The organism is Phycisphaeraceae bacterium (genome assembly GCA_019636555.1).
Classification (GTDB): Bacteria; Planctomycetota; Phycisphaerae; order Phycisphaerales; family UBA1924; genus JAFEBO01.
In genome coordinates this window covers 1-57671 of sequence record JAHBXH010000001.1, presented here as the reverse complement: position 1 = coordinate 57671, position 57671 = coordinate 1, and the positions used below count along the sequence as shown (strand labels likewise).

The 57671-nt window shown below is 62.4% G+C and carries 41 protein-coding genes (1 of these 41 running past the window's edge); 22 read left to right on the top strand and 19 right to left on the bottom strand.

Annotated elements, in window-relative coordinates:
• From KF691_00205 to dnaA, 7 genes are all read right to left on the bottom strand, one after another.
• Nucleotides 1–182, bottom strand: partial view of a hypothetical protein gene (locus KF691_00205; GenBank protein ID MBX3387852.1) — the beginning only. Its footprint begins 355 nt before the window's first position; 182 of the gene's 537 nt are visible here — the first part of the coding sequence; the start codon lies at nucleotides 180–182; its stop codon lies beyond the left edge, outside the window.
• Between the two features lie 33 nt (nucleotides 183–215).
• Entirely contained in the window at nucleotides 216–1394 is a 1179-nt protein-coding gene (locus KF691_00200) for an ABC transporter permease (protein MBX3387851.1), read from the bottom strand.
• 3 nt (nucleotides 1395–1397) lie between these two features.
• Nucleotides 1398–2549, bottom strand: a complete 1152-nt coding sequence (locus KF691_00195) for an ABC transporter permease (protein ID MBX3387850.1) — start codon at nucleotides 2547–2549, stop codon at nucleotides 1398–1400.
• A 21-nt stretch (nucleotides 2550–2570) separates the two neighbouring features.
• Nucleotides 2571–3269 carry an ABC transporter ATP-binding protein gene (locus tag KF691_00190; GenBank protein MBX3387849.1) on the bottom strand — a complete coding sequence of 233 codons (699 nt, stop codon included), beginning with the start codon at nucleotides 3267–3269 and terminating at the stop codon, nucleotides 2571–2573.
• Nucleotides 3266–4594, bottom strand: coding sequence for an efflux RND transporter periplasmic adaptor subunit (locus KF691_00185; protein MBX3387848.1), 1329 nt, complete (start codon nucleotides 4592–4594; stop codon nucleotides 3266–3268). The genes KF691_00190 and KF691_00185 overlap by 4 nt, the downstream gene beginning before the upstream one ends.
• 110 nt (nucleotides 4595–4704) lie before the next feature.
• A complete protein-coding gene (locus tag KF691_00180) occupies nucleotides 4705–5091 on the bottom strand; it encodes a hypothetical protein (GenBank protein MBX3387847.1) in 387 nt (128 codons plus the stop codon).
• 288 nt (nucleotides 5092–5379) lie between these two features.
• Nucleotides 5380–6942: a chromosomal replication initiator protein DnaA gene (gene dnaA, locus KF691_00175; protein ID MBX3387846.1), complete on the bottom strand. Its 1563-nt coding sequence runs from the start codon at nucleotides 6940–6942 to the stop codon at nucleotides 5380–5382.
• Between the two features lie 277 nt (nucleotides 6943–7219).
• Between dnaA and KF691_00170 the strand changes: the two genes are divergently transcribed.
• Nucleotides 7220–7936: a hypothetical protein gene (locus KF691_00170; protein MBX3387845.1), complete on the top strand. Its 717-nt coding sequence runs from the start codon at nucleotides 7220–7222 to the stop codon at nucleotides 7934–7936.
• Here KF691_00170 and KF691_00165 read toward each other — a convergent pair.
• Entirely contained in the window at nucleotides 7933–9057 is a 1125-nt protein-coding gene (locus KF691_00165; GenBank protein ID MBX3387844.1) for a TVP38/TMEM64 family protein, read from the bottom strand. The two genes, KF691_00170 and KF691_00165, sit on opposite strands and share 4 nt — an antisense overlap.
• 30 nt (nucleotides 9058–9087) lie before the next feature.
• On the opposite strand from KF691_00165, the gene lysS reads away from it, so the two are divergent.
• The 7 genes from lysS to dxr all read left to right on the top strand — a co-directional run bounded on the left by lysS (nucleotide 9088) and on the right by dxr (nucleotide 20312).
• On the top strand, nucleotides 9088–10695 hold the full coding sequence (lysS, locus tag KF691_00160) for a lysine--tRNA ligase (GenBank protein MBX3387843.1): 1608 nt from the start codon (nucleotides 9088–9090) through the stop codon (nucleotides 10693–10695).
• A 283-nt stretch (nucleotides 10696–10978) separates the two neighbouring features.
• Entirely contained in the window at nucleotides 10979–12127 is a 1149-nt protein-coding gene (locus KF691_00155) for a hypothetical protein (GenBank protein MBX3387842.1), read from the top strand.
• Entirely contained in the window at nucleotides 12120–12635 is a 516-nt protein-coding gene (locus tag KF691_00150; GenBank protein MBX3387841.1) for a hypothetical protein, read from the top strand. Before KF691_00155 ends, KF691_00150 begins: the two co-directional genes overlap by 8 nt.
• Before the next feature lie 232 nt (nucleotides 12636–12867).
• A complete protein-coding gene (locus KF691_00145; GenBank protein ID MBX3387840.1) occupies nucleotides 12868–14091 on the top strand; it encodes a glycosyltransferase in 1224 nt (407 codons plus the stop codon).
• Nucleotides 14092–14139: 48 nt separating this feature from the next.
• Complete coding sequence (gene ptsP, locus KF691_00140) at nucleotides 14140–15975, top strand: phosphoenolpyruvate--protein phosphotransferase (protein ID MBX3387839.1); 1836 nt, start codon at nucleotides 14140–14142, stop codon at nucleotides 15973–15975.
• A gap of 398 nt (nucleotides 15976–16373) precedes the next feature.
• Nucleotides 16374–19049 carry an Rne/Rng family ribonuclease gene (locus KF691_00135; GenBank protein MBX3387838.1) on the top strand — a complete coding sequence of 892 codons (2676 nt, stop codon included), beginning with the start codon at nucleotides 16374–16376 and terminating at the stop codon, nucleotides 19047–19049.
• A 24-nt stretch (nucleotides 19050–19073) separates the two neighbouring features.
• Entirely contained in the window at nucleotides 19074–20312 is a 1239-nt protein-coding gene (gene dxr, locus KF691_00130) for a 1-deoxy-D-xylulose-5-phosphate reductoisomerase (GenBank protein ID MBX3387837.1), read from the top strand.
• A 9-nt stretch (nucleotides 20313–20321) separates the two neighbouring features.
• Here dxr and KF691_00125 read toward each other — a convergent pair whose 3' ends face one another.
• Nucleotides 20322–21344 carry a DUF1579 family protein gene (locus KF691_00125; protein ID MBX3387836.1) on the bottom strand — a complete coding sequence of 341 codons (1023 nt, stop codon included), beginning with the start codon at nucleotides 21342–21344 and terminating at the stop codon, nucleotides 20322–20324.
• A gap of 82 nt (nucleotides 21345–21426) precedes the next feature.
• Here KF691_00125 and KF691_00120 point away from each other — a divergent pair, with 82 nt between their 5' ends.
• The gene (locus KF691_00120; GenBank protein MBX3387835.1) at nucleotides 21427–22362 is read left to right on the top strand and encodes a helix-turn-helix domain-containing protein; all 936 of its coding nucleotides are present in this window, start codon (nucleotides 21427–21429) and stop codon (nucleotides 22360–22362) included.
• A gap of 79 nt (nucleotides 22363–22441) precedes the next feature.
• Nucleotides 22442–24220, top strand: a complete 1779-nt coding sequence (locus tag KF691_00115; protein ID MBX3387834.1) for a tetratricopeptide repeat protein — start codon at nucleotides 22442–22444, stop codon at nucleotides 24218–24220.
• 146 nt (nucleotides 24221–24366) lie between these two features.
• On the opposite strand, the gene KF691_00110 is transcribed toward KF691_00115, so the two are convergent.
• Both KF691_00110 and KF691_00105 read right to left on the bottom strand, forming a co-directional pair.
• The gene (locus KF691_00110) at nucleotides 24367–27468 is read right to left on the bottom strand and encodes a zinc-dependent metalloprotease (protein MBX3387833.1); all 3102 of its coding nucleotides are present in this window, start codon (nucleotides 27466–27468) and stop codon (nucleotides 24367–24369) included.
• Between the two features lie 104 nt (nucleotides 27469–27572).
• Entirely contained in the window at nucleotides 27573–28568 is a 996-nt protein-coding gene (locus KF691_00105; GenBank protein ID MBX3387832.1) for a UbiA prenyltransferase family protein, read from the bottom strand.
• A gap of 206 nt (nucleotides 28569–28774) precedes the next feature.
• Between KF691_00105 and KF691_00100 the strand changes: the two genes are divergently transcribed.
• Nucleotides 28775–30232: a hypothetical protein gene (locus KF691_00100; GenBank protein MBX3387831.1), complete on the top strand. Its 1458-nt coding sequence runs from the start codon at nucleotides 28775–28777 to the stop codon at nucleotides 30230–30232.
• A 262-nt stretch (nucleotides 30233–30494) separates the two neighbouring features.
• Nucleotides 30495–31223, top strand: coding sequence for a DUF1559 domain-containing protein (locus KF691_00095; GenBank protein MBX3387830.1), 729 nt, complete (start codon nucleotides 30495–30497; stop codon nucleotides 31221–31223).
• 52 nt (nucleotides 31224–31275) lie between these two features.
• Here the strand turns inward: KF691_00095 and KF691_00090 are convergent, their stop codons facing one another.
• The 3 genes from KF691_00090 to KF691_00080 form a co-directional block, all read right to left on the bottom strand.
• Nucleotides 31276–32478, bottom strand: a complete 1203-nt coding sequence (locus KF691_00090; protein MBX3387829.1) for a glycosyltransferase — start codon at nucleotides 32476–32478, stop codon at nucleotides 31276–31278.
• 77 nt (nucleotides 32479–32555) lie between these two features.
• Entirely contained in the window at nucleotides 32556–34310 is a 1755-nt protein-coding gene (locus tag KF691_00085) for a hypothetical protein (protein ID MBX3387828.1), read from the bottom strand.
• Nucleotides 34311–34578: 268 nt separating this feature from the next.
• The gene (locus tag KF691_00080; GenBank protein MBX3387827.1) at nucleotides 34579–35706 is read right to left on the bottom strand and encodes a hypothetical protein; all 1128 of its coding nucleotides are present in this window, start codon (nucleotides 35704–35706) and stop codon (nucleotides 34579–34581) included.
• Between the two features lie 391 nt (nucleotides 35707–36097).
• On the opposite strand from KF691_00080, the gene KF691_00075 reads away from it, so the two are divergent.
• A complete protein-coding gene (locus KF691_00075) occupies nucleotides 36098–37315 on the top strand; it encodes a glycosyltransferase (protein ID MBX3387826.1) in 1218 nt (405 codons plus the stop codon).
• On the opposite strand, the gene KF691_00070 is transcribed toward KF691_00075, so the two are convergent.
• The gene (locus KF691_00070; GenBank protein MBX3387825.1) at nucleotides 37239–38171 is read right to left on the bottom strand and encodes an NAD(P)/FAD-dependent oxidoreductase; all 933 of its coding nucleotides are present in this window, start codon (nucleotides 38169–38171) and stop codon (nucleotides 37239–37241) included. The genes KF691_00075 and KF691_00070 overlap by 77 nt on opposite strands.
• Before the next feature lie 369 nt (nucleotides 38172–38540).
• On the opposite strand from KF691_00070, the gene KF691_00065 reads away from it, so the two are divergent.
• From KF691_00065 to KF691_00045, 5 genes are all read left to right on the top strand, one after another.
• Nucleotides 38541–39593: a BON domain-containing protein gene (locus KF691_00065; GenBank protein ID MBX3387824.1), complete on the top strand. Its 1053-nt coding sequence runs from the start codon at nucleotides 38541–38543 to the stop codon at nucleotides 39591–39593.
• A 236-nt stretch (nucleotides 39594–39829) separates the two neighbouring features.
• Nucleotides 39830–40690, top strand: coding sequence for a Ku protein (locus KF691_00060; GenBank protein MBX3387823.1), 861 nt, complete (start codon nucleotides 39830–39832; stop codon nucleotides 40688–40690).
• Between the two features lie 18 nt (nucleotides 40691–40708).
• The gene (gene ligD, locus KF691_00055) at nucleotides 40709–43249 is read left to right on the top strand and encodes a DNA ligase D (protein ID MBX3387822.1); all 2541 of its coding nucleotides are present in this window, start codon (nucleotides 40709–40711) and stop codon (nucleotides 43247–43249) included.
• Between the two features lie 129 nt (nucleotides 43250–43378).
• Nucleotides 43379–44725: a DUF4142 domain-containing protein gene (locus KF691_00050; GenBank protein ID MBX3387821.1), complete on the top strand. Its 1347-nt coding sequence runs from the start codon at nucleotides 43379–43381 to the stop codon at nucleotides 44723–44725.
• A gap of 300 nt (nucleotides 44726–45025) precedes the next feature.
• The gene (locus KF691_00045) at nucleotides 45026–46144 is read left to right on the top strand and encodes a Gfo/Idh/MocA family oxidoreductase (GenBank protein MBX3387820.1); all 1119 of its coding nucleotides are present in this window, start codon (nucleotides 45026–45028) and stop codon (nucleotides 46142–46144) included.
• A 107-nt stretch (nucleotides 46145–46251) separates the two neighbouring features.
• On the opposite strand, the gene KF691_00040 is transcribed toward KF691_00045, so the two are convergent.
• Complete coding sequence (locus tag KF691_00040) at nucleotides 46252–50421, bottom strand: hypothetical protein (GenBank protein ID MBX3387819.1); 4170 nt, start codon at nucleotides 50419–50421, stop codon at nucleotides 46252–46254.
• Nucleotides 50422–50888: 467 nt separating this feature from the next.
• Between KF691_00040 and KF691_00035 the strand changes: the two genes are divergently transcribed.
• The 3 genes from KF691_00035 to KF691_00025 all read left to right on the top strand — a co-directional run bounded on the left by KF691_00035 (nucleotide 50889) and on the right by KF691_00025 (nucleotide 52481).
• Complete coding sequence (locus KF691_00035) at nucleotides 50889–51077, top strand: hypothetical protein (protein ID MBX3387818.1); 189 nt, start codon at nucleotides 50889–50891, stop codon at nucleotides 51075–51077.
• Nucleotides 51078–51090: 13 nt separating this feature from the next.
• Entirely contained in the window at nucleotides 51091–51393 is a 303-nt protein-coding gene (locus KF691_00030; protein MBX3387817.1) for a hypothetical protein, read from the top strand.
• A gap of 176 nt (nucleotides 51394–51569) precedes the next feature.
• Nucleotides 51570–52481, top strand: a complete 912-nt coding sequence (locus KF691_00025; protein ID MBX3387816.1) for an Abi family protein — start codon at nucleotides 51570–51572, stop codon at nucleotides 52479–52481.
• A 36-nt stretch (nucleotides 52482–52517) separates the two neighbouring features.
• On the opposite strand, the gene KF691_00020 is transcribed toward KF691_00025, so the two are convergent.
• Nucleotides 52518–52970, bottom strand: coding sequence for a carbohydrate porin (locus KF691_00020; GenBank protein ID MBX3387815.1), 453 nt, complete (start codon nucleotides 52968–52970; stop codon nucleotides 52518–52520).
• A 141-nt stretch (nucleotides 52971–53111) separates the two neighbouring features.
• Entirely contained in the window at nucleotides 53112–55670 is a 2559-nt protein-coding gene (locus KF691_00015) for a hypothetical protein (protein ID MBX3387814.1), read from the bottom strand.
• A 329-nt stretch (nucleotides 55671–55999) separates the two neighbouring features.
• On the opposite strand from KF691_00015, the gene KF691_00010 reads away from it, so the two are divergent.
• A complete protein-coding gene (locus tag KF691_00010) occupies nucleotides 56000–56362 on the top strand; it encodes an HNH endonuclease (GenBank protein MBX3387813.1) in 363 nt (120 codons plus the stop codon).
• A 703-nt stretch (nucleotides 56363–57065) separates the two neighbouring features.
• Here the strand turns inward: KF691_00010 and KF691_00005 are convergent.
• Nucleotides 57066–57671, bottom strand: a 606-nt coding sequence (locus KF691_00005) for a hypothetical protein (protein MBX3387812.1), incomplete at its 5' end; no start/stop codon positions are given.

Sequence of the window (57671 nt, the reverse complement as noted above, 5' to 3'; positions counted from 1 at the left end):
ACAGCCTTCACGTCTTTGACGGGCTTTGCGTCGGCGGGGGCAACGGCAAGGAATGCTTCGGATGGAATTGCCGCGGGCGAAGTGGCGGTGGGCGCTTTGCTTGGAGCGGATGCTTGTTTCTGATCGCAGGCGACGAGGACGAGGGCGATCGCGGCAAGATTCAGTGTGAGCAGTTGAGGCATGGCAATTCTCCGACAGAGGGTCAGTTGAGTGGGCTACACCGCTTTGAGGGACTCGGGAATGGGGAGCTTGAGACATCGGTACGCCGGCGGAAGTGCGCCGAGCAATCCCAGGCAGAGGCCGATTGAGAGCGCAAAGAGCAGTGCGGGCGCATCGATCCGCAGGCCGAACGCGCCCATGGAGAACTGCACTGCGAGCCCGTCGAGGAAGAAGACACCGATCGCGCAGGCGATGAGCGCGCCTGTCGCGCAGGCGAGGCATGATTCCTGAACGAGGCTCACGATGACGGCGCTGCGCCTGAAGCCCAGGCAACGCAGCATCCCGATCTCGCGGACGCGCGAGGCGAACGCGGCGTACATGGTGTTCAGCCCGCCCAGCACGCCCCCGGCGGCGATCAGGACCGCAGTCACCCAGACGACGATTCGGATCGGCGCGAAGAACGCGGCGAGGCGGCTGTAGTAGGCCGATTCGCTCATGGCGGTGATCTCAAGATCGAGCCGGCGCCGGCAGAAGGTCTGAACGTCGGCGAGTTCGGCGCCGTCGGGCCCATCGGCGAGCGTGGCGACCACGCACGAATCGGTCACGCGCTTTGTGGTCTCTTTCAAATCGTTGAGCGGCATCCAGATTTCGGCGTCGATCAGCGATTGCGGCGCGGCAAGGTGACCGGAGATGTGCCGATCGCGTCCGTCGATCCGAAGAGTTTGCCCGACGGCGAGCGAATCTGGCGGCACGCCAAGCTTTGTGTGCGCGAGGCGGCCGACCAGAACCTCGTCGTGTCCGGACCGCGGCCACTCGCCTTCGGCGATCTGGACCTGGCCGTGCACGAGCAGCGCGGCGGGGGTCACGCCTCGCACCAGAATGAGCCGGCCTTCGGGTGTGTCGCGAGCGACGGACACTGGCAGTTGCACGTGCACCTCGGGCGAAACGAACGCGGCGCCGCCTTCGGAGCGCAGGCCGGGCACAGACGCCTGCAGGAGCGCCGCGGTCGACGCGGGGATTTCGCTGCGTTCGATGCTTTCCTCGCTGCCGATGCCCATGATGAGCACGTTGCCGCTATCTCCCGCGCGGCGCAGGCTTTCGGTCATGCCGCGCACGAAGCCGCCGGCGCCGAGAACGAGCAACACGACGAGGCCGCTCCCCAGAACGCTGAGCGCGAGGCGCGGGGTCGAGCGCCCGAGGTTCCGAACGGCGTAGGAAGTGGGGAGGAATCGCATGGTTTAGACGGCCCGGAAACTCTCAGAAATCTGCCGGCGCGACGCATTGAGTGCGGGCAGGAGCGCCGCGAGAATGCCCGCAACGGCGGTGATGGCAAGTCCAACAGCGAGGAGCGAAGGCTCGGCGCTGATGTTCATGCTCGTTCCTTCGATCGACAGGCTGAAGTTGCCGAAGCGCAGTACTGCGAGCGCCGCGATGCTGCCGATCGCACCTCCGAGCAGGCAAAGCGTTGCGCTTTCGGCGATGATGAGCCGCGCGATCAAGCCGCCCCGGAAGCCGAGGGTGCGAAGAACGGCGTGCTCTTTGATGCGGTCGCGAACGGAGAGCGCGATGGCATTGCCGGCGAGGGCGAGCACACCGGCGAGTGCACCCCAGCCGATGTACTTGGAGAAACCGACCAACTGCACCAGATCGTGGGCCGCGCGGGCGACGAACGCCGACTCGGGGCGCGTGTCCGTGGGTTCTGAATCGGATCGAAACTCTTCGTCGATCGCCTTTGCGATTTCGGGAAGCCGTGCCGGATCGCTGACCCGCACGTTGAACTGCGTGACGATGCCGTCGCCGCCGCGCTTGACCGTTCCCTGCAAAAAGGCGAGATCGACATACGCCACATTCTGATCCTGGGCGTGCTCGGAGCGCACGATCCCCGCGACATACACATCCACGCCGGCCGCCGAAAGCACGTCGCCGACCTTCACGCCTCTGCGCGCCGCGAGCGTCTCGCCCACCAGTGCCGCGTCCCCGCGTCGCTTCCATTCTTCGATCGAACCCGAAATGATGGTCGCGCTCTTGGTGATCGAGCCGATGTCCTCCCTCGGCACACCGCGGAACGTGACGGTGTCGAGGCTGGCGCCACAGTTGTTCACGACGATCTTCATGGGAATCACGGATTCGACGCCGGGAATCGCCATGATGCGACGCGCGTAGGAGTCCGGCATCCGGCTGGTCGCGGGGCAGAACCTGTTCTCCCGGTAGACCACGAGCGTGACCTCTTTGCCGGTTGCCTGCGTCGCTTCGGCGACGCCGCGCTGCAGCGCCTGCACCGAAACGAACAGGAACATCGCAACGGCGACGCCGAGCGTCGTGAGAATCGATCGCGCGGGGTGCCGCGATACCTGCTTGAGGACATAGGGGATGAATCGGGGAGTGAGCATTGATGGGAACTCCGATTGAACTCAGTGTGCCGCGGCAAGTCCGCTCTCGACCAGCCGTCCTTTCTCGAGATGAAGCGTGCGATTCGCGTGGGCTGCGCAGCCGGGGTCGTGCGTGACCATCAGGATGGTCTTGGACAATTCGCGATTCAGGCGCACGAGTAATTCCATGACCGCTGCCGCGGCGGACTTATCCAGATCGCCCGTGGGCTCGTCGGCCACGATGATGGAAGGGTCGGCGACGATCGCGCGTGCGATCGCGACGCGCTGCTCCTGCCCGCCCGAGAGTTGCCTTGGATAATGACTGGCGCGGTCCGCGATGCCCACGAGCGAGAGCGCGGTCGCGACACGTTCGTGCCTCCCTCTGCGAGAGAGTTTGTGGAGCAGCAAGGGCAACTCCACGTTCTCGTACGCCGTGAGCACGGGAACGAGGTTGTACAACTGGAAGATGTAGCCGATCTGGCCGCTCCGCCAGTCGGCGAGCGCGCCGGTTGAAAGGCTTCCGATCTCGACGCCCCCGATGGTCAGTGTGCCGCCGGTCGGTCGGTCGATTCCTGCGATCAGATTGAGGAGCGTCGTCTTGCCGCTGCCCGATGGGCCCATGAGTGCGAGAAAGTCACCTTGTTCGACATCAAGGTCGAGTTGATCGAGGGGAGTGATCAGTTCCGGTCCGCGCCGGTACGTTCGCGTCAGGCTGCGGCACTCGATGAGGGGCTGTGTCATTTGCCCTCCTGTTCGCCCACCGCGACTACTCGCACGCCTTCGTGCAGATCCGATGCGGGGTTGAGAATGACACGATCACCGGGGCGGATCCCCTCCAGCACACGAACACGATCTCCTTGGGTTGATCCCAGTGTGATGCGACGCTTGACCGCTGTCGATGTCGTGCGGTCGAGCACCCACGCGGCCCCTTCGGAGCCGCGGACATCTGTGATGCCAGTCCGTGGAATCTCGAGCTCTTCTCCGGAGGCGGCCGCCCCCGTCGCTTGAGCACCCAAATGCGTGCGGATCCGCGCTTTGGCGAGCATTTCCGGCTTCAACTCAGGGGCCGGGTCCGCAATCGCCACTTTGATTTGAACCGTGTTCTTTTGGATGTCTGCTTCGTGCACAAATCGAGTAACCGTGCCCGCGAAGGTGCGCCCCGGCAGCGTTTCGGTCGTGATCTCGGCCTCGTCGCCCACTCGCACCTTTGCCGCGTCGGCGAGCGGCACATCAACACGGACCTGCAGGTGCGCCGGATCGTAGAGCCGCACGACGACTCCGGCCATCGGATCGTCGGCGCTCAGCATCACGCGCTGACCCGGAATAACGCGGCGGAGCAGCACGACGCCCGAGACCGGCGCGACAACCCGCATCCGGTCGAGGGCCAGTTGCGTACGGGCGAGGGCAACTTTGGCGAGCGCGACTTCCGACTCGGCGCGCGTGAGCTGGGCCTTGGCGGAGTTGATGGCGGCCGCTTGAGTCTGTGCCTTGAGCCTCTGTTGCGCGAGATCGCCCTCCGCGATCGCGCCCTTGATCGAAACGGTCTCGCGTCGCTCGACCGCGTCGCGGATCTCTTCGCCCCGGGCGACCTCCATATTCAGATTCGCACGAGCGGTTTCGAGCGCCGCCTCTGCGTTCCCGAGCGCCGCCGCGGCGAGCCGCTTGGCGAGCACGGCATCGTCGTCGATCAAGCTGGCGACGACATCGCCGGCCTCTACGCGTTCGCCCTCGAGCACATGGAGCTCACGGATCACGCCGTTCTCGAGCGCCGGGACGGCGACGTCGTAGGGATCGGCCTCGATCCACCCGGGCGCCTGCACGATCTCGCCGGCCGGACTGCTCGGTCGGTTCGCTTCCGAAGCCGCGAGCAGCACGGCCGGAGCGACGGTCACGCGAAGCGCGGGACGCAGGGACTCGCGGGCCGAGTACAGAAGCAAAGCCGCGGCAGCCAAGATCACAGCGCCTGGTATGACTATTCGCGTTATCGCACGCGAAGGCGGACGAGGCACGCGCACCGCGGCGCTCGCGCCGCCGGCGGCAAGCTTTGAGAGATCATTCTGGAGCATCGAGCCATCCTCGCGTTCTCGCACGCGATGCGGAGCCGTTGAAACGCGCACAAAGACACACACTCCGGCGCGTGTAGCACCGGAGCAACGTTCGGCGGGTCAACGATTTGCTAGATGGCGAGTCGGATGGTCTTGAGCGCGCCCAGGTGAGGCGGCGATTCCGTGGCTCGAGGAGTGAAGTGGAATCCCGGATACGGGGCTTCGACGGGGGTCGGAACCGCCCCGACACACAGAATCGCCGGCACGAAAAGATCCGTTTCGCGATCGGCACGCGGGAAGACCGACGGAGGTTCGGTCTTCGCTTTGCACAGGCAACCCGAGCAGTGCAGATCGCACGAATTGTTCGCGCAGCACGACATCGATTCGCCGGAGACGATTTCGCAGCACGCTTCGACCGGATCAACGGTCGTGCACGAGGCGCACGCCAGCACACCGTTCAGCGCGAACGGCGAGAACAAGCCGACCAGGGCGAGGATGAACGCAAACACTCGGTGCACGTGCCTCTATTTTACGCGATCTCCTTCGGCCCGGTTCGCGGCGTGGTTCGGGAGATTGTCGGCAGGCGGACCGAGACAGATCGACCCGATCATAAGCCGGCGCCACAAGCCTTGTCCGGCTCGGTTTATCGGTCCGTTTCTGCCATTCGATTCACTAGCAGGCTGTTGAAATTCTGATTGTGCCTACTGCGCCGACGCATTGCAGACAACTTTCTGGCCCTCAGACCCGGGTCGCGAGGGTAGATGGCGGTTCGAAATTGCGACTGGTTGGAGTTTTTCAACAGCCTGCTAGGCGCTCGTGCGAATCTTGTCCTCGATCGCCTTCAACTGACCGGCGAACTCGTTGTCGGTGTCGCGCCGGTTTTCAACCGCGCGGACGGCGTGCATCACGGTCGTGTGATCGCGCCCGCCGAAATAGCCGCCGATTTCTTCGAGTGAAAGTCGGGTCAGTCTTCGCGCGAAGAACATACAGACCTGGCGGGGCACGGTCACGCTTCGCGGACGTTTCTTGCTCTGCAGGTCCGCGAGACGCGTGCGGAAGAAATCGGTGACGGCCGTGATGATCTGCTGGATGCTCGGCTCGGGAAGAACTTCGGGCTCGCGATCATTCATCGCCAGCTTCACGAGACTCAGGTCGAGCGCGCGCTGGTGCACCGAAATGTACATCTGCAGATTGGTGATCGCGCCCTCGAGCTCGCGGATATTGGTATCGATTCGCGCCGCGATGAAGCAGGCGCAGTCGTCGGGCAGGGCCATGCCTCGGTCGCGGGCCTTGGTCTTGAGGATGGCGACGCGCGTCTCATAGCAGGGCGGATCGATTTTCGCGACCAGCCCCCACTTGAACCGGCTCACGAGCCGCTCTTCGAGCGAAGGGATCTCCTCCGGCGCCGCGTCGGACGAAAGCAGGATCTGCTTGCCTTCGTGATAGAGCGTGTTGAACGTGTGGAAGAACTCTTCCTGTGTGCGGTCGCGCTTCGCGAGGAAATGGATGTCGTCCACCACCAGCACGTCCACATCCCGAAATCGGTGGCGAAACTGGGCCATCTTGCCCGACTGCACCGACTCCATGAACTGCGTCATGAAGCCCTCGCACGAAACGTAGTAGACGCGTGCCTGAGGTTTCTGTTGAAGGATGCGCAAGCACGCGGCCTGAAGCAGGTGCGTCTTTCCAAGGCCCACGCCGCCGTGGATGAACAGAGGGTTGTATTGGCGCCCCTGGCTCTCGCCGACCGCGACCGCCGCGGCGTGCGCGAGCCGGTTGCCCGGGCCGACCACGAAATTCTCGAATGAATAGTCCGGGTCGATCACCAGCGAATCTTCCCGGCGCTCGCCCGTTTCGATCACGACGCGGCTGGGTTCCGGTCGTGGAGGAATTGCTTTGACTTCGACAACCGGCGGCTCGGGCCGGGTGATTCCATCGGGCTCAGCGGGAGTCGGAGGCAAATCGGCGGGCGCGTACGGATCCGGCAGCGGCGTTCCCGATTCAAACGCAGCGCCCGTCGCGTTCCCCGTATCGCTCCCCGAGGAGCCGGCGGACTGGGTGGCGTCCTCGCCTGCGGCACTCTTTGATTCGACAAAGTCTTCTTCCGGCCCGAGGAAGCGGATCGAGATGAGCCGCCCCGAAACGGTGCGGACGGCGTCGTTAAACGCCTGTGCGCAGGTGCGCTGCAGGTAGTTGCGGTGAATTTCCGACTGCGCCCGGAGGTGGAGAGTCCCGGTCGCCAGACCGGCGACATCGAGTTGCTCGAACCACTGGCGGCAGATCGTCGGGTGCGCCTTGCGCAGGTGCTCCAGCATGTCGTGCCAGAGTTGGCGGTCGGGGCTGATGCTGGAGTTGGATCGGCGTGACATCGACGTACTGCTGATGCGCCGAAGAGGCGCTGGTTCCGATCGCCGGGAAGGTTCCGAGGCGCGCTGCGCAGGATACGGGGCACCCGGGTGCCCGCTGTCTGCATGCGACGACATGCCGGACCCGATCGGCGTGTTCACGGATTGGCCTCGCGCGCGTAAGAAGTGAGTGGATCAACCCCGCCCGACAGAACGCCCCATCGGGAGCCGGCAACGAACCGGGGCGAAACGTACCGCCGGGCAGTCGAACTGTCAACCGAAGATGCGATTACAGTTGCTCGTGACTCGCGTCCGCACATTTCTGACGCGCCCGTCCGTTTCGTGCGTTCTGCTCGCGATCATCCTCTATTCATTGTGGCGAGTACCCAGCGCGGACACAAGCACCTGTTCGGTTCGCGGATGGACCCTGCCCGGAATTCTGGTCGCGAAGGCCGAACCCTTTTCGCCGGTTTCCGTTTTTCTTGTCCGAGACGGCGCCTCATTCCGGGTCGAAGACCTTGAAAAGAGCAGCACGCAAGGGCTGATCGACGCGATGAACAAGAACCCGGACGACATTATCCGGGCGTCTCTTCAGTATGAACGCCACGCCAACGGCTTGTATGACGTCACTTCGTTCCGGGATGAGTACACCGTCACGCTCCGCCCCTTCCGCAGCACGCCTCTTTCATCCGACGAATCCGCCCGAGCCCGCGCCGCTTTTGTAGGTTGGCTGGCATCCAAGAACGGCGGCAACATGCCGGGAGTCGCAGAGGCTCTTTCGCCGGTTACGCCGCCGCGGCTCATTTTGAATTGGTCGGGGATCGCGAATTCAGCGCTCGCGCTGATCGGTTGGGCGCTGTTCGCTCTTTCGCTTGGCTGGGTGTCGCCCGCGGTGCGGAGTTGGCGGAGGCGACGACACGATCTCGCGCTCCGGAACGGACGTTGCCCGCGCTGTGGCTACTCGATCTACGGCATCAGCACGGGAATCTGCCCCGAGTGCGGCAAACTCCTTACCTAGGAGGAGTGAGGCGTTTGCGCTGGCGATTTCGGTCCGGTGACGGCTTCGATCGCTCGTTCGGCGATCATGTAGAGCACATAAAAAACCGCCACGAGCATCGCGGCGCCGCCCGCGGTGATCCACCAGGGGGTGTTTCTGATCAGGCTCACGATGCTCGGTTCGCCCCGCGCCGCTCCGAGCGCGGCAAACAAAACCGCGATTCCGGTTCGTGGCGCCATACCGAGCGCGGTGCCCAAGAGATAGGGCAGAAACTTCACTCCCGAAGACGCGAGCACGAGGTTCGTAATGGCAAACGGCGAATTCGGCGGCACACGAATGAGGGTCACGATGCCCAGCGTGCGCCAGAAACCATGCCCGACGAGCGCTTCACTCGCGGCACGGGCCTTGGGGTTCGAGCGCAGGATCTCTTCGACCTTGTGCTTGCTCACGCTCTTCGCGATGAAATACCCGATGACCGAGCCGCCGACAAAGCCGAGCATCGCACCGGGGAAGCCCCACAGAAACCCAAAGACCCAGCCGCCGAGCATCGACTGGCCGTAGGTTGGCAAGAAACCGACGCCGGCGGAAACGGTGAAGAGCGCGACGTAGACAAGCCAGCCGATTGCGCCGAGGTCGCGCAGCCAGATCGAAATCGGCCCGAGCTGGATCAGCAGAAGGATGCCGAGAACACCGGGGCTGATCGTCCAGAGCGCGCCGAGAATGGCGGTCGGACCCATCTGGCGGAGCACATCCCAGACTTTGTGGATTCGCTCCCGGCCGATCTCGTTGACGATCCCGACCGAGGCCAGGCTCGCCCCGACGAGCACGATCACAAAGAAAAAGAGGATCTCATCGGGCTGCAGAATCTTGTCGACGAACGCGTCCTGGAATTCCGCCGTGCCGCGCTTCCAAAGAAAGAGCACCAGGGCGAGAGGCAGGTAGATGGCGAGCCCGATGCGGCCGACCCACCTCAGAATTGGGTGTGGGCGAGAATTCCATGCTTCGAGCGCCGTTTCCGGATGATTGGGCTCGCCCATCCCCGGTTCGTTGGCGGGGGCCGACAAGGGGTTCGGGTTGGTTGGCGGCGCTTCGATCAAGTCTGAGGGTAGTTCTTCGGAACGGCGCTGGCAGGTTTCCGTCATGGGTCGTTCTAGAGTTGCAAACAACAGAACATGAACACGCAACCTTCCTCGACACCTTCGCCCACGCCTTCTCCCAACCCGTTCCCCGATCCGGTACAGGCTCCGCCTCACGTGCTGGAACAGCAGCGTCGGACGAACCGGGACGAAGTACGAAATCTCGGACTGAATCCGTACGGGACCCGAGTCGATGGGTTGCAGACTCTCGCCGCGGCTCGGGAGAAGTACGACGACGCGGCAAACACCGAATTCAACGCGAAAGGCAAAGAACCGGGCTATCAGGACCGACGCCCGCGCGTCACGATCTCGGGGCGCATCATGCTGCTGCGCGATAACGGCAAGTTGCTCTGGCTCAACTTGCGTGATGCGACCGGAGACTTGCAGGTCGCGATCAGCCAGAAAGATTGCTCCGAAATGGGGTTCAAACTCGCGAAGCTGACGGATCTTTCGGACATCATCATCGTCAGCGGCAAGGTGATGAAGACCAAGACCGGTGAGGTGACGGTCTGGGCGGACGATGTGAAGCCGGGAACCAAGAGCCTGGTTCAGCCTCCGGAAAAGCACGCGGGATTGAGCGATGTCGAGATCCGTTATCGCCAGCGCTACACCGACCTGTGGGCGAACCCGGAGACGATGAAGGTGTTCGAGATGCGTTCGAAGATCGTCGGGCAGATCCGGCGCTTTCTCGAATCGCGCGGCTATCTCGAAGTCGAGACGCCGATGCTCCAGTCGCTCGCGGGCGGCGCCGCGGCGCGTCCGTTCGTGACGAAGATGAACGCGCTCGATATCAACCTGTTCATGCGGATCGCGCCCGAGTTGTATCTGAAGCGGTTGCTGGTGGGGGGCATGCCCAAGGTCTTCGAGATCAACCGCAATTTCCGCAACGAGGGATTGGACAAGCAGCACAACCCCGAGTTCACGATGCTCGAGGCCTATCACGCGTTCGGCGATGTCGAGACCGTGATGGAACTCACCGAGAGCGCGATCCGCGACGCGGCGCGGATGGTGTTTGAAGGGGCGGAGGGCGCCGAAACAGTTCTGCCGTTCGGCGATCTTCAGATCAACTACTCCAAGCCCTTCGAGCGAATCGCCTACGGCGAACTCTTCCAGCGGGCGTGGGGCTTCGACATGCTCGATCACACCAAAGCGCGCCAGGAACTCGCGAACCGCAATCCGCAGAAGGCAAAGGAAATCGCCGCCGCGGACCCGTGGTTTGTCGTCAATGAACTCTTCGAGCTCAAGGGTGAGCATCTTCTCGACCCGGCGCGCCCGACATTCATCACCGATTACCCGAGCGCGATCTCGCCACTGACGAGGCCGAAGCCCTCGAACCCGGCGCTCGCCGACCGCGCCGATCTCTTCATCGCCGGGATGGAGATCGCCCCGCACTACACCGAGCTCAACGATCCGGACGTGCAGGAGGCGAAGTTCCGCGAGCAGCTCCAGGGCATCGACGCCGACAAGAGCGCCGAGGAGAACACCTTCCGCACGATGGATCATGATTTCCTGCGCGCGCTTAAGGTGGGAATGCCGCCCGCCGGCGGCATGGGATTAGGTGTTGATCGCCTCGTGATGATCCTGACGAATCAGCGGACAATCCGCGATGTGATGCTGTTCCCGCTGATGCGGCCGGAGGCGTGATCGAGCTTTGTACCTTTCAGTAGCGGGTCTCGATTCAAATAAAGAACCAGCGCGTGGAAATGACGGTCTTCGGGTGTCTCGCCGGAGCAGCCGCGAGTGTTATCAAAGATGCACGGACCCGCACAACAGCGGAGAGCTCGTTTCCCACGCTGAAGAAGCATCAATCTGATCAAATTGCGATATTCCTGATTATTTTTGTCACGCAGCTTATCGCCGACCGTCTTTTCTTCGGCACGCCTCGCGGTAGGCGTCTTTAGCAATTCATGAAAAGGGGTGATTTCGCATGCGTATCAATTCAAAGCCACGTATCGCCTTGAGTGGGCAAGGACCGACCGAAAAGACCTACTCGAAGGGAACCGTTGTGTGGCGAAGTGCGAGGCGGGGCGCGGCAATCCGCAAGCTCGCGGGCGCGATGGCGCTCGTCTCCGTCCTGACGGCGAGCGGCTGTTCGAACGCCGATCGCATTCAAGAAATCTACAACCAAGACGAACAGAGTCTTATCGACTCCCGCGATGAAATGTTTCGCGCTGCCAATCAAACGCCAAATCCGGCCCAGAGCAAGCAACAGGCTTGGGACCTGTATCTGACCCTCTTGGCTGAGCTTCGGAGGGCTCGAGACAAGGCGCTTGCCGGAGACATCGAGGGCGCCCAACGGGATCGTGAAAAGACCTTCGAAAAACTTCGCGGTCTCATTCCGGGTCTCGACGATCTGAAGGAATTCTACAAGCCCAAGATTCCGAACAACATTCCCCAGTCGTCACTCGCATTAGACGTAGGTGGCTACGGAACTTCCGTTCCAGAAGCGACCACTTCTCGCGGTGTTCCGACTCTCGATCAGAACGGCAACGGCGTTTACATCCCGGCGCCGTCGGAGATGATGGACTATTCGCTCTACGGGACAGCAGTGCTCGCCGACGCCCAAGGCTCATTCACGGTGTCAGTTTCCGGAAACTTCAATTTTACCATTGTGCCCAACGATGAAGGTTTCTCCGGAAGGTTAAATGAAGGTGAGATGTACTTCTACACCGGCAACGGATGGATCACGCTCACGCCCGTCAACACTGATTTCAATTTCATCAATATGGGCGGCGAGGGTCAAGGCGCAATTGAGACGTCGCTCAAGGTCACCGCCTCGGACTCCGACGCTGCGATTTGCCTCCCGGTCTACGTCCGTCTCCGAATCCCGATCGCGCAGACCGCGTACGGATGGCGCGCCAATTTCCCCGCCACACCGCTCTCGATCCTGGCCCCCAAGCCTCCCAACCCCATCCGAGACTACAACAATGACGGCGTGCTGAATTTTGCGTCTGACTATGCTGCGTTTATGGCCGACTTCAACGCACACGCGTACATCACCGATCGCAACGGCGATGGCGAATGGAGCCAGGCCGATGTCGATCGCTGGATCCAGGAGTTCAACAGCAATGACTAAGTACCAACTCGCAATTCTGCGATTCACCATGTCATTGATTCTGTGCGGCGCGGTGGTGGGAGTGGCCTGTGCGTCAGCTATCGCTCCAAAAGAGCCGCGCAGCAACCCGCCGGTCGCGCCGCCCCAACTCAGTGAAGACCCAAACGAGTTGCTTTGGCACTGCCGAGAAGAACGGCGCTGGGGGATCGTGCTGGACAGCCTTTTTTGGTCCAACTACAAAACCTTCAAGGATCGCTGGACGAAAGAGCTACAAGATGAACTGCTCTGGATCAAGACTCGCCCGGAATACGTCGAGATTTTCTATTTGGAGAATATCAAACAGTCCAGAGCCGACGGGAGCCTTGGCCAAAAGCTAGTGCAAGCCCGCGACGAGCTTGCTCAAATCCGGGAACGCCGGATCAAGCTCACGCAGAAGGTGTTGCGGGACGTTTTCGAAACAAAGCCCGGGGTTGGCATTCTCGAACTTTTTGACCTCCCGCCCCAAGACGCCCAACCAGCCTCCAAATAGCGATCATCCAATCCGCATCGCTTTGCAAGCGCGTCGTGCGAAGTGCACGACGCTTTCTTTTTGCTGCGGCGCTTGCAATCTGATGGTGCGAGTCTCGCAGCTGCAAACGTAGGGAGAGTGAAAGGGCCGCTTGGATCCGGCGCGAAGGAGGCAACCATGCATTGGGGGAGTAGCCGTTACAATTTACGCTTCCGATTCGTGTTTGTCCTCGCACTCACGCACAATGCGCACCATGTCAAACGAGGCTTCGAGTATCTTCAAAGAAGGTCGTCCCTCTCGCAAACTCAACATCCTCATCCTCGCCGGGTTCGTCCGCAGCCTCGACTGGTCCGAAACACTCTGGGCCCCGGATCTCGCGCACGCGCTCGCGGCCCGGGGTCACAGGGTTGAGGTCGCGCTCGACGGCTGCGACGACCCTGCGCTCTTTGACGGATTGCCCCTGCTGGTTCACCGCCCCAATCGGCGCCACTTCGGCGCGGAACCATTTCTCTTCCGCTACTGGGCGCGAAGCCTGCTGAAGGCCCGCCCCGACAGGGTCTGCCTCAGCCTCACACCGCTCATTTGCGGAGATGTCTGGCTCCCGATCGGAACCCGTGCGAACGAGGTTGTTTCGCGCATACTCGCCGAGAGCAGTCCGGTCGCCGTGGCGATGGAACTCGTGCATCACCCGTGGCTGCTTCACGAGTTGCTCGCCGAGCGCCGCGCCGCAAAGGACACGCCCCGCCGGCGCGTCCAGCCGCTGACGATCGGTCCGCACGCGGAGAAGTCGAGCCTTCGCTCGCTCGGGTATGCCGCCCGAAGCAATCCGATTATCGGCGCGGAGCGCGACGCGGTTCGGTGCGAAGTACGTGAGCGGCTTTCGCTTCAGGACTCCGACAGGGTTTTTCTTCTCAGCGGAACGCACGCCGACGAACACACTTCGGCGAATCTGCTCGAGGCGCTCGCGCTCCTCGAACGCGTCGCGACGCCGAGCCGCATGATGGCGAACGGGGACCAGCCGCAGAGCGCTCCGCGTCTACGCCTGATTGTCACCGGTCGCTTCCCCCACATGCTGCACACGCTGGCGCGTCGCGCGGGGTGTGCTCACTCCGTGGTGTTTGCCGGGACGCGGGTGAACATGGCGCGTCTACTCGCGGCATCGGACATCGCGATCGCGGCATTTGGTACGCAGGGATTAGGTACCGGACGCTTCGCGTGCGAGGCGATCCGCGCCGGGGTGCCGCTGCTCGCCGGGCTTCACGCGCCCGGGAGCGATCTTGTGGATACCGGCCTGCACAAACCGGGCGAGATCGTTCGGGAAGACACGCGCGAAGGCTGGCTCGGGGCGCTCGGAAAGATTCTCGACGATCGATGGATGGCAGAGGCCCGAGCCGCCGCGGCGAGTGTCGGGGCCGATCTGACAGTTTCCCGGCTGATCGCGCGGCTGGAAAGCTATCTGCTGGGAGCGCTCCGCTGAAATCGCCGTTTTTCTTCCGCGGCTTTTCCTCGATAAACTCGCCCTCCCGTGACAGGCCATAGCAGCGACAAACCCGCTCCTTCGTCCGCGACCGACGCGAGCGCCGAGAGTGCGCCGGGCCCGAAAATGCAGATCATCAAGGGGATCGCGGTCTCGCCGGGGATCGCGATCGGCCACGTCGCGCTGCTGGGAGATGACCACCGGCGCATGCCGCGTCGGCTCATTGCGCCTGCCGCGGTCGAGCGCGAGCAGAAAAAGCTCGACGACGCGATCCATGCTTCGATCGAAGAGCTGACGGCGGTGCACGCGCGGGCCAAGGGCGAAATGGGCGATGAGGCGGCAAAGATCTTTCTCTTTCACGCCGGGATGCTGAAAGACAAGTCGCTCATCGGCCCGATGCGGAAGATGGTCGAGACCGAACGTGTCGGCGCGGAATACGCGGTCTGTCAGGTGCTCGGCCAACTGGCGGACAAGTTTCGTGCCGCGCCCGATTCGGTCTTCACGACGAAAGTCAATGACATCGATGATCTTGTCACGCGCCTGCTCAACCAATTGCTCGGTCGCGCGGAGAGCCGCCTCGCCAAACTGCCGCACAATTCGATCCTGCTCGCGCGCGATCTCACGCCTTCGCAGGCAGCGAGCTTCGATCGCAAGCGCGTGATCGGGTTCGCGACCGACCTGGGCGGGCGCACCGGTCACACGGCGATTGTTGCGCGGGCGCTCGGCATTCCCGCGGTGGTCGGCTGCCGCCAGATCACCGCCGCCGCAACCGACGGCGCGAGCATCATTCTCGATGGCGATCGCGGCATCATCATCCTGAATCCCGATGCCGAGCGGCTCGAGGAATATCACGGCCTCATCAAGCAGCGCGAAACTTTCCAGCTCTCGCTGGGCGAACTCCGCGATCTGCCGTCCGTAACAACGGATGGCCAGCGCATCGAACTCGTCGGAAACATCGAGTTCGCGGACGAGGCCGAGCATGTGCTCGAATTGGGCGGCGAGGGCGTGGGGCTCTACCGCACCGAGTTTCTCTACCTCACAAGCAAGCACGAGCCATCGGAAGAGGATCACTACAAGAGCTACGTCCGGTGCGTCGAACTGATGAAAGGAAAGCCGCTCACCATCCGCACGATGGACCTGGGCGCCGACAAGTACACGCAGGAACGTGCGGAACTCCCGGAGCGCAACCCGTTTCTCGGTTGCCGCTCGATCCGCTATTGCCTGAAGAACCAGCCGATGTTCAAGCGTCAGCTCCGGGCTCTGCTCCGGGCGAGCGCCAAGGGCCCGATCAAGATCATGTTCCCGCTCATCACGAGCACCGGCGAATTCCGCCAGTCGAAGTACATCGTGAACGACGTCATGGAGGATTTGGACGAAGAAGGGATCAAATTCGACCGAAATATGAAGGTCGGGATGATGGTCGAGGTCCCCTCGGCGGCACTGCTCGCCGAGACATTCGCCCGGGAAGTGGATTTTTTCTCGATCGGGACCAACGACCTGACGCAGTACACGCTCGCCGTGGATCGCACCAACGAAACGATCGCGGGCATGTACAACCCGGCTCATCCGGCGGTGATCCGGCTTATCCGAGACGTCGTCCGGGCCGCCCGGCGGCACGACACCCCGGTTTCCTGCTGCGGCGAATCGGCGGGCGACCCCGAATACGCTCTTCTGCTTGTGGGGATGGGCCTGCGTACCCTTAGCGTCTCCGCCGGGTCGATCCCGCAGCTCAAGCGGCTGATCCGTTCGGTGAGTTTGAAACAGTGCGAGCAGATCGCCCGACAGGCGCTCTCGTTCGATTCAGAGACCCAGATTTCCTCGTACCTGAGGGACCGGGCTCGCAAGATCGTGCCTGATTTGTTCGACGGGCGTACCGGCGAATAGGTCAGGCAAAAGACAATCGAGGGCTTGTCGGCGTCCAGCCGGGCAAGTCCGAACGACTCTGCATCGCTTCCCCCTCGGACTCTGCCGCTCACGCGGCGCAGCGGGGCGCGTGGAGCACAAGTCCGGATCGTCCGCCAGTGCGGCGGCATCCGGCGGATCGAAAGGGCGCGAGATGCGTCCGGGCCGGACCAGATTCCGGCTTCGGTCCAAACGGCCGGATGCCGGGCGCGATGCGTCCGTCGCCGTCCGTGCGAGGTGCGACGGGCGTGGCCCGTCGCCGGTGCGGTCTTCGGGCTTTCTCTGAAGCAATCACGACGCGCGAGCGCTCTATTGCCCGCGGCGATATCGCCGCGCACGGCGCTCCGGGTTCCTTGCCCGTCGCCAGTTCGGAGTTCGGAATGGTTCGTGAAAGCAAAGCCAAGTCAAAGACCCAGATGCTGATCAACTACGTGCCCGGCGAGGAATGCCGGATCGCGATCGTGGAAGACGGCAGACTCGAAGAGTTCACAAGCGAAAAGTTTGCGGCGCAGAGCCGCGTGGGCAACATCTACGTCGGCAAAGTCATCAATGTCGAGCCGGCAATCCAGGCGGCGTTCGTTGATTTCGGCGTGGGCGACAACGGGTTCTTGCACGTCAGCGATCTGCACCCGCGCTATTTCCCCGGCGAGAGCGACGACGCGACAGAGCAGGTCGGGCACAAGACGCCGCGCCGCGAGCGCCCGCCGATCCAGGCGGCGCTTCGCCGGGGCGACGAAGTCTTCGTGCAGGTCCTCAAAGAAGGCGTGGGCACCAAAGGCCCGACGCTCACGAGCTATCTGTCGATTCCCGGCCGCTTCCTCGTGATGATGCCGCAGATGGACAAGGTGGGGGTGTCGCGCAAGGTCGAGGACGAGGAGCAGCGCCGCAAGATGCGAGAGATCCTCGACCAACTCGATCTGCCCGAGGGATTCGGTTTCATCCTGCGCACCGCGGGCCTCGAGCGCACGAAGATGGAACTCAAGCGCGACCTCGCGTATCTCGTGCGCCTCTACAAGGACATGGAACGCCGGCGCGCCCAGGGCGATAAGCCGCGGCTTCTGTACGCCGAGAGCGATTTGCTCGTCCGTGCGCTCCGCGATCAGCTCACCACCGATATTGACGAGATCGTGATCGATAACGAGCAGGCGCTCCAGCGCGCCAGCCGCTTCCTCAAGATTGTCGCGCCTCGCACGAGCACGAAGTTGCTCCACTATCCCGGGCGCACGCCGATCTATCACGCTTTCGCGGTTGAAGAGCAGATCGCGCATATCCACGCGCGCGAGGTTCCGCTTCCTTCGGGCGGGCGGCTCGTCATCGACCAGACCGAAGCTTTGGTCGCGATCGACGTCAACAGCGGCAAGTCCCGCGAATCGCGCGATGCCGAGGAAAACGCCTACCAGACCAATCTTGAAGCGGTCGACGAGATCTGTCGCCAGTTGCGACTGCGCGATCAGGGCGGCATCGTCGTCAACGATCTGATCGACATGCGCTCGCTCTCGCACCGCAAGGAAATCGAGAGCCGTTTCCGCGAACGCCTCAAACGCGACCGCGCCCGCACCACGATTTCCACGATCTCGCAATTCGGCATTCTCGAAATGACCCGACAGCGCATGCGGGCCAGCTCCGAGAGCCTTCACTTCGCCGATTGCCCGACCTGCCGCGGACGCGGGCTTGTGCAAAAGCCGGAGAGCGTCGCGGGCGATGCGCTCCGCGAACTCGCGGCACTGCTCGACGTGGACAAAGTCGGGCGCGTCGAACTCGTGGTCAGCCCGCGCGTCGCGGGCGAGTTGCTCAGCGCCAAGCGCCACCTGCTCAGCCGCATCGAGCGCTCCAGCGGCAAGCGGGTCGATGTCCGCGTCAGCGAGGCCGTGCCCGTCGATCGTGTCACGTTCTACGCGTACGACACGCTCGGCGCCGACATCGATCTCACGCAGCCGCTTCCCCGCAAGCGCCCCGCGGAACTCATCGTCATCGAGGAACCGTCGATCGGAACCGACGACGGCGGATTCTCCTCCGATTCCGCGACCGAGCGCGACGAAACCCATGAGGCCGATGTCGCCGCCGGCGGGCCGACCGAAGAAGTCGTCGAACTCGGTGACGAACCGGTCCATCTTACCGATGAAGAGCTGGATCAACAGATCCGCTCCGACGCGCAGGAGGCCGCGGCGGCGACCGCCGAAGCCGAGTCGCAAGGTGGCGGGCGGCGTCGACGAGGAGGCAGGGGCCGTCGAGGTGGACGCGGACGCGACGACCGCGAGCAGAATCGCGGGAATCAGCGCGGCGGGCAAGGGCGCGACAAGAGCCGGCGAGATCATTCTTCCGGGCCGCAGCGCCAGCAGCCGCAAGCTGCGCACACCGAAAATGTGCGCGTACAGGATGTCCGGCGCATCGAGACCGAGCGCGGCGTGATCATCATGGGTGATCATGGTGACGAAGACGGTGTGACGCCGCCGAAGCAGGATCTCGGCGGGTCGCAAGAGGACCTGGTCGTCCAGATCGTCGAAGAGGACGTCGAGCAGCAACTGTCGAACACCGGCGATGAGCAGTTGCAGCCAGACGGGCAGCCCGGCGAGGGTCACGGCGGCCGCCGCCGTCGCCGTCGGCGTGGTCGCCGGGGCGGTCGCGGTCGCGATCAGCAAAGGCAGGACGGCCAACCCGCGAATCAGCCGAGCGACGAGCGAAACGTCGAGGCTGTGCAATCGGGCGATCGGCCGCGCGATGGAAACGCCGAACCCGCAGCAGCGGATGGAGCTGCGCAAGCAGGAAACGAAGGCGAGCAGCGCGGGGGGCGACGGCGCCGTCGAGGGCGCCGCGGACGCGGCCGAGGGGGACAGGGCGGAGGCCAGTCGCAACACGGCGGGCAAGCTCAGAATGCGGGCGACGGAGGCGGAAACTCGGGCGGCCGCGGCACGCGCGACTACTCGGGCTACAACGCCAACCAAAGCGGCCAGCCGGCCCAGGCTCCGACTCCCGCCGGGCCGAAGCCTCGGCTGCTCTACGGATCGCGCCGCAAGCTGACGCCCGCGGAACTGAACAAACGGCCCAAGCCGGAGTAATGCGGTAGAGTGCGAGGGTGAAGGGTGGCGGCGGGCCGTGATTCTGGCGTGAAGACTCGCATCCTCATCCTCGGCTCCACCGGCTCGATCGGGACGCAAACCCTCGAGGTCGTCGCGCACCTCAACGCGCTCCACGACAAGGGGCTGTTTCCCAAACATTTCGAGGTTGTGGGGCTTGCCGCGGGAAAAGGCGCAGCTCTGATCGCCGATCAGGCGGCGCGCTTCGGCGTGAAGCATCTCGCGCTCTCTGAGGGTAACGGCGATGCGCCGAACGGTGGATTCACAGGGCAGGATGCCGCGGAACGGCTCGTGCGTGAAATCGAGTGCGATGTTGTACTCGCGGCGATTGTCGGCAGCGCGGGCTTGCCGGCGACACTCGTCGCGGTCGAACTCGGGCGCGATGTTGCGCTCGCAAACAAAGAAACGCTTGTTGCCGCGGGCTCGCTCGTTGTTCCCGCGGCACACAAATCCGGCGCGAAACTGCTGCCCGTCGACAGTGAACACGCGGCGGTCTGGCAGTGCTTGCAATGCGGGCCGGATTGTGCGCGCGGTCCGATTTATCCGGCCCTCGCCCAGCCGCCCGCCTGCGTGAAGAAGGTCACTCTGACCGCGAGCGGCGGACCCTTTCGCACCTGGGAAAAGTCGCGCGTGCAGCGAGCGACCAAGGTCGAAGCGCTCAAGCACCCGACGTGGACGATGGGCGAGAAGGTGACGGTGGATAGCGCGAGCCTGATGAACAAGGCGCTCGAGATTATCGAGGCGCACTGGTTGTTCGCGCTGCCCGCCGAGAAAATCGACGCCGTCGTGCATCCGCAATCGATTGCGCATGCTCTCGTCGAATTCGATGATTCAAGCGTGATCACGCAGCTCGCCCACCCCGACATGCGCGGACCGATCCAGCAGGCGCTGGCATTCCCCGTGAGGGCACCTTCGCTCGTCAAGCCGCTCGACCTTGGCGAGTTGTCGACAGCGCTCCAGTTCGAGCCGCCGGACCGTGAAAAGTTTCCGCTCCTCGAGCTCGCGTACACCGTCATCCGCGCCGAGGGCACATCGGGAGCGATCTTCAATGCCGCCAACGAAGAAGCGGTGCTCGCGTTTCTCCGGGGCGAAATCCTCTTTGGCCGCATCGGGGAACTTGTGATCGAGGCGATGGAGTCGATCGCTCCATCGCCGATGCGGTCGCTCGGAGATGCGATCGAGTCCGACCGCAGCGCCCGCGACCGAGTGCTCGAATCTCTCCGGCGTGCGGTCGTTCGGGCCTGAACGAGCGGCTCACTTCTCCGGCCTTGGGACATGCTGATCGACGAGAATGGGATTCCCGTCGGGATCCATCAGCATCAGGCTCGCGGGGCCGGCGGTTGTTTCGTCGGCGGCAAGGGTGAGTTCCAATCCCTTCACCTTGAGCGACTTCTGGATCTCTCGAACATCATCGAATGCGGGCAGCGTCGCGCAGCTGCGGTCCCAGCCCGGATTGAACGTCAGCGTGTTCTTCGGAAGCATGCCCTGAAAGAGCCCGATCGTGCTCGTCGCATTCTGCATGATGAGCCAGTTCTGCGACTGATTTCCCCCGACTTTGCTGAAGCCGAGCTTTTCGTAGAACGCGCGCGATGCGCCGATGTCCTTGACCGCGAGGCTCACCGAAAAATTGCCCAAATCCATGCCAGCATCTCCTTCTTTGTTCTGCGACTTCCCGCTCATCCGCGTCAAGACCATCTCCGCGCCCTTGAATTCCGGTGAACCATCGAACGACATCCACGTTTCGATGATGCACTTGTCCGGTCCTTCGTGCCGGATGATGTCGCGCTCGGTCCCTTTGGCTCCCATCATCTCGTACGTGCCCGAGAGTTCGATCGTGCCGTCCGGTTTGGCCTTGCCGCGAACGTTGATCATCGTCGCGCTCGACGTTGCCATTCTCACCGCTTCATATTCGCCGGTGGACGCGTTGAAGCCCGTGTACGAAAGACTCGTCCACGGCTTGTTCCCCATCTCCGGGCCGAACGTGCCCTCGAATCGCTGCGAAAGAAAATGTCCACCGAGGTCCATCGAAGCATGAACAGTCGCCTTGCTCTTGATCGGGTCGGCGCCGGGCCGGAGCCAGAACGAGACTTCGGCGCTCCAGATCCCTTCGTCGGCCTTCAGCGTTTCGAGCGCTTTCGCAAGCGGCGAGGCGGGGGTAGCGGAGGTTGAGGGAGTCGTAACCGGCTTGGCCTCCGGTTCGGTCCGCGCAGACACGAGTCCCGCATTGAGCAGAATCGCAAGAGTTGCCGCTATTCCCGCACCGAATCGCGCCTTCATGGTTCCTCCAGCCTCGCTTTCTTCGCACACCCCACCGGTTGTTCATATCGTACAGGTCGCCTGCCGGAGGTCTTGACAGATCTTGCGAATCTCGAGCAAACGATCGCCCTCCACCCCCGCGGCATACCTCGAACGCGTGAATCTCGCGATCGATCACATCGTTTCGCATCTCGATCAGCCCGTTCGACTCAATCGGCTCGCGAAGATCGCGATGCTCTCGCCTTTTCACTTTCACCGAGTCTTCCAAGCCGTAATCGGCGAGACTCCTGCCGATTTCGCCAAGCGCCTGCGTCTCGAAAAGGCGCTCGGCCTCATGGCGCGATCCCACAAGGATTCGCTGACTTCGATCGCCTTCGCCTGCGGCTTCGCTTCATCTTCCGATTTCTCCCGCTCGTTCAAGCAGCGCTACGGCGTGCCCCCTCGAGCCTTCGATATTGATACCTGGCGCACCGCACACTCGAAGAAGCTGCACGAGAATGAAATGAGCGCCGGGCGGCTCATCGAGCGGCTTCCCTCGCGCGCAAATCCGGACGAATTCAAAGTACGCATCCGTGATCTGCCCGCCCGTACCGTCGCGTATATCCGAGTGGACAAGCCGTATCAGGGAGAGGGCGTTGTCCGTGCGATGAACGGGCTTATGGCTTGGGCCGAACGAAATCGACTCGCCGATAGCCAATGGCTCGGCTATCAGTGGGACAACCCCGAAGTCACCGCGCTCGAGAATTGCCGCTATCACGTCGCGGTGGAGATTCCGCCATCGCGTCTACGGGAACTCGCTCATCCGCGCGGCGAAATCGGCCGCTTCCGCTTTCCCGCGATGACTGTCGCGGAGATCGAGATCAAGGGCGATATCGCGCTCGAACTCCGCGCGCTGCACTGGCTGTACGGCTCATGGCTTCCCCGAAGCGGTTATGTGCCCGATGATCACCCGGGATTTGAGTCCTGGATCGGCAGGCCGTTCGTTCACGGCGCGACGTACTTCGAGATTCATATCCAGTTGCCGATCCGGCGATCCTGACTTGCCGACTCCGGGAATCACGGAGATCGCTTCGAACGACATAGCAAGGCACACAAAGTGCGCCGTACTCTCCGGCTGAATGTCGGCGCACGACCAAATCCGGCAGCACCTGTACCGAGGAGAATTTGCCGCGGCACGCCCGCTCCTCGAACGCGCCGCTCGCGCATCCAACGATCCCCAGTTGCTCATCACGCTCGCGAACGTGCTCCGAGCGCTCGGCGAAAAGGAGCCCGCGGCATATCAGGCCTCCCGAGCCCTTGCATCGGCGCTCCACACCCCAAGCGAGCCCCAGGTCCGCATCGTCGCCGCCGAACTCATACAGGAATGCGGCAAGCCGGACGAAGCGGCGCGGCATTTCCGCGACGGAATCGCTCGCTTCCCGCAGGCGCCCAATTTCCGCTCGGGCTTGATCAACGCGCTCCGCGCCGCCGGGAAATCGGGTGAGGCGGGAGACGAAGCGGTCTCGGCGCTCATGCTCTTTCCGAATGACTTGCTCTTGCTTCTTGTGGGGGCCGGCGCTCTCGGCGAGAGTTTGCGCCAAAGCGCGGCACGCGACGCACTGCTTCGGGCGATTCAACTCGCGCCCTTCGATCACCGCGTGCTCATCCCCGCCGCGACCATGCTGCATTATTGCGACGGCGTCGAGCCCAACGCATTGACCGATATCCACCGGCGCGCCGGAATAGCGCTCGTGCAGTCGGTGGGCGCATCCGATTGGAAGCCGCCAAGCCGCGATCCCGGCGCGGCACTCAGAATCGCCCTGGTTTCCAGCGATTTCCGCGATCACGCTGTGGCGCGCTTTCTCGAGCCGTGGCTGGTGAATCGCGAGCGCTCCGGTTCCGTACTGATCGGCGTCAGTTTGCTCGGCCCCCCGGACTCGACAACGGCGAGGCTCAAGAGCCTTTGCGACGAGTGGGTCGACGCCGCGGGAAAGCCGGATGAAGAAATCACCCGCCTCATTCGCACAGCACGCGCCGACATCGCGATCGACCTGTCGGGCCTGCACGTCACAGGGCGCCCGAGTGTCTTCGCGCGCCGGGTCGCTCCGATTCAGATGACATACCTCGGTTATGCCGGCACAACCGGAATTCCTTCGATGGACTGCCGAATCGTCGATGGCATCACCGATCCCCCCGGCGCGGAATCGCTCTCAACAGAGAAACTGATCCGTCTCGATGGCTGCTTTCTCTGCTTCTCGCCCGACGCGCGCACTCCCGAGATTCGCAGCACGGCCAAGCCCGGCGAAGTTGTCTTCTGCTCGTTCAACGCGCAGCAGAAGATCACGGATACAACGCTCGATCTCTGGTCGGGTGTGCTCCGCGCCGTGCCGCACGCCCGGCTTCTCCTCAAATCGCGCACGCTCGCCGACAAACGCACCCGCGAGATCCTGAACGCGGCCTTTGCTTCCCGGGGTATCGATCCGGGCCGCATCGAAGTCGCGCCCCATTCGCCCGACTACCGCGCTCATCTTGAAACGTACAACCGCGCCGACATCGCGCTCGACACATTCCCCTACAACGGCACGACCACGACCTGCGAAGCGCTCTCGATGGGCCTGCCCGTCGTCACACTCGCAGGCCACTCCCACGCCTCGCGCGTCGGGTCGAGCCTGCTGAATGCCGCCGGGCTTCGTGCGAATATCGCTGCGATGCCCGCCGAGTTCGTGCAGTTCGCGGCCGATCTCGCCTCTGGATGCGCCCAACTCGACTCCGCCGCACGCACGCGTGTCAAACAAACTCAGCGGCGTTCCTTCATTTCGTCCGCGCTCTGCGGCGCCCCCGCATTCGCCCATCGGATCAGCGGAGCAATCGCGGTGCGTGCCAGGCACCGCATTGATGCCCCGCGCGCCGCCATGTGACTCTCTTGCACTGGATTCGATTCGCCCAAAGCTCTGTGCTCTTTGTGTCCTCGGTGTTCTTTGTGGTGAATTCACCCATGCCACGAGCGCAAAAAAGAGCCCACGAACTGTTGTCCGTGGGCACAGAACTACTATCAAGATATTCTCTACCGGTTGTAGATATACGTCGAGTTCAGCACGCCCTTGATCCGCTCGCTCGCCTCGGTCAGATGCGAGAGCGTGTACGGATCAAGCCGTCCGCTCGCGCCCTTGCTCTCGAGGATGTTCTTGATCTTGTCCTGGATCGTGCGCAACTGATACAGCGCAAGGTTGCTGATCGGCTTGCTCGCCTCCCCGAAGAACGCGTTCGGCTCGCTCAGAAAGATCAGGAACTCGAGGTGCTGCCTTTGCAGATTCCGCCGCAGGCTCGACGCCATCGGCAGCCGCGCCGTGTACTGCTGCCCCGGCGCCTTGTCGATCTCGGTCCACACGCTCTTGCTCACTGTGTCCATCAGCTCCGGCAGCGTGAGCACATCCTGCGTTCCCGGCGAGCGCATCTCGCTGTCGAAGACCCGCCTGAGCGTCGTCGGGTTCATGACCAGCACGAGCGCGGTCGTCTGGATCCCGGCGATGCGGTCGTGGATCGGGTACGCCGGATCCTCGATCGCTTCGCTGAATCCGCCCTGATCGAACCAGCGCGCGTTGGTCATTTTCGCGAGCAGTTCGGGCGAGAGGTCCCACGCCGCGTCGTTGAATGTGTTGTCGATCACCCACTTGAGCGCCGCGCGCTGCCGGTCGGTCGGGAACGGTGTGATCGGATCTCTGGCGTCCGGGTCGCCCTTCTTGCTGTATGAAACACTCGAGCCGCCAACTTGCCTCGCCATCATCGCGACCGCCCGAGTCTGGAACGCGAGCGTGAGGTTGTAACCCCTTCTCGCTTTCGCCCAGCTATCTCCCTCTTTCACGAAGTGGTCGAGCAGGCGTGAGCGGTGGTACCGCGCAAGGTCCATCAGGTTGTTGGCGTAGTCGATCGGATTCGCCGTGAAGTCGTACTGACGAACCAGCGGATCCGGTCCTTGCAGGTCCCAGTCGGTCCCGTACGCGAGTTCCGGCTCGTTGCAGCGCGCCAGCACTTTCTTGGGGTCATCAAATCCGTATCCGTATTCGATCGCCCAATAGTCGTACGGCCCGTTGTCCACCTGCGCGTAATCGCCCAGTTCCTGCGGCTTTTCCGGTCCGCCCAGCGGGCTCGCGTTCCCCCCCGCCCCGCCGGCGCTTCCGGCGGCGGCAATATCCCCCTTCTTTCCGTCAGGCTTGCCTTCCGAATCGTTCTCCGGCTTGCCATCACCATCCTTCTTCCCTTCCGCCGCCTTTTTCGCCTGCGCTTCCTTCCTGAGGTATTCCTCCAGTCGCTTGGCATCGGGAACGTTCATGTTGATCGGCACATAGTCCATCACCGATCCGCTGAAGCTCTTCTTGCCCTTCACGTCCGCGCTGTTCACCTGCGCCAGCGTGTAGATGCTCGAGCCCTTGAAATTGTGCCGCAATCCCAGCGTGTGTCCGCACTCGTGCGAGACGAGATCCACCAGCAGCGGACCGATGAACCATTCCGGCACGCCGTCCAGCATGTTCACGCTCGCGCCGCCCGCATCGGCAACTCCCGTCACGCCGTTGTTGCTCGCGCTCAGACCGACGATGTCGAGATGCATCCGCATCATCGCCATGTCGAATCCCTTGCCCATCGCCGCCGAGCAGAGCGCGCTCGACAGGTTCAGCTGCTGCTGAAGCATCTCCGGATTCGCCGCGAGCTCGGCCGTCGTCGGCACGGGCATCCCGCCGAAACCGAGCACGCCCCGGCGCGCCGCCGCTTGCGGATCGGCACGTTCCATCTTCAGCCGCTCGATGACCGCCTCGCGCTGCCCCGGATCGGCCATCCGAACCCGCGGATCAATCTGCGGGTGCTCATCGAGCCAGTCGATCGTCTCCTGCGTCATCCCCTGCATCGCGATCTCCGGCAGAATCTCGCTGTAGTTCTGCGCGAAATACCGGATCCACCCGTCGGTCAGGATGATGTCCGCATCCAGGATCTGCCCCGTCAGCGGGTGCACGCGGCTCGGACCGATCGCCGTCCCGATGTCGTTGCTCACCCAGCGCACGAAGTTGTATCGCACATCCTCCGGGTCCTTGTCCATGTGCGCGCCGCTCGCGGCATCCTGCTGATACACCTGGATCGCGTCCGCGATCCCGATCTTCTCAAACGCCTTGTTCCAGCGCAGCACACCCTCGCGCACATACCGGCGATAGCGCACCGGCGTCGTGTGCTCGATGTAGAAAACGATCGGCTCCTTCGGCGGACTGATCTTCAGACGCGGATCGGCCTTCTCGAGATTCCACCGGTTGATGTAACGAACCCACTTGTCCTGCTCGGTGAACTTGCCAAGGTCGCGATACACCGTCGTGAAATATCCGATGCGCTCGTCCGCAATCCGCGGCGTATAGCCCGTGCTGTCCGGAATGCGGCTGATCGAATAGTGGAATTCCTGCATTCTGCCGCCCGCCGTCGGCATCTCGTAGCTGATCTCGATGTTTTCCGGGAAAGCCTTCGCGCTCTTCAGTCCTGCCAGCCGCGCGTTCGCGCCCGAAAGGCCGGAGCCGAGGAACCCGCCCACGCCGCCTCCCGCGGCAAACATTTCTTTGACCTTTCCTGCGAGCATGTCTTTCAGATCAATCACCGGCTGACCGCCCGGCCCCATCGCGACGATCGGCACATCGATCAGCACGCGATCGGTGAACACCTGCTTCACGCCCGCCTTGCTCTCGGCGTCGCCGGTCGAGCGGTTGCCCGTCTCGGGTGCAACCAGCATCATCCGATTATCGAGCCGCTTCCAATACACATAGAGCTGCCCCGACTGCAACCCCGCGAACGTCTCACCGGTCGCGATCGTCATCGCGATGAAGTGCTTCTGACCCGCCCAGCCCGGGGGCAATTCCGCCAGCAGCCCGCCGTCCTTTTCTTTCATCCACAGCGTGTACAGACTCGCCTTGCCGTCCGCCGTGCTGATGACTTTCTCGTAGCCCTTCGAAACTTCCTCGAAAGGCTTCAGGCCCGAATCGTCCTTGGGCTTGGCCGGAGCCTCCGCGCCCTGGGCTCCCGGCGCATTCGCCGGCGGGCCCGCCTGAGCAAGAGCTCTCGAATCAACTGCCAGAATCGAACCCGCCGCAAGACAAAGCGCCAGCGCAAACAACCGTGATGTATCAGAACGAAGCATCGATGGCTCCTGTGAAGAGATCGGGAAAAGGAATGAGACGCCCCGCCCGGGGTCTCCATTCTTGCAGGTCTTTCTTGTATGGTCCGCCGCTGCCGAGAGTTGCGTTAACCCGCCGGATTCGGCGGCGGCATCCCTACCCAATGCCAATGGCGAGCCAGCATCAGTCCCAGCGTCATCAGCCCAAACACCGCCGCCCCGAGCTGAAACGGCCGGTCCTTTGAAGCCAGCAGCGTCGGGTCGTCGTACGTCCCCCGCTCGAGCAGCACGATCGCCCGCAGCATCGCATACGTCGCGGGCAGCACCGTCAACCACAGCAAATTGAACCCCAGCATGTACTTCACATCCTGGCTCTGCACGTATATCGCATACGTCATCAGCGTCACGACCGCAGTAACGACCACCGCCTGCCGCAGCAGATCATCCGTGTATCCGGCCTGCACGCCCCTGGCCGCCGCGGCACCTTCACTCCCCAAACTCCGCCTTTCTCCAAGTCGCTTCCCAAACGCCAGAAACATCGCGAGAAAAAACGTGGTATTCAAGAGCCAGGTGGTGGGGGTCACAGACACCGCGGCACATCCCGCGAGCACCCGCAGCACAAACCCGAGCGAGAGGCTGATCACGTCCGCGATGACGATGTGCTTCAGGATCGCCGAATACGCCGTCACATTGAGCACATACACGCCGATGATCGCCGTTGTCCAGATTGCCGCCGTGCCGCCCATCAGAAGAATCGCGAGCGCGGTTGCGACGACCAATCCGAGCGCAATCCCGATCGCGGCGCCCACGCTCACCCGGCCCGACGCGATCGGCCGATTTCGCTTTCTCGGATGGTTTCGGTCCGCCGGCGCATCGAGGATGTCGTTGACGATGTAGCAGGCGCTGCTCGCCAGCGAAAACGCGATGACCGCGAGGACCAGCGCCGCCCAACCGGCCCGTGAACTCGAAGGGTCCCAATCGTGGTTCGCGTATCCGTACGCCGGGCCGATCAACAGGAACACGCTCTTGGCCCATTGGACCGGCCGAAGCAGGCGCACGTAATCCGCCGCGCCGCCCGCACGCGATTGAGACTCCTCGTCCAATCTGATCTCGCTCACATTCATGCAAGCCCTAATGCCAGAATCTCAATTCCATTCTCGTCAGATTCCGCAATCCGCAATCCGCAATCGCAGATCCCACATCCCACATCCGCCATGTCCTACGACCTTATCGGCTCCCCGGATCGCCCACATGCGGTTCTTGCGCGTTCGGCGTGCCGATCAACCGATTACTTCGATAGCATCTGTCCGGCCAATTCGGCGCGTTTTCCATGGATCAGACGACCGGATTTTCAACTGGGCGATACCGGCGGAGCATCTTCGCCGCGACATTGCTCGCGCCGCTTGCGTTTCTCGCCCTTGCGCTGCCGCTCATCCTGATGGGCTTGAACCGGGGACGCGGCGCGTCCGACTCCCTCAACTATCACGAAAAAGCGATCCGCGCGTTCGCGGAACAGCTCCCGCACCCCGATCTCGGCGACTACCTCTCCGCGACGACTCCCGGCTATCACCTGGTCCTCAGCCTCGTTGCACGTTATATCTGCGACCAGCGCCTGTGCCTTCAGCTCGCGTCTGCCGCGATCAGCGCAATCCTCATCGCCACACTCGCGTCCGCCTGCGCCTGGCGCATGCGCCGCGCAATGTCTCCCTTCGGCGTGCTCGCGGTGTGTCTGCCCTTCATCTGTTCCATCTACACGCTTAGTTCCGGAGTTTGGCTGCTTCCCGACAACGCCGCTTGGCTCGGTCTGCTCTGCGTGCTGTTGCTCGCACTCCGACGCAGCCAGAACTTCGGGACTTGGATCGTCGCCGGCGCACTGCTCGTCGTGCTCGTCTTCACGCGCCAGATTCACCTTTGGGCCGCGGGCATCATCTGGCTCGGTGCCTGGCTCGGCGCCGGCGCCGCTCGTTCCGAGTCTCCTCTCTTTAGTCGTCACGACATCGGCGGACGCACCGTACCTCGCATCACCCGCGCTCTCATCGCGTTTCTCCTCACGCTTCCCGCGTTCGTCGTTCTCTACGCCTTCTACAAACTCTGGGGCGGGCTCACCCCGCCTTCATTCAAGCCCATGCACGGCGCGAGCGTCCAATGGGCGGGGCCTGCGTTCGATCTATCGCTTCTTGCGATCGCGGGCGTCTTCTACTTTGAATTCTGGAGAGCAGCACTCACCAAGCTCGCCAAGGAACAGCTCGTCCTGCTGGTGGCCGCCGCAGCCGGCGGACTTGTCATCGCGATCATCCCGGCGACGACGGAGAATCCCGCCGCGGGCCGCGTCACAGGGATCTTCCACGCCGTCAAGGTCCTCCCCGTCATCGCCGGGCACACTTCCGTCCTCATCGCACCGCTCGCGGCACTCGGCGCGGTCGTTCTCTTTTCTTTTCTCCGGGCGATGAACCCGCGTGCCCGCTGGATCATGCTGGGCGCGTTCGGCGGCTTCACGATCGCCAACAGCGTCAACCCGCAACTCTGGCAGCGCTATCACGAGCCGTTCATTCTCATCTGGATCATTCTCGCTTGCTCCCTCGCCGTCTGGGGAGGGAGTGCCGCTCGACCCGGTCGGCTTTCGTATCTCGGCCCGCTCGCGCTCGCGGCACTTCTCGCCGCCGTTTCCGCCCGAGGACTCCTCTACGAACGAGAAGCCACCGACGGCGGTTTCACCCCCGGCAATGTCGAGCCCGCGGCACTCCAATCGCTGCTCGTGCCTTGCACCGCCATCTCGCCCAAAGCTTGAGACCGTCGCGTGCTGCTCATCACCAGCTCACGCGACGCCGGTTTCGGTGCGAATGAAACACTTTCACGCTTTCTGAAACGCGCCTCGATCGCGCGTGTTTCATGAATCCGCGCGCAGATGAAACGAAATCTGCACCGCGCGCCTTCAACTCCTGTTCCGATTTCGCAATCTCTCCGGTACCCTCGCCGATACACATTCCGGGCTTCTTTCCGTCTCTCTGTGTCTCTGTGCCTCCGTGGTGAACTGCCTGTGCGAGGTCTCCATGCGTATCCGCCGCGCCTTCACGCTGATCGAACTCCTCATCGTCATCGCGATCATCGCCACGCTCATCGGAATACTTCTCCCCGCGCTCGCCGGCGCCCGCGAGTCCGCCCGCACCACCAAGTGCATGGCAAACCTCAAGAGCATCGGCACCTCGCTCACGCTCTACGCCGACAACAACCGCGGCACATTCCCTTACTGGTCGGCCTGGCATTACTGGGGCGTCGCCGGCACGCCCGACGACGGCAAGAACGGTGACGATCCCGGTCCCGGATGGACGGAGCAGCTCCTTCCCTTCTCCGGCAACAACGACGTCTATTCGGACCCCGCTCGCCCGAAGGACCTTGCGCCGTTCTGCTATTTCCTGCAGGCCCGTTACACCTCCGCCCTCTACAACAAGGCGATGTACACGAGCCTCAGCGAATCGCAGGTGCAGTTCACCTCGCAGTTTGTGTTCGTCGGCGACAGCAACCAGATGAACCTCTACGCCAAGCCCTACGGCAATTCCAACCTGCAGCCCGATTGCGATCCCGACGACGCGAACCAGCCCGTTGTGTTTTTCAGCGGCCAGCGACTCGCGCACGGCATCAGGCGTCCGGAGCAGCAGAACGGCAAAACCAACCTGCTATTTATGGATGTGCACGCGGGAACATTCGATGACTACGACCCGACGAAGATGACGTGGAGAGGGCGGGAGTTCACCAACTGGCAGGATGCGCGAAAGGACTAGAGACACCCTTGTCACCAAATTGAATGGTGCGTCACAAGTCGCACATCCGACATCAGCACTTCTGATACGCCTCGACCAGCGCTTCAGCCACCTTCTCCCACGTAAACCGTTCTTCGACGAGCTTCCTGCCGCGCTCGCCCATCGCGCGCCGCATTGCTTCATCGCGCAGCACCTTCTCGAGCGCATCCGCAAGCCTTGCCGCGCTGCGCTCGACTACCAGCCCGGCGCCTTCTTCCGCCGCTTCCGGCAGGTGACACTCCGGGCTGATCACCACGCATGCGCGGCACGCCATCGCCTCCGCGATCGCGACGCTGAACGCCTCGTGCCCGCTCGGCAGGCAAAAACACGCGCAGTCCACCATCGCCTCGTACTTCCCGCGCCCGAAAATCGGCCCTGTCAAGTGCACGCGGTCCGCAATCCCCAGCCGCGCCGCCTGTTCCCGAATCGGCGCTTCCATTCCAAAGTCAGGCCCGATGATGACAAGACGCCCATTCGGCACACGCTTGAGTGTCGCGGCGAACGCATCCACCAAAATATCGAGCCCCTTGATCGGATGCAGCCGCGAAAGAAACAGGACGAAGGGCTCAGAAACCCCCTCCCGGAGGGAGGGGGTAGGGGGTGGGCAGTTCAATTCTCCATTGAGCGAGAAGTATTTTGAATTCAGCGCACTTCGAAATTCTCCTGCCTCCGGCAGCGGATCAATCTCCTCTAGAAACACACCGTTCGGCACGACCACCACCGGCCCGCGAAACCCAAAAACCTCCATCTCCTCGCGCTCGAAACTCGAGAGCGCGTGCACCATCGACACTTTGTCGATCGCGCGCCGGTACAGGAGCCTCATCGCGATCGCTTTCTTCAGCCGCTTTTCCGACAGCGCCCAGCGCGTCAATATCCCGTGAGGCGAGAGCACAACCGGCTTTTTCTGCCGCCGCGCCTCGTTCACCGCATGAATCAGGATCGGGTCCCAGATGTTGTGTACATGCACGACGTCATGCCGCGCGATCAATTCGCGCAGCCGCGGCCGTGAATCCCGGCCCGATACTTTTGCCGCGACCGAGCTCGGCGCGATCCGCTCGATCTTCACCCGCGCCGATCCCGCGATCGGCGGCAGTTCCGTCTCTTTCCCCGCGCTCGCCCGCGTCAGAATCGTCACCTCGTGCCCGAGCCCCGACTGCGCCGAAGCGACTCTTGTCGTCACCATCGTCGGACCGCCCTGGTCCGCCGCGAGCGAGTATGTCACGTGCAAAATCCGCATCCGCGTTCCTCTATCGGCAATCCAAGAAAAAGCCCGGGCAGTTGCCCGGGCTTCGAGAGTAACACCACCGGCGCTTCCTACTCGGTCGGAACTCCCGCAACCGCAGTTTCCGGCAGCTTGACCTTCGGGTCCTTGATCACGCCATCAACGTTCTGCCGCTGCTTTGCGCGGGCGAGCGCCTGCGAAATTTCCTGATACGTGAACGGCGCCCCCTTCCCCCATTTTCCTCCGCGGAAAGTCCGCACGAATCTCGGGTCGATCCCCGCGAGCGCCGCTTTCGCTTCGTCCGCGCTGATCGGCGCCGAATCGGTTGCGCTGCCTGTCGCGCCACTGCCGACGCCGACAAACGACACTCCCGATGGGCCGCTTGAAACGCTGCCGCCGCCGCCCCCGCCTCCCAAATCGAGCCCCGATCCTGAACCCGAGCCCGAACCTCCTCCCGAGCTGCCTCCCCCTCCGCCCGAATCGCCGCCGCCACCGGAACTTCCCGAAGAGGCCGCTCCGCTTGAACTCGACGAAGAGGAAGAGCCGCCTTCTGAGCTTCCCGAGCCGCCGACAAATTCGGTGGGATCTTGACTCGAGTTACCGGTTCCGCCGAACGGATCGGGGCCGCCCGAACCGGTTCCCGGGTCCGGGCCTCCACCTGGTGAAGTACCAGGATCCGTGCCGCTTCCAGGGGAAGTGCCCGGATCGGTGCCCCCGCCGGGCGACGTCCCGGGATCAGGACCGGTACCCGGAGAGGTGCCCGGGTCTGTGCCGCCACCCGGCGAAGTGCCCGGATTCGTTCCACCGGTTCCGCCCGGTCCGCCGGTGCTGCCGTTCGAAAGGTTTGCCGCAAGCACGGGGCGCGCGGCACTGTCGTAGTAATTCTGCCACTGCGTGACTTCGGTGTCGGTGTAGAAAAAGTCCCAGAGGATGATGCCCTTTGCTCCGGCCTGGCGCGGCAGCCGGATGCAAAGGTCGAGGCTCTCGGGCGACATGAACTGCCGCGAGAAGTAAGACGACGGGTGATAGCGGAATTGCATGAACGGATAGACCGGCTTGCCGCGCCCCGCGGTCACCGCTTCGCCGACGATTCCGAGGATGTGATTGGAAGGTCCCTGCGCATCGATCTGCCCGGGTCCGGGCGGATTGCCGACCGAATACGACTGATAGATCGTGGGACAAATGACATCGACAAGGTTGTAGTACCACGCGAGATCGACCTGGTTGATCTCCTTGTAGCGAGCAAGATTAACGCCAGATTGCGTTCCGCCGTTGAAAATCCAGTACGTACCGAACGGAATCGCATAAACGCTGATGCGCGCCTGGGGGCGGAGCTGGCGGCAGAGCCCGATCGTGAACTCATAGTACTTTCGCACTTCGGCGAGGTACGCATCCTTGATGATCCGGTCGTACTCCGAAGTCAGATGACCCGCGAGCAGATCGAGGCGCTGCGTCTTGACGTACGAGCTCCAAGCTGTCTGGACATTCGGCGCCGTCCACTCCCAGTTCGGCCACCAATACTCATAGTCAAGGACGATGATGCCGGAGAAGTTCTTGTCGGGAATGGATTCGTTGAGGTCGCTCGTGAACTTCGAAAGGTGTTTGGTGTAGAAAGACGGATCACCCGCGATCGAGTGCGGGCCTTCGGTCGGGTGCAGTCCGTACTGCCCGCCGATGATGTCGTTCGCGATCGAGAGCCCGCGCATGTCGAGCGTGCCCGAGTTTCGGCTCTGGATCGCCAAGTGCCCCTCATACACGGTGCCTAGCTGCGCCCGCGCGAGCGATCCCAAGCAGAGCGCGAGCACCGCGGCGTGCGCGAGTGCGCGACGAAAAATCGGTTGGGACATAACGAAAGCCTCTCCTCTCGCCGCGCGGCCCCCGCCCAGGGTGTCGGCTCTTCCTATATCGACAATCGATCGGCGCCGATGCCCTGCCATCGATTCTGGAAAACGGAACAATCGGCCTCGCCGCCGGAAGCACTCGCGCGAACGGGATAGACCGAAGCCCGAGAAGTGACGGCGCGATACGGCCCATAAACAAAGAGCCCGCGCCGGGCGCGGGCTGCTGGGAATCTCGCTTTGGAATCGTGCCCCGGAATCCGAGGATTAATCCGCTTTACTTCAGGGCCTTCACCGTCGCGGGCGGAACCGCCGTTTCGTCCGCCACCTGGGCCGGGGGTTCGGCGACAAAAGTCGCAAAGGCTGAAGTACCCGAAACGCTGGTGGGAAGACCGGGATAGATCACGTTGTTGATGTAGTCGCGCGCGGTCGTGTCGTAGAAGTTCTGCCAGGCGTTGAGGTCCTCATCGCCATAGAAAAAATCCCAGATCGCCACGCCCGCCGCGCCCGCCTGCCGCGGGATCTCGAGCCCCTGGCGCAGATTGATCGAATTGACAAACTGTCCCGAATAGCCCGACGACGGGTGATACTTGAGCGTGAAGAACGGATAGACCGGCTTTCCACGCGAATTGCGAACGGCTTCGCTGACCATCCCGAGGATGTACGCCTCGTTGCCCGAAGGATCCTGGATATTGCCGCTGGGGGGCGAGCCCACTTTGTATACGGGATAGATCGAAGGGCACACCACATCGACAAGGTCGAAGTACCAGCCAAGATCCTGATCGTGAATCTGCCGGTACTTGTTGAGATCGACGCCGTATTGCGGCACGCCGTTGAAAATCCAGTACGAACGCAGGGGCAATCCGTAGAACGTTATCTTCGCCTTCGGCCGCAAAGCACGCACGTAGCCGACGGTGGCCTCGTAGTACTTGCGCGTCTCCTTCTTGTACTCCGCCTGGATGATGCTGTCCCACTCGCTTGTCGGGTGCCCGGCGAGCAAGTCTGTCCGTTGCGTCTTGATGTAGTTTGTCCAATCCGATTGAACGTTCGGGCTCCACTCCCAACAGGGCCACCACGACTCATAATCCATCATGACGACGCCAGAGAAGTTCGCGTCGGGAACGGTCGCAACAAGATCGGAACTGAACTTCGCCTGGTGCTGGGTGTAGAACGTCGGGTCCGCGGCAATCACATGCGGCCCCGCCGTCGGATACACGCCCATCGCCCCGCCCACGATGTCGTTCACCATCGGGACGCCGCGCCCCTGAATCAGCCCGGCGTTTCGACTCTGGATCGCAAGGTGAACGTCATACGCCGCGCCGGGGCCTGCCAGCGCGATCTGCGACCCGAGCGAGAGCGAGACGATGGCCGCGACGCGGGGGGCCAAATCTAAAGAACGCTTCATCTTTCTAGACTCCCTCCGCTGCGAGCGCCCGCCCGGACGGTGGCCTTGGCGGCTGCAAAAGGAAAATCGGGTGCGATTGCTCGGGCCGCACCACACGAAGGCCCGAGAAAAAAGAGTACGAAATGTGAAAGGTTTATCACAGCAAAAACTGGAAAAACGGACGAAATAGTGATCCGGAAGAACCCCGAATCGAGTACGTGGAGCGCGTGAAATTCGCCAGCAAAAACACCGGCAGGTCGGGTTCACGGCGACCTGTGTCGCCGTTGCGGCTCTCTTGGTCGACTCCCGGCTGCCCCCGGCTTGAGGAACGCCCCCCCCTCTCGACGCGACCCGAACAGTCATCCGGACACGCACCGAAGTTCGGCGACGCGCACACAACAGGCGGCATCGCTTGAAGGCCGCTGCTTCCCAGCCGCACATCCTCATCAACGCGCTCTCCGTCAGCAGCGGGGGAGGGTTCACGGTCTGCCGCGAACTCGTCCGCGGACTCGCTTCCGCGCGCCCCGACTGGAAATTCACAATCGTGATGACCGAGGGCAGCGCCTTCCACGAGCCCATGAAGAGTGAGCGCTTCGGCGAAAACACGAAGATTCTGTGGGCGCCGCCAAAGACCGCGAAGATTCTTTCGCGCGTCCTTTACGAAAACCTTGCGCTTGTGCGCTGGGCGCGCGACAACGCCGTGAGTGCCGTCATCCAGCTCAACGGCCAGAAAGTTGCTCGACTCAAACTACCCACGATCTCGCACGCCCAAGACCCCGTTCCCTATCTCCCCCGCATGTGGCAGAACAAGGGTCTCAAAGCCAGGTTCGGCGCGATGCTCCGCCGCCGAGCCGTCCGTAGCGCGCTCAAACACGCCGACTGCATGGGTTTCACGAGCGCGTACCTGCGCGACCTCATCTGCAATTGGGAAAGAATCTCTCCCGCGCGCACCGAAGTCTTCTACAACGCCGTCCCCGAAGATTGGTGCACCCGTGAAGATTCGCGAATGCCCGCGCTGGCTTCCCGCCCACGCCAGGTGCTCACCGTCAGCGATGTCACGCCCCACAAGCGTCAGCACCTGATCGCCGAAGCTGTCTGCGTGCTCCGCCGCGAGAAAGGCTTCGAAGACATCACCTACCGCGTCGTCGGTCGCATCTTTGATGCCGCCTACGCCGAGAGCATCAACGAGATGGGCCGCGCGATCCGCAGCGCCGATGGCGCAATCGAAAAACCCGTCGTCGAACTCGTCGGCCGTCTCAGCGGCGACGAACTCGCCGCGGCATTCATGCATGCCCGCTGCTTCGCCTTCATGAGCGTCTGCGAGAGTTTCGGCATCCCGCCTCTTGAAGCGATGAGTTTCGGCACGCCGGTCGTTTCGAGCGACTGTTGCGCCATGCCCGAAGTCCTCGGGCCCGCCGCGGCATATGTCAAGATGGACGACGCCCGCCAACTGAAAGATGTGCTTCGGCGCGTCCTGACCGACGACGCCGCGGCGGACGAGATGCGGAAGAAAGGCTTCGAGCAGTTCCGAAAGTTCCGGTGGAACGACACCGTCAAGAAGATGGCGTCGGTGCTCGATGCGATGGTGGAGCAGGCGTCCCCCTCTCTTCGTCCTGCAGCTCGCGATTGATGCCGACCGCCGCCGTCGCGCCCTGCGCCGCCGCCACGATGACAAACTGCACTTCTTTGTCCGCATCACCCGCGAGAAAAAGCCCGGGGATCGTCGTCTGCTGCCGGTCCGCTGTCTTGACGCCGCCGTCATTATCGAACGCGCAGTTGAGAAGTTTCGGAAGCCCCGATCGCTGCACCTGTCCCGTGTTGAAGAACATCGCATCGGCGTTGAGAGGTTCTCCCCGCGCGAAATGCAACGCTCGCAGTTCACCTTCTTCGTGGTGCAGGCGCGTCACCAATTCGCGACGGACCGTAATCCCGTTTTTCTTCGCGATCGCGATGTGCGAATCATCCGCTTCCTCGCCATCCAGACACGCTGTCACATCCGCTGACCATGTCCGCAGCGTCAGCGCGATCCCGATCGCGGCGTTCCCTCTCCCGTACGTCGCGATGCGCTGATCGCGATGTTCATATCCATCGCAGTACGGGCAGTGATGCACAGTCTTCCCGTAACACTCCATGAATCCATCAAGCCGAGGCAAGAGATCGCTCACGCCCGTCGCCAGCAGCACCTTCCGCGCCCGCAGCCCCTCTCCCGATTTCAGCGTCACCAGAAATCCGTTTCCTTCCGGGCACGCGTGCACGACTTCTTCATCGATGCAGCGGATCTGGTATTTCGAAAGGTCTCGTCGCGCCAACTCGCGAAACTCTTTCGGCGGCACCCCGTCCCGCGTCAGAAATCCGTTCATGTTGCGGGCGAACCGGTTCCGCCCGTGCCCGTGATCAATGAGCACGATGTCGCGTCGGCAGCGGGCGAGCACCAACGCCGCGGAAAGCCCGGCCGGACCCGCCCCGATGATGATGACGTCGTGCATAGGTGATTCTTGCATGAGTCTTTGCGAGTACGCATATCACCCGTTGCGGGGAGCACATGGCGTCGCGCAATGCCACTTCCCGGCGCGATTCGCTCGTCATCATTTCTCATGAATCCAGATCCCGCAATCCGGGTACGGCACCGTCGGCGTGCCTTTCGCTTTGCTCGCGAGAGTGATCGGAAACAACGGCACGCGTTGTGAATGCGGATTTACCACTCACTCACTGGGCGGCAAAGGCGCCGCGGTATCCATGGGTGAGTTGTTCGACGGCCCGTTTGGCGCGCCGCGTGAATGCGCGTTCGGTCGTCAGTCAGATTCTGTTACCCGGGGCGATGCCGCGCGCTTCGCGGAGTGTTCAAGGAGTATTTTATGAGCAATCGAAATCGGAACAGGCGGAATCAGTCCGGCGGTCAATACCGTGGCCAACAGGGCAGCCAGTACTGGCCCGAAAATCAGCGCGAGGGCATGCGGGGTTATGGCCAGCAGGATTGGGGCGCCGGCTCGCTTGCGACGGGCTCGATGTACGGCCAATCAGGACGCACGGGCACCCAAGGTGGATATGCCCACGAGCACGAAGACCGTCCGTCTGAATACGGGTCCATGGGCTACGGCCAAAGCCCATATGGACAACGCCGCATGGAGCGAGAGGGCTACGGCCAGACAGGATACGGTCAGAGCAATCGGGGCGATTACTCAGGCCAGTACCCGATGCAGGGGCGCTACTCCGAGCCCTATCGCAACGAGGGTCAGTACTACAACCAAAGTGGAGGCGATTACCGCGATTCCGGACAGTCCTATTCCGGCCAGTATTCGCAAGGTCAACAGCAGAGGCAGTCTTCCTCTCCCTATTCCGGTCAATACGGACAACAAGGTTACGCCGGATATCAATCACGCAGCCATCGCCAGGACGATCTTGACGGCTACGAGAACGATTACTCCGGTCGCCCCATCAGCGGCGCGTACTCGACCGAACAACCCCGGCAAAACTCGGGCAACTCGGGCATCAACTCCGGCTCCTGGCGCTCGAACAACGACGCCTGGAACGGCGGCTCGTATGAGCTTCAACACAATCAGCGCGGCAAGGCCCCGAAGAACTACAGGAAGTCCGACGACCGCGTCCGCGACGATGTCTCCGAGCGCCTCGTTGACGATGGGTATGACTGCAGCGAAGTCGACGTGAACTGCAAAGATGGCATCGTCACGCTTTCGGGCGAGTGCTGCGACCGCGACACCAAACACGGCATGGAGCGCTCCGCATCCGATGTCCATGGAGTGAAAGACGTGGACAATCAGCTGCGCATGAAGCACCGAGACAGTTCGGAGGATTCCGGCTCGAAGAACCGGTCGAGCGCTGAGTCATCCGGCGCCGGCCTTTCGTCCGGCAGCGGCTCCTCCGATTGGAAAAACAAGAACAAGATGTAGTTCGCGTGCTCGAGCCCAGAACCCCGCCCTCCGGATGGTTCTGCCGCCGGAGGGCGGGTCGTTTTTTGAATGAGAACGGCGAGGCGGGCGGAGAAAAAAGCGCACTCCGAAAGCCAATACCAAAGTCGCGGAAGCATCTCCCAAACGAACGCATGACTCCACTTGAGTTCGCTCTCACTCCGCACGCCGCGGCTGATTCATCTTCCCAGCGAATGGTAAAGAGAAGGAGCAACACAATGGCGCGGGCCGTCTGGAAAGGCCACATCACCTTCGGATTGGTGAACGTCCCGGTCAATCTCTTCCCCGCCGAGCAACGCGCCGACCTGCAGTTCCATCTCATCGACAGCCGCGACCACGCGCGCGTCCGCTACGAACGTGTCAACGAAGAGACCGGCGAAGAAGTTCCGTGGGATTCGGTCGTTCGAGGCTTCGAGTACTCGGACGGCAACTACGTCGTCCTCAGCGATGAGGAACTCAAGCGCGCCGCGCCAGAAGCCACCAAATCCGTGGAGATCCAGTCGTTCGTGAAGTCGGGCGACATCGATCCGATTTACTTCGACACGCCCTACTACCTCGAAGCCGGCAAGGGTGGTGAAAAGGGGTATGTCCTCCTGCGCGAGGCGATGAAGGAATCCGGCAAAGTCGGGATCGCCAGGGTCGTCATCCGCACCCGCCAATACATCGCCGCGCTCTCGCCGCGAGGCGATGTCCTGATGCTCGATCTGCTGCGCTATCCCCAGGAAATCCGTTCGACCAAAGAACTGAATGTGCCGGCCGGTTCTGCCAAGTCTCACGGTGTCAGCACGCAGGAACTCAAGATCGCCCGCACGCTCATCGATGCGATGGCCGCCGACTGGAAGCCTTCCGAGTACCACGACACCTACCGCGAGCAACTCATGAAGTGGATCGAGAAGAAGATCGCGTCGGGCAGCACGAAGAAGTCGCCCGCCGCGCCCGAGAAAGAGGAAGAGCCCGCGACCGGACCCATCAATTTCATGGAAGTGCTCAAGAAGAGTCTGGAAAAGAGCGGCACAAAGCAGGGCCGCAAAGCGTCGCCACGGACGGCGAAAAAGCCGGTGCGGCGCAAGGCCGGTTAGCGCCCGGCGGAGGCGATCATGTCGCTGAAGCAGTACGTTCGCAAACGCAACTTCACGAAGACCTCCGAGCCGCGCGGCAAACCGCGCTCAACCGTAAAGAAAAAGTCCGTGCTCGGCTTCGTCGTGCAGAAGCACGATGCATCCCGCCTGCACTACGACTTTCGTCTCGAACTCGGCGGCGTTCTGAAATCATGGGCCGTCCCCAAGGGGCCGTCGCTCGATCCGGCCGAGAAACGCCTCGCCGTCGAGGTCGAAGATCATCCGATCGAATATGGCGAATTCGAGGGTGTCATCCCCTACGGCGAATACGGCGGCGGAACGGTCATGCTCTGGGACCGCGGCACCTGGGAGCCGATCGATCCCGATCCCGCCGCCGCACTCCGAAAAGGCAAATTGACTTTCGCGCTCCACGGAAAGCGTCTCAAAGGCGAGTGGACGCTCGCGCGAATGGGCGGCAGAGCCGCCGGAGAAAAGAAGCACAACTGGCTGCTCATCAAGAAAGACGATCGGCACGCCTCGCACGGGAAGAAGGAACTCGTCTCGCGGGCGCGCACGAGTATCAAATCCAAACGCAACCTCGATGAGATCGCCCGCGCGGGCGGCCAGAAGAGAAAGCGCAGGAGCGAAGGCGATGATGACGACGCGGAGCTGCCCCGCGGCATTTCACCTCAACTCTGCACGCTTTCCGAACATGTTCCGACCGGCGAGAATTGGTTGCACGAGATCAAGTTTGATGGCTACCGCCTCATCGCGCAGCTCCGCCGCGGCGCGGTGCGCCTCATCACCCGCGCCGGCAAAGACTGGACTTCCAAGTTCCGACCGATCGCGCATGCAATCGAGCTTCTTCCCTGCTCGACCGCCGTGCTCGACGGCGAAGCCGTGATTGTCGATGAGGCGGGCAAGACGCACTTCCAATCCCTCCAGCAGGCGATCAAAGAGCGCAAGTTCGCCAATCTTGCGTTCTTCCTCTTTGATCTCCTCTTTCTTGACGGCGACGATCTGCGATCATGTCCGCTCAACGAGCGCAAAGCGGTGTTGAAAAAGCTCCTCGCGAGGTCAAAAGCCGGAAGAGTCCTGCGTTACAGCGATCACGTCACCGGATCGGGCGAAACGGTCCAGCAGCAGGCGTGCCGACTCGGTCTCGAAGGAGTGGTCTCCAAACAGGCCGATGCACCGTACACGAGCGGCCGCTCGCGATCTTGGCTCAAGATCAAATGCGGGAGGCGCCAGGAGTTTGTGATCGTCGGCTACACAGCGCCCGGCGGCGCGCGCAAGCATTTCGGCTCGTTGCTGCTCGGTGCGCACGATCAACAGGGCAAGCTCGTCTACACCGGAAAAGTGGGCACCGGTTTCTCCGACTCCACGCTGCGAGACCTCGGCGCGCGTCTCCAATCGCTGCGCACCGATCATGCGGCGCTCAACGGCAGTGTTCCTCGCGCCGACGCCCGCGGCGCGACATGGGTCAAGCCCGAACTGGTGGGAGAGGTCGCTTTCACCGAATGGACCCAAGATGGAAGACTGCGACACCCTTCTTTCGAAGGATTGCGCGAAGACAAGCCGGCCGGCAAGGTTCGCATCGAGGCGCCCGCGAAGGATCTGGCGGAGGCGGTGGGCATGACAAAGAGCAAGGTTGCTTCGAAAGCACGTCGATCGCCGAGAATTTCTGCGCGGCGCAGCGCCAAAGCGCGGCGCTCCCGCGCAGCCAAGGGCGACTCGGTCGTCGCCGGCATCACGATCACGCACCCCGATCGCGTCATCTACCCCGATTGCGGCGTGACCAAGCTCGACCTCGCGCGCTACTACGAAAAGGTCGCGGATCGCATGCTCCCGTTCATCGCCGACCGACCGCTCAGCGTCGTCCGCTGCGTACGGGGCACCGGGGACCAGTGCTTTTTTCAGAAGCACATCGGCGACACATTCGGCCCCCCCGTCAAGTCAATCCGCGTGCGCAAAAAGAGCGGCTCGGCAGATTACCTCGCGGTCGATTCCGTCGCCGGCCTTGTCACGCTCGCGCAGATGGGAGTCATCGAGATCCACCCTTGGGGCTCGAGCGCCGAAGACCTCGAACATCCCGACGTCCTGATCTTCGATCTCGATCCGGGCGAAAACGTCGCCTTCGGCCGCATCAAAGCCGCGGCACGCGAGATCCGCACGCTGCTCAAGCGCGATGGCCTCGAATCATTCGTGAAGACTTCCGGGGGCAAGGGTCTGCACATACAGGCGCCGCTCGATGCGAGCGCCACGTGGGACGAGGCCAAGGACTACGCGGGCCGCATCGCGCGAGCGCTCGCTTCTGACAGACCGCACGAATATGTCGCGATCATGACCAAGTCGCGCCGCCGCGGCAAGATTTTTGTCGATTATCTCCGCAACGGCCGCGGCGCAACCTCCGTCGCCCCCTATTCCGCCCGCGCGCGTAAAGGCGCGCCGATCTCCATGCCGATCTCGTGGACCAAACTCGCTTCGCTCGAAAGCGCCGCCGAGTTCACCTTGCTCGAAGGATTAGAGACCCAAAATCCCTGGCGCGGTTACTTCGATCTCACGCAGCAACTGCCCTAAGCCAGCCGAGCATTCGCGCCGTCTCTGCATGAGAGTGTTCTTTTGCGGTTGTTTCACGATCCTCTCATGGCTCAACGGGAAGGTGTGATTAGGAAGTTTCGAACTCTTCCGGGAGAAAAGGAAATCGCCATGAACACTCACTTGCGTCGAAACATCACCGTCGCGGCAGCCCTGACGCCCGCCGCACTCCTCGCCGCCTGCAGCTCGTGGAATTCGCAGAGCTACGCGACCCGCGACAACCAAGAAATGAACCGATCCGGCACGTCCGACCCGTACGGTGACGGCGTCTCGGGCGGCCCGGGCTACTACAACGCCGAGAATCGTCTCGCCCGGGGCGACAATCAGCAACACAATTACTACTCGACAACCGACAACTCCGGCAACGTAACACGCTTCGACAACGACAATCGCCAGGACAACAGCTCGAGCCGGTACAACACGGGCGTCTCGCGGAATGAAAACCCCGCCGACGGAACGCTGAACAATCAGAATTTGGCGAAGGGAACCGTTCAGCAATTGCCGCCGCGCGTGATCAATCAGAACGATCCGAACTGGTCGGACCAAAATAGCGGGCAGTATCAGGCCAATCAGGGCAATTGGAATCAGAACAACCAGCCCGGCCGGTATCAGGCCAACCAGTCGTGGAACAACCAATCCAATCAGCCAAATCAATCCGGCTCGAGTCAGTCCTGGAACAACAACCAGATCGCTCGCAACGATCGCAACGCCTCCGCGCAGGATTCATCGCGCGTTGCCGCGGCACAGGCCATCGCTGATCCATCCACAAATCCGAGCAACAGCAACGCCCAGATCGGCGCGACGAATCCGACGCGGAGCGACGAAGCGAACATGCGACGAAACGACGACCGCATGGCCGCCGCCGGCCAGTCGCAACAGAATTATGCGGCCAACACGAACCCCGATGCACGCATCCTCTCGATCCTCCACGTGAAGAATCAGGAAGAGATCGAGATCGGGCGGCTCGCGAACCTTCGGGGCTCCGATGCCGCGGTGCGCGAATACGGCGAGATGCTCGTCCGCGATCACACGAGCGCCGACAGCAAGGTGCGCTCGGTCGCGTCACAGGAAAACATCACGCTTATGAGCGACGCCGAGACCCAGCGTCTTCTGCGCAGCGAGAAGTCCGGCGACAAGTCGGCCTCGAAAGCCGCTGACAACTCCGCCGCGAATTCCGGTCGCGACGCCGAGAAAAATGCGGACGATTCGGACATGCAAAAGCGGCAGAGCCCGATCGAAGAACTCCGCAGCCTGAACGGAGCCGAGTTCGATCGCGTCTTCGCCGAGAAAATGGCCAAGGGTCACGCCAAACTCATCGCCGAAGTCGAGAAGGCCCAGAAGCAGGTGCGAAGCGAGCCGACGAAGCAGCTCCTGACTGAGTTGCTCCCCACGCTTAAGATGCACGAGCGCCTGGCCAAGGAACTGCCGGGCTACACCGAAACCGCGAGTGCGCGCTAATCGCGTCTCACATGTGTGCGGCGGACGCCTCGATCGTTGCCGATCCCGGTCGGCACACGTCGCGGCGTTCGCTGTTCTTGTGCTTCGGGGCCGGCGAGCGGGATTCGAAGTCCGCACTCGCCGGCTGTCGGTGTATGGAGCAAACGCGCGGCCTCGCGCTTCTTGCTCGCGCATGTGGGCGCTTTTAGTCCCGAATCACGCGCGGATAAAGACTTCCTGTCAGTCTCAGGCATCGGCTTTCAGAATTCCGGCAGCGGTCTGGCGTGCAGGTGCTTCTCGCGAAGGTCGAAAAGGTCGCCAATGACAACCAGGCAAAAATCAAGCAAAGTTCGGTACGCGGTCATCGGTCTCGGGCACATCGCCCAGGCCGCGATGTTGCCCGCGTTCTCGCATGCCGGGAACTCCGCACTCGCGGCACTCGTCTCGGGTGACGCGAAGAAGCTCAAGGTGCTCGGCAAGCGGTATCGAGTCGGCGGCCTCTACGACTACGGCGAACTCGAGAAGTGCATCGAGCAGGAAGAGATCGATGCCGTGTACGTCGCGACGCCGAATACGGAACACCTCTCGATCGTGCAGCGGGCGGCGAAGGCGGGGGCGCACGTGCTGTGCGAAAAGCCGCTCGGCGCGACGGAGCGCGAGTGCCGCGCGATGATCGAGGCGTGCGCGCGTAGCGGCGTAAAGCTGATGACGGCGTACCGATTGCACTTCGAGCCCGCCAACCTGAAAGCCTTGGAGGTCGCGAAATCAGGGGAAATCGGCGAGCCGCGCCTGTTCACTTCGTCGTTCAGTTACCAGGTCCGCGATCCTTCGAACATTCGCCTCCAGGATGATGTTGCCGGCGGTCCGCTGCTTGACATCGGCATCTACTGCATTAACGCGGCACGCTCACTTTTTCAGGACGATCCGATCGAGGTGCAGGCGTGGGAGGCAAGTTCGGGCGATCCGCGGTTCCGCGAGGTGAAAGAGACAGTCAGCGCGCTGCTCAGGTTTCCGGGCGATCGGGTTGCACAATTCACGTGCAGCTTCGGCCTTGCGACGACGAGCTGGTTCGAGTTGCTCGGTACCAAGGGCAGAGTTTTTCTCGATCAGGCCTACGAGTATGTCGAGCCGATCGAGGTCACGATCACCGTCAACGAGAAGGCCCGGACATCCACCTTCGCCAAGCGCGATCAGTTCGCCGCGGAAATGGTGTACTTCTCGGAGTGTGTTCTGAACGGGAAAGAGCCGGAGCCGTCGGGGTGGGAGGGGTTGGCGGACGTGCGAGTCATCGAGGCCTTGAAGCAGTCGATCGAGCGCGGCAAACCGATGAAGATCGCGCCCGTGCGGCACGCGCAACATCCCTCTCCTCGCCAAACCCTGAAAAGACCGCCCGTGCGACGCGAGCCGAAGCTTGTCAAGGCGAGTGCGGCGTCGGGTTGAGCGCGGCTGCTTGGCGTGTTCCGTTGAGCGCCCCAGTCGGAGCCGGGGCGAATGGTCGGCCGCGCGGGAGGTTATCCGTGCGGAAGCCGCCGCCGGCGATCGCCGCCTCACGGGCAGATCAGCGCGTCGTATGCGGGGACGAAGAGCTGGAAGTCGGCGTCATCGACGACAGCATCGCTGTTGAGGTCTGCCGGGCACCCGACCGGCATGGCGGCGTCGGCGCAGTCGAGGATGTTGTAACCCGCGAGGAAGAGAACAAAGTCGGCGTCGTCGACAAAGCCGTCGCCGTTGAGATCCCCGGCGCAGACGCTGAGTGTGGCCGGATCGCTGAGGGCGCTGCCGCAGGAGTTGGAAACGAGCGCGTCGTACGAGCCGGCATCGGCCGGGTGCGCGTTGTGGATGGTGAGAGTCTTGGTTTTGCTTCCAGAGATTGTGGAGCCAGAAGGTGTCGGGCCGTCCGAAAGCGGGTTGCCGTCCCTCCGCCATTGATACGCCGCGTCACCGGGAGCGGCGAGCAGGGTGAATACTGCATCGGGATTCGCGCTCGTGCTTTCGGGCTGCTGCGTGATGGCTGGTGATGTGCCGGATGCGGTGGAGGCGACGAGGCGGAGCGCAGAGACGAAGATGTTTTGCGTGATGCCCATGTTTTGCGGGCTGGCATCGAAACAGATATCGGAGAACGCGCCCGTGATTGGATTTCCGAAGATGAAGGGAGTGAAGATGGTGCCCGCGGAGGGGGAATAGGGCGGGATGAATGTGCCGCGGAGATGTCCGGCGACGGACGAGGCGGTTGTGGGCTTGATTCGGCCGAACTGCGCGACATTAACGCCCTTGATCTCGGTGCGGACGGTTCCGGCGGGGTTGAGGACGAGTGCGCCGGTGATGGCGAAGACGCCGTCCGCGGCGAGATCGATCGTGCCGTTGTTGGTGAGCGTGCCGCCGACGGGCGTGGTAGTCAGGGTGTTGGCGGCGATTCGAAGCGTTCCGTCGTTGGTTGTGAGCGTGTTGATCGTGGGGATCGCCCCGACCGGACTGGCGATGTTCATGACGGCGCCGGGGCCGAGGGTGCGGATGACGCGCGAGCCGAGCGTGAGCGAGCCGCCTTTGGCGATCCATGTGCCGCCGGAAAGGGTGAAAGTGGCGGCGTTGTAATTCTGGAGCGTGGTCGGGTTGATCGAGAGCGAGCCGGCGATGGACTCGATCGTGCCGGAGTTGAGGAAGCTGCCGCTGCCCCCGACGGAGAGTGTGGTGGCGGGCATCTGCATGGAGATGGTTCCGAAGTTAGTCATGGTCGAGAAGGAGGCGAGGGTAATTCGACCTCCGAGGCGGCTGTTGGTGGGGCAGATGAGGGAGACGCCGCTGGCGACCGTGAGCGACGCGTTGCTGAGAAGCTGAATCGATCCGGTGGCGACGTCGAGATTTCGGAACGAGATCTTGCCGTTGCCTGCAATCGACTGAGCTCCGGAAGCGACGTATAGGACGGCAGGCCCGCAGGACGCGCCGCTCTCGAGTGAGAGTTCCGCGCCGTCGGAGAGCGTCAATCCGTTCGTCAGCGTGATGTCGCAGCACGTTCCGGCAAGCATCGTTCCCGCCAGCGTGCAACCATTCAGGTTCAGGAATTGGCCACTGCCGGTGGCTATGCGAAAGGCGGTTCCGTCGTAGGCGCGGAGCGTGGCGTTGGTGAGAGTTGCGCGATCGAGGAAGATGTCGCCGGTGGACGCGTCGGCGGTGATGAGCGCGCCCGCTGGGAGCGTTCCCGAATAAGTCTGGGGGCTGGAGACGGTCGAGATATTTCCGAGGGATGGAAATACGCCGGAAATGGTCCAAGGGCTTGAATTGAGCACGAACGTGCCGGCGTTGGACCATGTCCCGGAAAGAGACATGGCGCCATTGGTGACAGTTATTACGGAGTTGTTTTTCCAAGTTCCGCCGAGCGAGAGCGAGCCTTGACTGTTAATAGGCTCGTCGATGTTGTAATCGCCTTGAACCTTGAGCGATGCCCCGGGAGCAACGAGCGCGGTGCCGAGGGAGCCCGACTGATTGCGGATGTCGAGCGTGCCCGACTCGGCGTGGAGAATTCCTTCGTTCTCAAAAAGACCCGCGCCGGCGATCTGGATCGTGCAGCCGAGCTGATGCACTGCGACGACGCCCTTGTTGGTCACGGAGCAACCGGTGGGTATCGTGACATTCGAAGTGAACGGAGAGAAAGCGTTTGGTCCGAGTGCGAGCGTGACACCGGGGCCGACCGTGAGACTCGAGTTGTTGCTAAGTTTGAGCAACGAAGTCCCGTTCAGGGCGACGATCGATCCGGAGCCCGTGATGGTTGAAACGCCGCTGTCGCAAATCAGTCCATCGGAGTATCCGAACGCGACGACGGCTCCCATTGTGATCGCAATGTTGTTGGCGAGCGTGAGATTGCCGTTGATGCGAATATGCCCGCCGGGAAGGACCTGCATGTCGGATGCAATGGAGCAGTTGGTCAAGCGGAAAGCTCGAACGATCAACTGCGCCTGCTGTGAGGCGGCAAATGTGGTTCCTGTCCAGCTACCCGCGAGCGTGAGGTCACCGGTCTGAGCGTTGGCGATCAGGGAGCTACCGAGATAATTGCTCGGCGCCACTTCCACGGTGCCGCCGGTGCGGGCGACCGTCCCGAGAGCGGAAAAATCGCCACCGAAGCTGAGCGTGGTATTGACGGAAGTCACATTGCCGGAATTGGTCCAAGCGCCCCGGAAATCGAGCTTGCCGCCGGTCGATGTGATGTCGGCGTTGTTGATCCAGTTGGTAGAGGAGAGCGAAGCGGTGGAGTTGTCGAACGTGGCGGAGCCGTCGTTGGCCCAGCTGGCCCCGCTGCTCGTAAAAGTAGAACCGTTGCAGGCGATGGAGCCGGCATTGATCCAGTTGCCGGCATTGATCGTGGCGACTGCGCCCGGGCCGAAGGCGATCGTGCCGTTGTTGATGAAGGTGGCGCCCGATGCGGAGGCATCAAGCGTGAAGATGACGGCATCGGCGGTGATCGCGCCGTTGTTCACGAGCACGCTGTCCGCCAGCATCTGCAATTTCGTTCGCGGCTGTGCGGCGGGCGCGACGATTGTGATGCCGGAGTCGAGCGTCACTGACGCAGACTGGGCAATCACGAGCGCCACGTCGCTGGAGTCTGTTTCGCTGCCTTGAAGCCGAATCTTCCCGTTGCCCGAGATGAGTTGCGGACCGCCGGACAGGGTGATCTTCGCGTTCGTGCACGTGCTGCCGGTGCGGAGAATGGCGCCGTTGGCAAACGTCAGTCCGTCCTGGATCGTGATGAACGCGCACGCACCGATGACGTTCGCGCCGATCGTGCATCCTTTGAGCGTGCAGCTTCCGTCGATGGACAAGTCGGTGCCGTCAGCGGAAACCAGAGCGCAGTTCGTGAGCACCGCGTTCTGAAACGTGATTGCGCCAGTCACGGCCGACGCCGATATCGTCGCACCCGTCCCGGCTCCCGACACAATCACCGACCCGCCCGAATTCACGATCGATCCCAGCGATGAAAAAGCGCCCGCGAGCGTGACAACCGCCCCCGCTTCGACCTCAATCTGCCCAGTGCTCGACCACGCGCCCGCCGCCAACGCCAGGGTTCCCGCGCCAGCGTGCAGCGTCCCTCCGTTGCTGAACGTCCCCGGCCCGTTGATGTTCAACGTGCGCCCCACCTGCTCAACGCCGATCGTGCCGCTGCTATTGAGCGTGGCCCCGCTCTCGATCCGGATGGCCGCGGCAGAGCCGGTTCCGCCCGCCCCGTAGGTCACCGCGACACCCGCCTCAATCCCCAGGCTGCACCCGTTCTGCACGGAGATCGCGATGCCACCGTTCCCCTCGCTCGAAATAAAGATGCTCCCCGTTCCCGCGATGGACTGCGTCCCGCCACTAAAGATGAGGCCGGTGCACCCGCCCGTGTTGTCGATCTGCACGATCGCGCCCGATTGGAGTTGCATGCCCGCGGTGAGATTGATCGTGCTGCAACCGGGAATAAAGAGATTGCGGGAGGTGGTGATCGATCGCACGCTGGCGCCGCTGACGGTAATCGTCCCTGCCCCAGCCGGAATCACGCAGTCGTTGGCTGCGCCGGGAAGTTGAGCGGGCGACCAGTTCCCCGCAAGGTTGAACGTCGTGCCATCGCCCGCGCCCGTCCATGTCAGTGTCTGCGCACGCGCGCCCAGGCACGGCAAGAACGCGATGAGCGCTGCGAGCAGCACCGATCGCGCTGTGAAGCCCGAAATCCGCGGCACGTGAAGTGAAATCATGAGTGCATCAGAATACTCGCAATTGCGTATCCGAGAGCGATCGAATACATGATTCGGAAGCGCCGCTCACCTGCGAAACAGGCCGGGCGTGCGCGGCCCGACGGTCTTATAACCAGCGTGTTCGATGAGCGACCCCGCGCGTGCCGCGCCCGGGAGCCCCGAGGGAGGGGGTTGGGGGTGGGTGGAGTGGGTGGGTGTGGAAAATGTGAAAGCGAGCGGCATGTCAGTTCACCGCCGCTCGTGGCATCACCCTTCGGGGCGATGGTCTCGCGCATACCGCCGCGTGTGTATCACTCTTCCGCGCGATGCCCTCGCCTTCGTTCTGTTCGAGACTCGGCGTCCAAAGTCAAACTATGCCTCATGACCCGCGCGTGCCGCGCTCTGGAGCCCCCTTCCCGAGGGAGGGGGTTGGTGGGGGTGGGTGGTGGGCGGAGTGGGCGGGGTGGGCGGGGTGGGTGATTGAGGCGATGGAAACCTGCCAAGTCCCGCCTCAGGATCGCTGCACCGTGATCCGCTATCAGCTTGAACATCCGGAAGAGCCGGTCTGGTGCGAGATCGGCCCCGAGCACGAGTCGCTGCAGTTTGGAACGGGAAAGGGAATCGTCCTGCGCTGGCAGAAGGGCAAGCCGGTGGAAGCGGTAGATACGTCAGAGTGAGGCGCAAAAGCGAATGCGGCCTGCAGCGATGCGGACTGATGCGACGCGCGAATCGCTCGGGCGATCTGAACCCGACGGCGCTGTCGATGATGCCGATTTCGCGCTCTTCGTTCAGGGGTACAACATGATCGATTTCGCCGACCCGGCAATCCTGCCGCCGTGGGGAGCGGATAAGAATGCGGATCTGTTGAGGATGATGCAGATTTCGTGGTGTTTGTCGGTGCGTACAACCGGCCGCGGTGTGAGTGAAGGGCTGCCCTTGTTCGTGTCCGCAAACCAGATCCAGCCCCTTGAAAAGGCCGTTTCCAAGCCATGAAAAGCACTGAGTTTAAGAAGTGTGGGCAATTTTGACGATCATGCTTGGGCAGGAATTCGAGTTACCCGTATACTTGTAGTAACACACCCGTCACGCCTCTGGTTCGCAAGAGCTAAGCGCAATTTGGACGGGTTTTTTTATGCGCCGAATTGCTGGAGCGTGACGGAGCGCTGTGAATGAGCGGTACCCCGAATTCGCTGACGCTTCGCTCGTTCAACAAGCCGTGGCTTTCTTGCGCGGATCAAGTTCGACTTCTTGAATCTCGGGGCATGGTGATTGCCAATCGCGCACAGGCGGAGGAGTTTTTTGCGCATGTCAACTACTACAGGCTCAGTGGGTATTGCCTGGCTTTCGAACAGTCACGCCACACGTTTGCGCCGGGCACATCCTTTGAAGCGGTTCGCTACGCTTATGAATTCGATTGGTCGCTTCGCGACCTCTTGAACGAGGCCCTCGAAGTAATCGAGGTCGATCTTCGTGCCGCGACGGCGCACCACTTCGGCAAGCAATACGGCGCATTCGGTCACACCGTCAACGGGAATTTTTACAAGTTCTTCGACCTCACGAAAATCCGAGATGAAACGACGAGGTCCAGCGAGCCATTCGTGCAGCACTTTCGGGCGACGTACCTCGAGTATCCGGATCTGCCCGTGTGGACCGTGACGGAAATCATGTCCTTTGGAACGCTTTCAAAGATGATCAACAGCATGCATCGGCGCGATCAAATTGCCCTTGCAACGCGGTATGGGCAGTTTCACTCGGTGTTTGTGAGCTGGGCGCACCACATGCTGTACATTCGAAATCTCTGCGCACATCACGCACGTGTGTGGGATCGCGCCTGGCCGATCAAGCCGATCCTGCCGCGCGATCCGGCGTGGGCTCCGCCCCTCTTGCCGCAGGGAGATCGCGTGATGGCGACACTGCTCGTTCTGGCTTCCATGTTGAAAGGGTGCCCGACGGCCACGTCATTCAGAATTCAGTGGATCAGCAGAATCAAAAATCTGTTGGCAAAGCCGCCCGCGTGCAAAGACCCGCTGTTCAGGATGGGATTGACCGCGAAGTGGTTTGAGCATCCGGCGTGGCGGTAGATCGAACCGAGTATGTGAATACTGACTGATTAGGCATTAGGCGTGTTGGATTGTGCGGATGCGGCGATGATGCCGCCATGCGAAGCGCATCTGAACGGGGATCTGTTTGTGGATGACAGCGACTTCGTGGTGTTTGTGGGGGGATACAACGAACTGGTGTGCGAGTAGGCGGTTGGGGGTGGAGTGGGGCGGAGTGGGCGGGGGTGGGTGTGGAAAGTGTGAAAGCGAGCGGCACGTGAGTTCACCGCCGTTCGCGGCATCGATCAGGTGGAACGTGCTCCCGCCGAACACCTGTTGCACCGTGAACACGTTCCCGATGCAAACACCTGACACGCTCGAGCCCGAACGCTGGCTCATGTTGAGCAGAAACGAAGCGCCGTCGATTCCGAAGATTTTTTCGAGATCAAGATGGAAGTCGAGGCCGAGGTTGTCGGCGTGGATAAATCCCTGGTCGCGCCCGCCGCTCACGTTGCCCGCGCGGTTGGTCACGAACAGAGCGTCGTGGTCACGCCGTTGTCTTGCGGCGGATCGCACTTGCCCGCCTGTTCACGGACTGTCGGTACTGTATTCGTCCTGGGTTCTCCCTTGACTCGGCCTCAGCAGTCGTTGGCGAACTTTGTGTCCATTTTTTCAGGTGCACTCCACGCCGCTGTAGGCGAGAATGAAGATCTGGAAATCCTGATCGTCGACGACACCATCGGCCGTAAGGTCTGTGGGGCAGATGTCGGGGTCGGCACAGAGAACTTCGTCATAGGCGGGAGCGAAGATCGCGAAATCGCCATCGTCGACCTGGCCGTCGCAGTTGAAGTCGGCGATGCAGCAGGCAGGGGGGAGCTGGCAGGCGAGCGGGACGATATCGGCGGGTTCATAGATGCCGTCACCATCGGTGTCGGTCGAGAGGCGCAGGAATGTCAAGCCGAGCGCGTCAACCTCGCGGAAGCTCGCTTCCACGATGATCTCTATTTCGGAGCCGAGAGGAACGGAAGCTTCGTCTTCGACTGGTTCGCCGGGCAACAAGCCATTCAGCGCGAGGTACTGACTGACGAGGCCATCCGGACCGATCGCCTCGATGCGGTAGCGGAGGAAGGCGGACTTGATGCTTTCGTTGCCGATGTGGAAAGCGACGTTGGTGCTGCCGCCCAGCGGGACTTGCACGGCAAGCGTGGCGATTCCGTTCGAGCAAGCGATGTCGGGGCGATACGTGACTTTGCCGGTGGATGAAGTTGTTGGGACGGGCTGGGTCGCGGTAACGAGATAGCAAGTCGTGGAGCCGGTTGTCGTCAGGCTCGCCGGTTTTGTCGCGGTCATCCAGACCGGCACGGTGATCCCGGAGCCGACAAATGTTGGCGGGAAGGCGACTGCGGTTGGGAAGAGAGGAGTTCCGCAGCTGTTGGTCGGGCCGAAGTTGCCGGTGAATGTTGCGCCGGTTGCGGCGAAGTTAAAGAGGTAAGCGCCGACGGTGGTGGTCGTTGAACTGCCGCAGAAGATCGTGTCGGGATAGGCCTGGACGAACTGCTTGCATTTGCCGAGCATTTTCGCGTTGTAGATATCGAAGACTTCGGTAGGCGGGAGAACGCGGCGGAAGACTTCGACTTCGTCGATGAAGCCGAAGAAATAGCCGCCGAGGGTCGCGGGTGCGGCGCCGACGTTGAAGGCGGAGATATTCGAGAGCGAACCCTGGCGCCCGGTTGGATTGAAATTGCCGGCGAAAGTGCCGTCGATGTAGAACGTGCCGCCGTTAGTCAGCTTGCGAGCGACGGTGACGGCGAGGTGATGCCAGCCGGTGTGGAACAGCGTGGGACTGATCCAGCTATTGGCGCCGCCATCGGCGAGCTGGATGCCGAACTGATAACCCGCGGCGCCGCGCACCAGGAAGGTGAGGTATCCGACGGTGGAGGCGCCGGATTGACGGCGCTTGTCGGTCAGAACGAAAAAGCTGCTGTTGGTGTCTTCGGTGACGAAGACCCAGGCATCGATCGAGAGATCGCCTTCGGCGATATCGACGAGGCTGTGATTCATGACGGAGACGTACTGATTGACTCCGTTGAAGTAGAGGCAGTTGTTGACATACGAGCCGAAACTGAGCGCGGGGCCGAGCGCGACGCTCGGGCGGACGACGCCGCCATAGCCGGAGACGACGTTGCGGGTGACGCCCAGCGAGTTCAACTGATCGAACGGGAGCCAGAGCGCCATGTTGTTGGGCGGGTTGAGACACCGCGGTCCGGGGAAGCAGTCTCCGGGCGTCGAGATGGTCCAGATCTGCGTGAGGCGACGCGACTGTCCGGCCCCTATCACAAGAGCGTGCGCGAAATCGCGACCGAACCAGGAAAGACCGGCGGTATCGGCCGGGGTCTGCGCCGAGGGCACGTAATTGAAAACGGCGTTGTATGACGAAGGCCACGAGGCAAAGCAGTATTCATCGGGCACGGTGACGGGGAGTGAAGGGATGAAGCCCGGATCGAACTTGAGCGCCAAGAGAACTTCGTAATTGTGTGTGCCGGAAAGCCGCACGCGCGCGATATCGGCGGTTACGGGTTTGTGGGAGAATTCCGTGCCGGTGAAGGGGACGATGGTGGTGAGCGGGCAGCCGGCATCGAGCTGGTTGCCGGGCCCATCGTCGAGCGATCCGTTGGGGCGGGTCATATCCCAGTCGTAGAGATTTCGCCAGCCGACGCGCGCGGTGGAGGAACCGATGTTCTTGATTTCAACCGTGTGGTAGATCGCGGAGTTGGCGGTGGTCGGCAGACCGATGGGAACAACGATGACATCCTGCGTTATTTCGAGGCCTTCGGCCGGGATGCGCCACTGCGTGCGATAGCCCTTGCCGGTCGCGACGATCGACGCGGGACTTGTGCCCTGGGCGATGACGAATGGATCGAGATTTGTCCCGCCACCGGAGCCGCGGAAGGAATAGTCTTTTTTCAAAGTCCCCGTGGAGGTGTAGACACGAAGGCTCGAGTAGTTGGTGCCGGTGAAAGAACCGCGGTATGTCAGATCGTTTCCGGCGCCGGTCGTATGGGCCGTGCCGGTGATGGCGTTCCATGAGCCAATGGAAGAGGCTGTCTCGACGTGAGCATCATAAATCGTATTGGTCACAGTGACGATGGCGGCGGGGCTTGCAGCGCAGAGAAGCAGCGGCAGGACGAGAGGCAAGAGCGGTGTTCGCGTGATTCGTGCGATATTGGGCACGAACGATGCACCGCGCCGAGCGTTCGCGCCGCAACGGCCTGCAAAACGCCCAAACGCGCTGCGAGGAGCGATCAGCGAGAAGCCTGCGATCATGTCAAACCCCCTTACCAAACGTGCCCGCCAAAGGCACGAATCTCAAGCTCGGCATCCGAGCGCCCGGAGACTACTTGATATATCTTCGCTCCGCAAGCATGAATCTCAATATTGTTCGTTTGAATATGCAGGTTCTATTTCTATTCGGTTGTCGCCATTTCTTACGCGAGGGAAGTCGTGCGAGGCTTTGGAGTCATGGCGCGGCGGGGCGGTCCTTTCCCGTGTCGCCCGTGCTCATGTCGGCCGCCTCCGCCATTTCACGCGATGGTCCGACCGAAGTCGTGATGACGGTGAAGCAGAGGCGGGGGCAGCGGTTCTTTCGCGCTTCGGTGCTGGCGGGGCACGATGGGAAATGCTGCATCACCGGCATCACGCATCCGGAAATGTTGCGGGCGAGCCACATCGTGCCGTGGAAAGACGATGCGAAGCTGCGGCTGAATCCGCGGAACGGGCTTTGCCTCAACGCGCTGCACGATGCGGCATTCGATCGCGGGCTCTTCACGCTGACGGATGCGTGCGAAGTGCGGCATGCGAAAAGACTGAAGAAGGGATTGCCGCGGGAAGTGTGGGACGGGATGTTCGCGAAGCACGAGGGGTAGGAAGTGCGGATGCCCGAGCGGTTCCGGCCCGAGGCGGCGTACTTGAAGTTTCACCGGGAGCGGGTGTTCTGCGGGTAGGTGCGAGGGGATTGGAAAAGGCGGGGCGCTTGGTTTGTGCCGCGGACGCGGGAGGAAGTGAGTGCGGAATGGAGGCCAAGACGCTTTGTTTGTGCCGCTGACGCGGCAGGGATCGCGGCACGCCCACAACCTACTCAAATTCTCCGCTGCCGCCTTTCTCCGTGTTCTTTCTCCGTGGTCCCCCGTGTTAAATGTCCTCGGCCTTTCCGCTGCCTTATTCGTGCCGCCGAGGCGGCAGAGCCCGGGCCGCGAGCCCTGTTCCGCGGCCGCCTGCAGATGTATTCACTTGTCAAAGAAACCATCCATCACGCAAAGCGCCACAATCCGACCCGCCCTTCGCCCTTCGCCCTTCGCCCTTCGCCCTTCGCCCTTCGCCCTTCGCCCTTCGCCCTTCGCCCTTCGCCCTTCGCCCTTCGCCCTTCGCCCTTCGCCCTTCGCCCTTCGCCCTTCGCCCTTCGCCCTTCGCCCTTCGCCCTCCGCCCCTTGCCCTTCGCCATCCGCCATTTGCCATTTGCTATTTGCTATTTGCTATTTGCCCTTTGTCACCCGCCATCCGCCATTTGCCATTTGCCATTTGCTATTTGTCCTCCCCTAATGCCCAATGCCTGATGCCATTTGCCTTCCCCTAGTGCCTTTGCTTCTCTCTCTTCTCCTTCAAAACCTTCTCCAGCGACATCACCTCCAGCCCCTTCGGCGGCACATCGTCCCGCCAGCACACAACCAGGTCGCACCCCTCCACCGGATGCTCGAACCGGCTCGACAGAAACTCGAACTCGATCCGCACACGCTGCCACGAGTTCACGCCCACCCGCCGCTTCCCTTCACAATCCGGATACCCCATCCGCACGTTCTCGATGATGAAGCCGAGTTCTTCCGCCATCATCCCGAACAGCAGCACCACGCCCTGCTCGTTCGTCGGCTCGTGCAGCATCGCGCGATAGTTGATCACCGTCCCGCAGATCGGAAAGTCCGGACTCGGCTTGTACGTCACCATGTTCTGCCGCTCCACCAGCGCCCGCAGCGCCGCCGGCCACTTTTCTTTGCCCCCCGAGCGTTCCACAAACGCCGCCTGCGCGCCGCTCCACGATTTGAACGCCTGCTTGAACGTGTGGTAACTGAACAGCCCCTGATCGATGTACTCGCCGATCGTCGGGAATCGCCCCAGCCGGCCGACCGCGCGCCCGAAATCCTCGAGCATTTCTTCCTTGCGCTCGCCATCAATGTTCCGCCC

Coding starts and splice junctions, on each gene's coding strand:
- KF691_00200 (MBX3387851.1), bottom strand. CDS start 1,394: ATGCGATTCCTCCCCACTTCCTACGCCGTTCGGAACCTCGGGCGCTCG.
- KF691_00195 (MBX3387850.1), bottom strand. CDS start 2,549: ATGCTCACTCCCCGATTCATCCCCTATGTCCTCAAGCAGGTATCGCGG.
- KF691_00190 (MBX3387849.1), bottom strand. CDS start 3,269: ATGACACAGCCCCTCATCGAGTGCCGCAGCCTGACGCGAACGTACCGG.
- KF691_00185 (MBX3387848.1), bottom strand. CDS start 4,594: ATGCTCCAGAATGATCTCTCAAAGCTTGCCGCCGGCGGCGCGAGCGCC.
- dnaA (MBX3387846.1), bottom strand. CDS start 6,942: ATGTCACGCCGATCCAACTCCAGCATCAGCCCCGACCGCCAACTCTGG.
- KF691_00165 (MBX3387844.1), bottom strand. CDS start 9,057: ATGACGGAAACCTGCCAGCGCCGTTCCGAAGAACTACCCTCAGACTTG.
- lysS (MBX3387843.1), top strand. CDS start 9,088: ATGAACACGCAACCTTCCTCGACACCTTCGCCCACGCCTTCTCCCAAC.
- KF691_00155 (MBX3387842.1), top strand. CDS start 10,979: ATGCGTATCAATTCAAAGCCACGTATCGCCTTGAGTGGGCAAGGACCG.
- KF691_00150 (MBX3387841.1), top strand. CDS start 12,120: ATGACTAAGTACCAACTCGCAATTCTGCGATTCACCATGTCATTGATT.
- KF691_00145 (MBX3387840.1), top strand. CDS start 12,868: ATGTCAAACGAGGCTTCGAGTATCTTCAAAGAAGGTCGTCCCTCTCGC.
- KF691_00135 (MBX3387838.1), top strand. CDS start 16,374: ATGGTTCGTGAAAGCAAAGCCAAGTCAAAGACCCAGATGCTGATCAAC.
- KF691_00125 (MBX3387836.1), bottom strand. CDS start 21,344: ATGAAGGCGCGATTCGGTGCGGGAATAGCGGCAACTCTTGCGATTCTG.
- KF691_00115 (MBX3387834.1), top strand. CDS start 22,442: ATGTCGGCGCACGACCAAATCCGGCAGCACCTGTACCGAGGAGAATTT.
- KF691_00110 (MBX3387833.1), bottom strand. CDS start 27,468: ATGCTTCGTTCTGATACATCACGGTTGTTTGCGCTGGCGCTTTGTCTT.
- KF691_00105 (MBX3387832.1), bottom strand. CDS start 28,568: ATGAATGTGAGCGAGATCAGATTGGACGAGGAGTCTCAATCGCGTGCG.
- KF691_00100 (MBX3387831.1), top strand. CDS start 28,775: ATGGATCAGACGACCGGATTTTCAACTGGGCGATACCGGCGGAGCATC.
- KF691_00095 (MBX3387830.1), top strand. CDS start 30,495: ATGCGTATCCGCCGCGCCTTCACGCTGATCGAACTCCTCATCGTCATC.
- KF691_00090 (MBX3387829.1), bottom strand. CDS start 32,478: ATGCGGATTTTGCACGTGACATACTCGCTCGCGGCGGACCAGGGCGGT.
- KF691_00085 (MBX3387828.1), bottom strand. CDS start 34,310: ATGTCCCAACCGATTTTTCGTCGCGCACTCGCGCACGCCGCGGTGCTC.
- KF691_00080 (MBX3387827.1), bottom strand. CDS start 35,706: ATGAAGCGTTCTTTAGATTTGGCCCCCCGCGTCGCGGCCATCGTCTCG.
- KF691_00070 (MBX3387825.1), bottom strand. CDS start 38,171: ATGCACGACGTCATCATCATCGGGGCGGGTCCGGCCGGGCTTTCCGCG.
- KF691_00065 (MBX3387824.1), top strand. CDS start 38,541: ATGAGCAATCGAAATCGGAACAGGCGGAATCAGTCCGGCGGTCAATAC.
- KF691_00060 (MBX3387823.1), top strand. CDS start 39,830: ATGGCGCGGGCCGTCTGGAAAGGCCACATCACCTTCGGATTGGTGAAC.
- ligD (MBX3387822.1), top strand. CDS start 40,709: ATGTCGCTGAAGCAGTACGTTCGCAAACGCAACTTCACGAAGACCTCC.
- KF691_00050 (MBX3387821.1), top strand. CDS start 43,379: ATGAACACTCACTTGCGTCGAAACATCACCGTCGCGGCAGCCCTGACG.
- KF691_00045 (MBX3387820.1), top strand. CDS start 45,026: ATGACAACCAGGCAAAAATCAAGCAAAGTTCGGTACGCGGTCATCGGT.
- KF691_00040 (MBX3387819.1), bottom strand. CDS start 50,421: ATGATTTCACTTCACGTGCCGCGGATTTCGGGCTTCACAGCGCGATCG.
- KF691_00035 (MBX3387818.1), top strand. CDS start 50,889: ATGGAAACCTGCCAAGTCCCGCCTCAGGATCGCTGCACCGTGATCCGC.
- KF691_00030 (MBX3387817.1), top strand. CDS start 51,091: ATGCGGCCTGCAGCGATGCGGACTGATGCGACGCGCGAATCGCTCGGG.
- KF691_00025 (MBX3387816.1), top strand. CDS start 51,570: ATGAGCGGTACCCCGAATTCGCTGACGCTTCGCTCGTTCAACAAGCCG.
- KF691_00010 (MBX3387813.1), top strand. CDS start 56,000: ATGTCGGCCGCCTCCGCCATTTCACGCGATGGTCCGACCGAAGTCGTG.